Source organism: Robiginitalea sp. (assembly GCF_982776155.1).
This window is the reverse complement of record NZ_CEXZKX010000006.1, coordinates 171,469-227,965: the sequence shown is the minus strand read 5'-3', so window position 1 is coordinate 227,965 and position 56,497 is coordinate 171,469. Positions and strand designations below refer to the sequence as shown.

Here is a 56,497-nt window from a genome sequence, read left to right as displayed (position 1 = left end):
GACCTGCAGTATAAACGCCGTTCCTATGAGGTGGAGACCTTTCCCGACTACGGGGAAGTACCTGTTAAAAAAGGGGATATCATTGCCTATACCGGCAATACCGGGGGTTCCTCGGGGCCGCACCTGCATTTTGAAATCCGGAGCAGCGTGGATGAGAAACCCACAAACCCCCTCTTGTACGGTATCGACGTCAGGGATGCCACCAACCCGACCCTGGAGGCGGCATTTGCCTACCCGCTGTCCGATGGGGCCCACGTTAACGGGGTTGGCCAACGCGTGGAATTGCAGATGCGCAGGCAGGCAGACGGCACCTACCTGGCGGATACCCTGGTGGCCTCCGGGACCATTGGCCTCGGCGTACAGGCCTACGACCGGCAGGACCTGGCAGCCAACCGCAACGGGGTGTACCGCATTCGACAGGAAGTGGATGGGGCTACCCGCTCGGATTTGGTTTTTGAAAAATTCTCCTTCGGGGAAACCCGGTACATCAATACGCTGATCGACTATCCGTACTACGCCACGACCAACCGGCGGGTGCAGAAATGCTTCCGGGATTCCGGCAACCGGCTCAGCCTCTATCAGGAAATCAAGGACGACGGGAAGATCCGGGTATCGCCCGGGAGCCGGCACGAAATACGGATCGAAATCTCGGATCTGGCAGGGAACGAAACCATCCTGACCGTTCCGGTGCGGGGCGAATCGGGAACCCCGTCCGGGGGGGATGAGCTGAAAACCCCCTACTTCATCCGGGCGGATAAACCCGCGAGCTTTGACCTGGGCAGGGCGCAGGCCTATTTTCCGGCCGGCAGCTTTTATCAGAACACCTACCTGGAACTTGGAAGCGACGGGGATACAGTGAAACTGCATAAGCCCACCGTGCCCCTCCACCGGAATTTCACCCTGAGTTTTGATGTTTCGCACATCCCGGAGGCCGATCGCGCCCGGATGTTTATCGCCCGGCTGGATTCGAGGGGCAACCCCGGATACACCCGGACGTACAAAAGGGGCAACACCTTCAGCATGCGCAGCAGGGAACTCGGGGAATTTACCCTGGCTACCGATACCCTTGCCCCCACGATCCGGCCCCGCAATTTCAAGCACCGGCAGTGGCTTACCAACTATCGCTACCTGAGCCTTCGGATTGCAGACGACCTCAGCGGCATCGCTTCCTATTCGGCCACGTTGAACGGCAAGTGGATCCTGATGGAATACGAGCCCAAGGACGGTACAATCACCTATAACTTCGACGATCGTATCGGCGATGCCCGGGAGTGTGAACTGGAGGTGGAAGTAACCGACAACGCGGGGAATATAAGCCGGTATTCGGCGACCTTTTTCCGGCGGTAACCTCCCCTGCCAGAAGGTACGCGCCGGGTTGTGATAAGCCGTATTTTTGCGTACTTTTGCAGCATAATTGCATCCGGCCCAACACGTTGCCGGATATCCAACACCCCAACCCCGTGTTGCCTCTATGAAAAATTTGCTGGTAGCCTTCCTGATAATCGCGGGTACTGCGAATGCAGTTGCCCAGAAAAACATCTTCCAGAGCAATCGTTTTGACGAATTGAGCCAGGACCACCAGGTACTTGCCATCATCCCGTTCTTCACCCACCTGGACCTGGATGAGGAGCTCAGCCGGAGCGAAAAGCACCGTCTGGAGCAAAAGGAGGGGTATGCCGTGCAGGATGCCCTGGAAACCTATTTCGGGCGCGGCAAAAAACGCAAAAAATTCAGCGTGGACTTCCAGAACAGCAAGGATACGAACGCGCTGCTTGCCCAGAACGACATCTCATACGACAACATCGACCGGTATACGATCCGGGAACTCGCGGACATCCTGGGAGTGGACGGCATCATCAGCGGGAACCTGGATGTCAACGTATTGCTTTCCGATGGCGTACCCTCTGACTTCAGTTTTCTGGACTACCTGTTGGGCGATGCCGACTACGGCAGGATCGGCATCAAGATCAGCGACGGGAAATCCGGAAAACTCATCTGGAAATACGAGCAGGAAATCAGCCGGAAATCCGGCAAGGACACCGACGATTTGATCGACAAGATGATGAAGAAGGCGGCCCGGAAATTCCCCTACGACAAGGAAGGCCGTTAAAGAAAAAAGACCTCTGGCAAGCTAGACCGCCTTGCCCACCTGGGATTCCACAAATTCTTTCAAAACCCCCACCGTATAGTCCAGTTCCTCCCGCCCGTTGTAATGCGAAAATGAAAAGCGCAGGGAAGGCTTCGCCATTTCCTCCTCGGGGAGGATTTCCGCCAGGACATGGGAGGCACCCGTACTGCCGGACTGGCAGGCACTCCCTTTGGAACAGGCAATACCTTTCAAATCCAGGTGGAACAACAGCAACTGCCCCTGTTCTTCGCTCAGCGGCAACCGTACATTGACCAGCGTATAGGTGCTCCGTTCGGGATCGGCCGACAGACCGTTAAAAGCCACCCCCGGGATGGATTCACGAAGCTTTTCGATGAAGTATTTTTTAAGGCCCGCAATGTGTTCCCTTTCCCGTTCCAGGTTAGCGTAGGCGGCCTCCAGGGCAGTCTCCAGGCCCAGGATGTTGTGGTAGGCTTCGGTCCCGGCCCGGTACCCGCGTTCCTGTGACCCGCCCAAAATCAGGGGGCCCAATCCCGTATCCTTGCGGATGTAAGCAAATCCGACACCCTTCGGGCCGTGGAACTTGTGGGCCGCAGCCGTGGCAAAATCCACCGGCGTTTGCTGTACGTCCCAGGGAAAATGCCCGATGGATTGCACGGTATCCGAATGGAACAATGCCCCGTGTTGGCGGCAGATCGCGGAAACCGCCTGCAGGTCGGTCAGGTTGCCGATTTCGTTGTTGACGTGCATCAGGCTAACGAGCTTCCGGCTGTCATCGGCCTGCAGTAATTTTTCGAGGGCTTCCAGCCGGGGGTTGCCGTCCGCGTCCAGGGGGACATACTCCAGCCGGATACCGGATTCCCCGGCCAGTGCCTGGGCGGTGTGCAAAACAGCATGGTGTTCGATGCGCGTGGTAATCAGGGTCCGGACCCCCAGGTCGCGGACAGCGCACCGCAGGATCATATTATCGGCCTCGGTACCCCCCGAAGTGAAGATGATCTCACCAGGGCGGGCACCCAAGCGGGCCGCGATGGTCTTCCGCGCCTTTTCGATGCCCGTTTTGGCGCTCCGGCCAAAGGAATGCGTAGAGGATGGGTTTCCGTAGCAACCCTCCAGGGCTTCGCACATGGAGGCGATTACTTCTTCCCGGATACAGGTGGTTGCCGCATTGTCCAGATATACTTTTTCCATGGCGCGCAAAGCTTGGTTTTTAACAGGCCAAAAGTACCGAAATTAGTTAAATCCTCCTAAAATTACGGGGAGACACTTGGGAGATTCAGGGTCATTTCAGGTATCTTTGGCATTGTGAAAAAAGCCCTGATAATTCTTTGTGCCGGTTTCCTGTCTGCCTGTTCCAGCGGGGACCTCGAAATCGAAACCATCGATTTTGACGAGGTTGCCATCCAGAACTGCGGTACGGCAACCACCGCGACGGAGCTATTCTTCAAAATCGACAATTCCGAAGCGCTGATCCTGCAACTCGAAAGCGGCCTGCTGGCAAATGCGGATTCCGGGGGCGAAATCGAATCGACAATCCCGGGAAATTCCCAACTGACCTACCGCCTGTTCGACGATGCCGTCAGCAGTTCGTATTTCTGCGGGGAAATCCCCCCGGCAACCCCGGTGGTACTTCAGGAGGTAGAAGCCGAAGCGGGGAGCGTCCTGATCACCACGGTCCGGGACGCCGCGGATACCACGCTCTTCACACACGAAATCCGCCTGGCCGGAGTGTCGTTTATCACCTCCAACGGGGAGCGCCTCACCAATATCAGCGTGGAGGAATTCGGGACGGTTACCACATCTTCCAATTGAATTCCGAATCCAGCAATTGACTTCTAGTTGAAAGCCTCCTGGGGGATATAGATTTCCGTGGCGCCCAGGCCGTAGGAGCGGTAATCGGCCTCCCGCACTTTCAGGTGGTCGTATCGGCGGAAAAGCGTCCGCAATTCGGCCTTGAGCACCCCCTGGCCCACCCCGTGGATAAATACCACTTTCTGGATTCGTTTGCTCAGGGCAAACTCCAGCTGGCGGCGCGCGGTTTCCATTTGTATATCGAGGATTTCATATGTGTCCAGGCGCTGCGGGGCCGGGTGAATTTTTTCGATGTGCAGGTCCACCTCCAGGGCCGGGGCGTAGCGCGCCTTTTTGCTTCCGGTCCGGTGTCCCTTCCGTTTCGGCTTTTCCTGCGGCTTCTCCGAGGCCGCCGAAGGGGGTACCGGCAGGGAGGCACCTTTCGGGATACGGACGACTGCCTCAGGGGCTGCCGTCATTTCAAACCCATCCGGGGTGCGAACGCGAATTCCCTCCGGGGTGACCGACAGGACCACGCCCTCCAGGTCTTCATCCAGCCACTGGACCCGATCGCCCGGTTCAATGCTTTCCATCGTCCTCGGGATTAGAGGTTACCCCGGCCGCGGGGGCATTGGCGGCGACCAAATAAATGGTGGGTTTTATTTTCATTGCCCAAAAATAATAGTAATTTACCGTTCGGAAATCCCGGGACGGTCTTTTCCCTATGATACTATTAGCCATTTTTTCCGAAGCCGACATGCTCCCCTGCCTGAGCCAGCAAATCCTGGGCATTTCGTGCCCCGGCTGCGGCCTCCAACGCGCTGTTGCCCTCCTGCTGCGTGGCGAACTGATCGAATCCTTCCTGATGTACCCTGCCCTGTTGCCCCTGATGGCCCTGTTTGCGGCTATCGTGGCCGACCGGCTGGCCTGGGTCAGGAATGGCACGCAGCTGATTACCTGGCTGGCGGGTACTACAGTGACGGCGATCCTCGTGAATTTCCTCCTGAAACTAAACCTTTAAACCAACGATACCACTAAACCACCGCTACCATGGAACAAAGAAAATTACCGAATGTAACCCTGGCCATTGTATTATCCATCCTGGGCTATGTCTGTTGCTGCATCTGGGGGCTTCCGGCAATCCTCCTGGGTGTAATCGCCTACCTGCTGCTTCGGTCGGACTACAAGAAGTACCTGGAGTCCCCGGAGGTCTACACAAATTACAACCAGTGGAAAACCGCCCGGATACTCGCCATAATCGCCATTGTCCTCGGTGTGCTTTATTTTGGTTTTATGCTGTTCCGCATCCAGCAACTGGGAGGATGGGATGCCATGATGGAACAATCCCGCGAAATGATGGAACAGTGGGGGTTTGAGGAATAACCCCCGGTGGACGGTACCAACCGTCCGCCACTGCCATATCCCCCCGGCCGAGCACGATAACCCATTAAAACTACGACCAGCATGAACGAAATGGAAAACCAACCCCCAAAACCGAGCAATTACCTGGCCCTGGCCATTATCTGCACCGTCTGCTGCTGCCTCCCGGCGGGCATCGTGAGCATCATATATGCCGCCCGGGTAAACGAGACCTATGCCCGGGGCGATTATCCCCTGGCGGAACAGTATTCCCGAAGCGCACGTACCTGGGGAATTGTAGGCCTGGTGGTAGGGGGAATCGGAGTAATCATCTACCTGGCCATCTTCGGCTTCAGCATCTTTGCCGGGATCATGGAAAATGCCCGCTACTGATCGCAAAATAACGTGGTATGCCCTTGGAGGGGTAGCCGCCGGAGTATTCCTCCTGCTGGTTTACTACCATATGGACCCGGAAGGCGGGTCCTTTCCGGCCTGTCCCTTCCACCAGCTCACCGGCCTGTTGTGTACGGGCTGCGGCAGCCAGCGCGCGCTGCACGACCTCACCCGCCTGGATCTGGGCGGGGCATTTGGCCATAACCTGCTGTTCCCCCCGGCCGTATTGCTTCTCGGCTGGCACGGCACGGAACGCGTGGCGCGAAATTTCGGAAAACGGTTCCCCAACAGCCCGCTGGACCATCCCCGGGCCCCCTGGGTGGTGCTGGCGCTGGTACTCTTATTTACCGTGTTGCGGAATCTGCCGTGGGAGCCTTTCAGGTTCCTGGCCCCCTAGGCGCAGGGCGCACACCCGCCACCGGGAATCCTTCAATAAAACAGGTTGTGCAGCTTTGGGTCAGTTTGCGACTTCGCTCATGAATTTTAGGCGGTAGAGCCGGAGTTCCTCATCCTCGTATTCCCCGTCAAATTCTTTCAGGGCTTCCTCGATATCGTCCGACTCCGCCTCCAGAAAATAATCGTGGATTTCTTCCTGTTGGTCTTCGTCCAGGATATCGTCGATGTAGTAGCCCAGGTTCAACCGGGTACCGCTGAAGACAATTTGTTCCATCTCCCGGACGAGCTCCGGCAATTCCAGGCCCTTGGCCGCTGCGATGTCGTCCAGCGGCAGTTTCCGGTCTACATTCTGGATAATATAGAGCTTGAGGGCCGAATTTGCACCCGTGCTTTTTACCACCAGGTCCTCCGGTCTCGTGATATTGTGTTCCTCCACGTATTGTGAAATCAACCCGAGGAACGGTTTGCCGTATTTGCGGGCCTTGCCTTCCCCCACTCCGTGTATGTTCACGAGTTCCTCATGGCTGACGGGGTATTTCAAAGCCATATCCTCCAGGGAAGGGTCCTGGAAAATCACAAAGGGCGGCACTTCCAACTTGGCAGCTTCTTTGCGCCTGAGGTCCCGCAGCAGCTTGAGCAGCGTATCGTCCCCCGTGCCGGAACGCGGCCGGACTGTGCCGCCGGAAGGGCTTTCCTGGGCCTCGCTGTACCGGTGGTCACGGGTCATCATAAAGGATGTCGGGTTTTTCAGGAATTCCTCACCGGACGGGGTAACGTGCAGGATGCCGTATTGTTCAATTTCCTTCTTTAACAAGCCGGCTACCAGGATTTGCCGGACCAGGGCCATCCAATAGTGTTTGTCCTTGTCCGCCCCGGAGCCGAAAACCTCTTTGCCGGCCGTCTTATGGGCTGCGATCAGGGCGTTGGACGACCCGGTAAGCGTCTTGACGATTTCCTTGGCCTTGAATTTTTCATTTGTTTCCTTGACGGCCCGGATGATTTTTACCACGTCGTCCCGGGCTTCCACCTTTTCCTTGGGGTTCCGGACGTTGTCGTCCATATCCGCCCCTTCGCCGTTGACCTCGTCGAATTCCTCCCCGAAATAGTGGAGGATGAATTTCCGGCGGGAAACAGATGTTTCCGCGTAGGCGACGATCTCCTGCAACAGGGCGTTGCCGATTTCCTGTTCGGCCACGGGCTTGCCGGCCATGAATTTTTCGAGTTTCTCCACGTCCTTGTAGCTGTAGAAAGCCAGGCAGTGGCCTTCGCCCCCGTCCCGGCCGGCCCGGCCGGTTTCCTGGTAGTAGCTCTCAATGCTCTTGGGAATGTCGTGGTGAATCACATAGCGCACATCCGGCTTGTCGATCCCCATGCCGAAGGCGATGGTAGCCACGACCACATCCACCTCCTCCATCAGGAACATATCCTGGTACCGGGAGCGGGTCTTGGCGTCAAAACCGGCATGGTACGGCACCGCGCTGACCCCGTTTACCTGCAGCACCTGGGCGAGTTCCTCCACCCGCTTGCGGCTCAGGCAGTATATAATACCCGATTTCCCGGCGTTTTTCTTCACAAACCGGATAATGTCCGCATCCACGTTCTTGGTTTTGGGCTGTACCTCGTAGTACAGGTTCGGGCGGTTGAAGGAAGCCTTGAATACTTCAGCTTCCGGGATACCCAGATTCTTGAGGATGTCTTCCTGTACCTTGGGGGTTGCCGTCGCCGTCAGGGCGATAATCGGGATGTCGTCTCCGAGACGGTCGATAATGGATCGCAGATTCCGGTATTCGGGACGGAAATCGTGCCCCCATTCCGAGATGCAATGGGCTTCGTCTATAGCGACAAAGGAAAGGGTTACCCCCTGCAGGAAGTCCACGTATTCCTCCTTGGTCAGCGATTCGGGGGCCACGTACAACAATTTGGTGACCCCGGAGGTAATATCCTCCTTCACGGCTTTGACCTCACCCTTGGTCAGGGAGGAATTCAGCACGTGGGCCACCCCGTCGTTGTCCGAGACGCCCCGGATGGCGTCCACCTGGTTTTTCATCAGGGCAATCAGGGGGGATACCACTATGGCCGTGCCTTCGCCGATCAGGGCCGGCAACTGGTAACACAGCGACTTCCCTCCTCCCGTAGGCATTATGACGAAGGTGTCTCTGCCCTGGACAATATTTTTAATTACGTCTTCCTGAAGTCCCTTAAACTGCGAAAACCCAAAGTATTTCTTCAGGGACGCTTTCAGGTCGGTCTCATTCAAAATCATGCTTCATGCTCTTTCTGCAAACATCACAATCCCGGGGCCCCGGGTATGCCGTATCCATTGGATGATACAGGGTGGTCTCGGCAAATAATGTGCCGAATGTGAAATGCGGGGGAATTGAATTTGTTTCTAATAAGTTTATGTAATTTTGTTTTCTTAAATATAGCACATTCTTTTAAAAACAATCCCTCTTTTGTATACATTTTAAGGATTGGAAACCGCTAGTGTTAATTAATGCAAAACCTTGAAGGACAGTAAGGCTATACTCGAAATAGCGCGTCAAACAATCGCCCTGGAAGGCGATGCCATCCACCACCTTGCCACCCTGCTTACGGAGGATTTCTCCCGGGCGGTTTCGTGCATTCTCGAAGCTGACGGCCGCGTGGTGATCACCGGTATTGGCAAAAGCGCCATTATCGCCTCCAAAATTGTGGCGACCCTGAATTCCACCGGTACCCCGGCCATCTACATGCACGCAGCGGACGCCATTCACGGAGACCTGGGCACCATCCAGCAAAACGACGTGGTCATCTGCATTTCAAAGAGCGGCAATACCCCGGAAATCAAATTGCTCGTCCCGTTGATCAAACAGGGTGGCAACCCGCTGATCGGGATGACGGGCAGCCCGGATTCCTTCCTGGGCCGGCGCGCCGACTACTGCCTGAACACCTATGTAGAAAAAGAGGCCTGCCCAAACAACCTGGCCCCGACTACCAGCACAACGGCCCAATTGGTGCTGGGCGACGCCCTGGCTATCTGCCTGCTCGAACTCAGAGGGTTCAGCAGCCGGGATTTTGCACGCTACCACCCCGGGGGAACCCTGGGGAAAAAACTCTACCTGCGCGTGGGGGACATCGCCGCGCAAAACCAGGTGCCGCAGGTATCCGGGGATACACCTGTCAAGGATGCCATCGTGGAGATTTCCGAGAAAATGCTCGGGGTCACGGCCGTGATGGACGGGGACCGGGTTGCCGGGATTATCACGGACGGGGACATCCGGAGGATGCTCAACAAACACGACAATATTGCCGGACTGCGCGCCCGGGATATCATGACCACCGGGCCCAAAACGGTCGATTCCGAGGTCCTGGCTGTCAAAGCGCTGCAAATGATGGAGGAAAATGACATTTCACAATTGCTGGCCACCCGGGACGGCAGGTACATCGGGGTGGTCCATATCCACAACCTAATCAAGGAGGGCATACTTTAATGGCAAAGAAAGAACGCAAGGACCCCAATGAAATGTCCTTTCTGGACCACCTGGAAGAGCTGCGCTGGCACCTGATCCGGTCTACACTGGCCATCGTGATCCTCGGTGTGGGGGCATTCCTGATGAAGGACTTTATTTTCGACACGATCATCTTCGGGCCCAAAAAGATGAGTTTCCCGACGTACCGGCTCTTTTGCGATATCGCCACGAGCCTGGGCTTCGATTCCGCCTTCTGTGCAGATTCCCTGCCATTTACCATCCAGAACCGGACGATGGCCGGACAATTCTCCGCGCATATCTGGACTTCCATATGGGCCGGATTTATCGTGGGCTTCCCCTACGTGCTCTACGAGATCTGGAAGTTCATCAGCCCGGGGCTCTATGAAAAAGAGCGCAAGCACTCCCGGGGCTTTATCCTGATAGCCTCGGCATTGTTCTTTATGGGGGTCCTCTTTGGCTATTACGTGGTAGCCCCCCTGTCCATCAATTTTTTGGGCACCTATCAGGTCAGTGAGGAAGTGCTGAATGAAATCGATATCAGCTCTTTCATCTCCACGGTGCGGGCCGCGGTCATTGCCTGCGGGATCATGTTTGAACTGCCCATCATCATCTTTTTCCTCACCCGGGTGGGATTGGTTACCCCGGAGATCCTCCGGAAGTACCGGAAGATTGCCCTGGTGATTGTACTGGTCCTCTCCGCGGTGATCACCCCGCCGGACGTGGCCAGTCAGATCATAGTGGCCGTGCCCGTCCTGATCCTGTATCAAATCAGTATTTACATCTCCTCTGTCGTGCTCAAACGGCAGGCAAAAGCCCAGAAGAATGCCAGATCAAGTCGATGAATTCAACGCCTACCGGGAACGGATGAACGAAAAACTGCTCAACAGCGACAGCCGGCTGATGAAGCGGATGTTTAACCTGGACACGAACGCCTACGCCCCGGGCGCCCTGGACGTGAAGACCAAGGAACTCCTGGGCCTGGTGGCCTCGACGGTCCTGCGGTGCGACGACTGCGTCCGGTACCACCTGCAAACCCTGTACAAACACCAGGCCACCAAGCAGGAAGTCATGGAAACCCTGGGCATCGCCACCCTGGTGGGCGGCACCATCACCATCCCCCACCTGAGGCGGGCGGTAGAATTCTGGGAAGTCCTGGAAAACAAGGGTTAAAAAAATCCGAAAATGGCACCGACCCCACCCGAAAAACTGTAAGTTTGGCCCACGTCCCATGAAACTCCGAGCCGAAAATATCATGAAATCCTATCGCGGCCGCCAGGTCGTTAAAGGGATTTCCCTGGAAGTCAACCAGGGTGAAATCGTCGGGCTCCTCGGCCCGAACGGTGCAGGCAAAACAACGTCCTTTTATATGATCGTGGGGCTGATCAAACCCAATGGGGGGCGCATATTCCTGGACCAGACGGAAATCACGAAATTCCCGATGTACAAGCGGGCCCAGTACGGGATCGGCTACCTGGCACAGGAGGCTTCGGTATTCCGGAAGCTCAGCGTCGAAAAAAATATCCTGAGCGTCCTGCAGCTCACGGACCTCAGCAAAAAGGAACAGCACATGCGGATGGAAAGCCTGCTCGAGGAATTCGGGATCGGCCACATCCGTAAAAACCGGGGGGACCTGCTCTCCGGGGGGGAGCGCCGACGGACCGAAATTGCCCGTGCTCTGGCTACTGACCCCAAATTTATCCTGCTGGATGAGCCCTTTGCCGGGGTAGACCCGGTTGCCGTGGAAGATATCCAGCGAATTGTCGCCCAACTTAAAAACCGGAACATCGGCATCCTGATCACCGACCACAATGTGCAGGAAACACTCGCCATCACGGAGCGTTCCTACTTGATGTTCGAAGGAGGCATCCTCAAGTCCGGCCTGCCCGAAGACCTGGCTGCGGACGAAATGGTGCGGAAGGTCTACCTGGGCCAGAACTTTGAACTCCGGAAGAAAAAACTGCTTTTCTGATTCGGTTGCCGGCTGGCAGCCCATCGGCGGATCGGCGGATCACCGCGGCGGAACCGCCGCGTTATTTATTTCGGTTGGGCGAACAGGGAAAACAACACGTACATCAGGATGATCAGCGGAACCGCCAGGAACTGCAGGGTCAGCAGGGCCACCCCGGACAGGATCAGGAAGATGTACTTATACCCGTTGTCCCGGAAGCTCCAGGTATCAAATTTCAGGGCAAACAGCCGGATGGGTGCATTGAGCAGGTAAACGGATAAGATCGTCACGGCAATCAGCACCCAGGGATTCATCAAAACAGCGCTTACCGCATCGCTGCCGTTATAGAGCAGAATAAGCGGCAGGCTGAGGATCAGCAGGGCGTTTGCCGGAGTGGGGAGGCCCGTAAAACTGCTCACCTGGTCTTCGTCGATGTTGAAACGGGCCAGGCGCCAGGCCGAGGCCAGGGTGATCGCCAGACCGGTAAACGGCAGCCACGCGTGCGGCCAGTCGCCGGTTGAAAGTGCCTCGGTAAAAAAACTATTGCTGCTCCATCCCCCGCTGACAGACATCCCGAGCAACTGGCACATTACGAGCCCGGGAACCAGCCCGCTTGTGACCAGGTCGGCCAGGGAATCGAGTTGGATGCCCAATTCGGAGGAGACCCCAAGCTTGCGGGCCACCAGCCCGTCCAGGAAATCGCAGATCACCCCGAGCATAAAAAAGGCGGCCGCCCATTCCAGGCGATCGAGAACGGCAAATACAGCGGCGATGGAGCCGGCCAGCAAATTCAGCAGGGTAATGATATTCGGCAGGTTTCTCATATATCGGTTGGGCTTGGAGCCGGCGGTCCGGGCTTCCGTTATCGTAAAATTAGTACAATTCGCAGAATATGCCGCCACCCTGCGGATACCGGCAGCCGGCGACATTGGAAGTTGCCGAAATATATTGGATATTTGTCGGCAATCCAACTTATCCCGGGCCTACAGCAAATGAACCATTTCCGAATCTTTCTCGTTTGTCTCTGCGCCTGTATGGCAGGGGTTGCTTCCGGACAGCAAGCCGTGCTCGGCCCCGACGCGCGGATCAGCGTAATTACCTGCGGGCCGGGTACCGACCTCTACGCGCAATTCGGCCACAGTGCCTTCCGGGTTCAGGATCCGGCACGGGGCCTCGACTGGATATACAATTACGGCACCTTCGATTTCGACACCCCGAATTTCTATATGAAATTTGCCAGGGGAAAACTCCGTTATGCCCTGAGCCGTACCGATTTTGCCAATTTCCTGTACACCTACCAGCTGGAGGGCCGGTGGGTCAGCGAACAACTGCTGGACCTGAATCCCGGGCAGAAAACCGCATTATTTGAATATCTGGAGCGGAACAACCGGCCCGAAAACCGCTACTACCAGTACGATTTCCTGGCCGAAAACTGCGCGACAAAGATCCCGGACGTACTCCGGGAAGTGCTCGGGCCGGGGCTGGACATGGTGTCCGGCTTCTCAGGCGACGGCCGTACTTACCGGGAACTCATCCAGCAAAACCTGCAGGTCAATTCCTGGTCCAGCCTGGGCATCGACCTGGCCCTGGGAGCCGTAGTGGACAGAAAGGCCTCCCCCCTCGGCTACAGCTTCCTGCCGGAATACGTCCGCCAACTCGTGGGGGACGCCACCCTGGGCGGGGAACCCCTTATCCTGAGGGAACGGGACATCCTGGACCTTCCCAACCCGGTAAACATTCGCTACTTTACCGCAAATCCGCTATTCTGGGCACTATTCCTTTTGGTGTTTACCGCAACCATCAGCTGGATCGATTTCCGGAACGGCTCCCGCAGCCGCTGGTTGGATTTCCTGCTTTTCCTCACCACAGGGCTCGCCGGACTCCTCATCGGCTTCCTGTGGTTTTTTACGGACCACACCTCCACGGTTTGGAATTTCAACATCCTTTGGGCCTTTCCGTTCAATGGGTATATCGCCTTCAAACTGCTCCAGAAAAGAAAGCCGGACAACCGGTTGCGGCGGTACCTGATAGCTCTTCTGGGTTTAATGGGGGTCTGCCTGATCTTATGGGCCACCGGGGTACAGGCGTTCCACCCGGTTGTGGCCATCCTATGGTCTGCCCTGGCCCTGCGCTACCTGTTGCTGATCCACCACCTAAAAAAACCGGCATGAACCTGCTCAGTGCCGAAAATCTGGCAAAATCCTATGGGGAGCGCACGCTGTTCTCCGGGCTGACCTTTGGGGTCAACCAGGGGCAGAAGGTTGCGCTTATCGCCCGGAATGGCACGGGTAAAACGACACTGCTGGACATCCTGGCCGGCAAGGACAGCCCGGACAGCGGATCGGTCACCTACCGGAAGAACCTGCGAAGGGCCTACCTGGAACAACACCCCGACCTCAACCCGGACCTGACCGTGGCACAGACCCTGTTCGACACAGGCAATGAAACGGTGCGGATCCTGGCCCGGTATGAGGAGGCCCTGGAACATCCGGAAGACACCAGGGGCTATCAACGGGCATTCGAAGCGATGGAGCGGGCCAATGCCTGGGACCTGGAGACCCGGTTTTCCCAGATCCTCTCCCGCCTCCGGCTCCACGACCAGAAACAACGGGTTTCTAGCCTTTCCGGCGGGCAACGGCGCCGGCTGGCCCTGGCGCACGCCCTGATTGAGGAACCCGAACTGCTCATCCTGGACGAGCCCACCAACCACCTGGACCTGGACATGATTGAATGGCTGGAGGAGTACTTCAGCAACCGTCCGGTTAGCCTGCTGATGGTCACACACGACCGGTATTTCCTGGATCGGGTTTGTACGGACATCCTGGAACTCGAAGGAGGTGAGCTCCATCACTACCCCGGCAACTACCAGGACTACCTCAGGGAGAAAGAGGCGCGGGAACAGATTGCCTCCACCACCGCCAAAAAAACCCGTTCGCTTTATAAACAGGAACTCGAATGGATGCGCCGGCAGCCCAAAGCCCGTACCACCAAGTCCAAATCGCGGATCGAGGATTTTGAAGAACTGAAGAAGGAGGCCCTCAGCCGGCGGAAGGAACGGGAAATGGAGCTGGAGATCAATATGGAGCGCCTGGGCACCAAGGTGGTTGAGCTGCACAATATCTCCAAATCCTATGACGGCCGCGAATTGTTCAGCGGCTTTACCTATCATTTTAAGCGGGGGGAACGCATTGGCCTGATAGGCCCGAACGGCAGCGGAAAGACCACGTTCCTGGACCTGGTTACCGGAAACCTGGAAAGCGACACCGGGAAGGTGGTCCACGGCGAAACCCTGCAATTCGGCTATTATACCCAACACGGCCTGGAGGCATCCCCGGGGAAGAAGGTGATAGACGCCGTGCGGGAGTTCGGGGACTACATCCCGCTGAAAAAGGGGCGCCAACTCAGTGCCCAGCAATTACTCGAACGGTTCCTCTTTGACCGCAAAGCGCAATACGACTATATAGAGAAACTCAGCGGGGGCGAACGCAAGCGTCTCTTCCTGTGCACCGTACTGATCCAGAACCCCAATTTCCTGATCCTGGACGAGCCCACCAACGACCTGGACATCGTCACCCTGAATGTACTGGAGGAGTTCCTCCTCGATTTCCCGGGTACGCTCCTGATCGTTTCCCACGACCGGTATTTCATGGACAAGGTAACCGACCACCTCTTTGTCTTTGACGGCCAGGGCGGCATCCGCGACTTCCCGGGAAATTATTCCGATTACCGCCTGCAGGCGGAGGTGCCTTCCGGAGCGCCTGCGCCTGAGGTATCCGATGCAGCAACGTCTGTTACCCGGGATACCCCTGCCAATTCCGGGGCCAGAAAAGGGAAAAGGAACTACAACCAGGAACGGGAATACCGGCAGCTGGAAACCGAAATCGGAAAACTGGAGGCGCGGAAGCGGGAAATCGAAACGGGATTCAGCGATCCGTCCCTCCCCGGGGAGGAGATGGACCGGCTTTCCCGGGAATTATCCGATTTGCTGCAGGAACTGGAAGAAAAGACGGCACGCTGGTTTGAACTGGCCGCCATCGAAGAATAATCTGCAATATCGAGCCATGCTCCAGAGATTCCTTTACTGGCTCCGGGCCAAAAACCGACACGGGACGCATTCGCCCTTTATCTACAGTTTCCTGGACCAGACCTATTACCGGCAGAACAGACAGGGGCTGCATTCCTCGCTCTGGCTGCTGCACGCGGCTCTCCGGCATTTCAAGGCGGAGTCGGCCTGGGCGTCGGAGCCGGCCGAAAAGCTGGTCAAAGAGCTTCAGGCGGAATTCCCGCAGCTGGTCTGGAAAGGAGCCCCTCCCGCGGACCTTTGCCTCTTTGAATCCCCGGGAAATGCGCTTTTGGAATGGCTGGAAAAACCGGGGAATTTCAACCGCCGCACCGTGGCGTATGTCGGCGGGTTGCGCGAGCCCGGTGGGCAGGTGGCCTGGAAAAAGGCCCGATCCCTGCCGCAGGTTCGAATCAGCCTGGAGAATTTCTCCGCAGGACTGTTGTTTTTCAGGCACGGACAGGCCAGGGAACATTTTAGAATCCGGAATTAAACCATTAATTTTATGAGTCATGGATAACACCATTTTCTACATCCTCGGCGGCCTGCTCCTGGTGTACTTCCTGATCGCCACTTTTAACAAGAAAAAGGGACGGAAACGGAAATCGCGCAATTTTATGGAAGGCCAGCGGTTGCGGGACCGGTACAACGACGACCGGAATTCCGACCTTCCCCGGAAGGAATAAAAATCGCCTTATGAAAATATACACCAAAACGGGGGACGGAGGCACTACGGCCCTTTTCGGGGGTACCCGGGTTCCCAAGCACCACATCCGCATCCAGAGTTACGGGACGCTCGACGAGCTGAACAGCTGGATCGGCATGCTGCGGGACCAGGAGGCCTGCCAGCCGCACACCAAAACCCTGCTGCGTATCCAGGACCGCCTGTTCACCGCCGGGGCCATGCTGGCCACCGATCCGGAGAAGGCAACACTGAAAAGCGGGAAGCAGCGGCTGCAAATACCTGAGATCGAGGCCGGGGACATCGCCTCCCTGGAGACCGCCATTGACCAGCTCGAGGAGAACCTGGCCCCCATGACGCATTTTGTCCTGCCCGGCGGGCACCCGGCGGTGTCAACCTGTCACATCGCGCGGACGGTTTGCCGGCGCGGGGAGCGGATGACCACCCTGCTGGCCGAGCAAAGTCCGGTTCCGGATACCGTCCTGGCCTACCTGAACCGGCTCTCGGATTACCTTTTTGTGCTGTCCCGCAGCCTGGCGGCAGCTACCGGAACGATTGAAAAAAAATGGATTCCCGGGTCGGGGAGCGAATAAAATCGCAATTTCCCCGTTCTATTTTTGCCCAATTGTGATTTTTATTGTAATTATTATAAATAACAGTCGAAATCCTTGGCTGTTTTTGTTTAAAAATTATTTTTGCAAAAATTTTAAAATCAATCTACTGAGATGTATTGGACACTAGAATTGGCATCCTATCTGAGCGATGCGCCCTGGCCGGCCACCAAGGATGAATTGATAGATTATGCCATCCGCACCGGGGCTCCCCTGGAAGTGGTAGAAAACCTTCAGTCCATGGAAGAAGAAGGCGGGGAGATCTATGAATCCATCGAAGAGATTTGGCCGGACTACCCGACGGAAGAAGATTACCTCTGGAACGAGGATGAATATTGATACAAGCGGCAAGTCGCCATCCAAAAGCCTCATCTGAGGCTTTTTTTTATGTAATTTTGGCAGCCCCGGGCGTTTCTTCCGATAATTCGGGAAACTGGAACATCTTTTGCACGATTGCGGGTGTAATTGTCCCGGGAACGGGGCCCGGATTTCCGCTCCGCCCGCCAGGGGTATCCCCGCACCGGGCGGCCCTAAAAAATACCAGATACTATGAGTTTTATCAATACGGTCCTTAAGGCTTTTGTAGGCGACAAGGCCAGTAAAGACGTCAAGGCACTCCAGCCCCTCGTCGAGAAAATCAAATCCCATGAGGCGGCCATGCAGGCGCTTACCCACGACGAACTCCGCCAGAAAACGGCCGGGTTCCGCCAGGCGATTCACGAGGGAGTAGCCGATTTACAAGAGCAGATCGAGGCGTTGAAGGCCGAGGTCGGCAACTCCACGGACATCGACCTGAATGAAAGCCTCTACGGACAGATCGACGATCTGGAGGAACAGGCCTACCAGCGAACTGAAAAAATCCTCGAGGACCTGCTGCCGGAAGCCTTTGCCGTAGTAAAGGAAACCGCCAGGCGCTTCAAGGAAAACCCGGAGATTACGGTTACCGCCAGTGAATTCGACCGGGAATTGTCCGGACGCGCGGATTACGTTAGCCTGGACGGAGAAAAAGCCGTATGGAAAAACTCCTGGGATGCAGCGGGTAAGGAAGTGACCTGGGACATGGTGCACTACGACGTACAGCTCATCGGCGGGATCGCCCTGCACCAGGGCAAGATTGCCGAAATGCAAACAGGTGAAGGGAAGACGCTGGTGGCGACCCTGCCCGTTTACCTGAACGCGCTCTCCGGAAAGGGCGTCCACCTGGTGACGGTAAACGACTACCTGGCCCGTCGGGACAGCGCGTGGATGGCCCCGATATTCGAATTCCACGGGCTTTCGGTAGACTGCATCGACAAGCACCGGCCGAATTCCGAGGGACGCCGTGCGGCCTACAATGCGGATATCACCTACGGGACCAACAACGAATTCGGTTTCGACTACCTGCGTGACAACATGGCACATACCCCGGGCGACCTCGTGCAGCGCCCCCACCACTACGCCATTGTGGATGAGGTGGATTCCGTACTGATCGACGATGCCCGGACGCCGTTGATTATCTCCGGACCGGTCCCCGAGGGCGACCGGCATGAGTTCAACGAGCTGCGGCCCAAGGTATCCGAACTCGTGCAGAAACAGCAGCGCTACCTGACCGGGGTGCTGGCAGAAGCCAAAAAGAAAATCGCCGAGGGCGACACCAAGGAGGGCGGCCTGCTCCTGCTCCGCGTTCACCGGGGACTCCCCAAGAACAAAGCGCTCATCAAGTACCTGAGCGAAGAGGGCATCAAACAGTTGCTGCAGAAAACCGAAAATTTCTACATGCAGGACAACAACCGGGAAATGCCCACCGTAGATTCCGAGTTGTTGTTCGTCATCGATGAGAAAAACAACCAGATTGAACTCACCGACAAGGGCATCGAATACATTTCCGGGGACCAGGAAAAGGATTTCTTCGTCATGCCGGATATCGGGAGCGAAATAGCGCGGATCGAAAGCCAGGAACTCGATATCGAGGAAGAGGCCGAGAAAAAAGAAAGCCTTTTCAAGGATTTTGCCGTAAAAAGCGAACGCATTCACACGATGACCCAACTCCTCAAGGCGTATACGCTTTTTGAAAAGGACGTGGAATACGTGGTGATGGACAACCGGGTGATGATCGTGGACGAGCAAACCGGTCGGATCATGGACGGACGCCGGTATTCGGACGGGCTCCACCAGGCCATCGAGGCCAAGGAAAACGTCAAGATCGAGGCGATGACCCAGACATTTGCCACCATCACGCTCCAGAACTACTTCCGGATGTACAACAAACTGGCCGGGATGACCGGTACAGCTGTAACCGAAGCGGGCGAATTCTGGGAAATCTACAAGCTGGATGTGGTGGAAATTCCCACCAACCGGCCTATTGCCCGGGACGACCGGCAGGACCTCATCTACAAGACCAAGCGGGAAAAATACAACGCAATCATCGACCAGGTAACCGAATTATCGCAGGCGGGGCGGCCCGTACTGATCGGTACCACCTCCGTTGAAATTTCCGAATTGCTTTCCCGCATGCTGAGTATCCGCAAGGTGGATCACAACGTCCTGAACGCCAAATTACACAAGAAAGAGGCGGATATCGTGGCCGAAGCAGGGAAACCCGGCGTGGTGACCATCGCGACGAACATGGCCGGCCGGGGAACGGATATCAAGCTGACCGAAGAGGTCAAAAAAGCCGGCGGGCTGGCCATTATCGGGACCGAACGCCACGACTCCCGCCGGGTCGACCGGCAGTTGCGCGGTCGTTCCGGCCGGCAGGGAGACCCCGGGAGCTCGCAGTTCTACGTTTCCCTGGAGGACAACCTGATGCGGCTCTTCGGGTCCGAGCGGGTGGCCAAGATGATGGACCGCATGGGGCTCAAGGAGGGGGAAGTCATCCAGCACAGCATGATGACCAAGTCCATCGAACGCGCCCAGAAGAAAGTGGAGGAAAACAACTTCGGCATCCGGAAACGGCTGCTGGAATACGACGACGTGATGAACGCCCAGCGGGAGGTGGTGTACAAACGCCGTCGCCACGCCCTGCAGGGAGACCGGCTGAAGGTGGATATCGCCAACATGATCTACGATACCTGCGAGGTGATTGCGGAAACGAACAAACTGGCGGGGGATTACAAGAATTTTGAATTCGAACTGATCAAGTATTTTTCCATCACCGCGCCCATCGACGAAGCGGAATTCGGCAGGTTGGGGTATCAGGAGATGGCCCAGAAAATCTATGCGAAAATCTACGAGCACTACCAGGAAAAGATGAAACGGGCCGCCGAGATCGCCTTCCCGGTAATCAAAAAGGTCTACGAGGACGACGCGAATAAATTCGAACGGATCGTGGTGCCCTTTACGGACGGGATCAAGACGCTCAACGTGGTGACCAACCTGGAAGCCGCCTATGAGAGCGGCGGGAAGCAACTGATCACCGATTTTGAAAAAAACATCACCCTTGCCATCATTGACGATGCGTGGAAGACGCACCTGCGCAAAATGGACGAACTCAAGCAATCCGTCCAGCTGGCCGTTCACGAGCAGAAGGACCCGCTCCTGATCTATAAATTTGAAGCCTTTGAGTTGTTCAAGGCGATGATCGAGAAGGTGAACAAGGAGGTGGTATCCTTCCTTTTCAAGGGCGAATTGCCGTCTTCGAACACCCAGCAAATCCAGGAGGCCCGCCAGGTTCGCAAGCCGAAGGAAAACCTGCAAACCAGCAAGGAGGAAATCCCGAACAGCGACGAACTTGCAGCCCGCAACCGCGCGGCAGGCCAGACCCAGGGGCAGCGCCCGCAGGTTACGGAGACCATCGTCCGGGAGAAACCGAAAATCGGACGGAATGAGCGCGTAACCATCAAGAATATCGTTTCTGGACAGAACAAAACGCTGAAATACAAACAGGCCGAACCCCTGCTGGCCAAAGGGGAATGGGTGCTGGTGGAGGATTAAAGCCCTCCCGGCATATAGTTGTAACAGGAGCGGCCCCGGCAGGGGTCGCTTTTTTTGTGGCATTCTTTCCCCCCGTTTTGATTTTATCGCAAAACATAGCTAGCTTTACCGTGATAAAGCGCTGTTCCCAGCAATCACCCAACCTGGCCTATGTCCGAGAAGCCGATTTTCATCAAAATGAAAAAGAACGAGAAGCACCGGGAGCGGCTTCAGGACAAAACCCGGCTGTTGTTCCGGGTAAACCTAATCGCCTCGGCCTGTTGCCTGGTCTTCGCCATCCTCTGCTGGCAATTGATGGACATCGTACGGGTCATCCCGCAGGTAATGGCCGGATTCGCGGTCCTGAACGGCCTGAACCTGCTCCTCCACCGCTTCCACAACAAACTGGTAATCACCTATAATATCGCGTCGATCATGGCGCTTTTGGGTTCTGTCGCCATTGTACTCTACAGCGGGGGGATCAACAGCCCGTTTATTTTTATCCTGGCCCTCATCGTCTTTGCCGGGTACGTGACTACCCGGGCCTACGGGCAGGTCTACCTGGCCATCAACCTGCTGATTGTCGTCCTGATATTTTCCCAGAGCGTAGGCGGCGTGGGCCTGGGGGAGAATGTCGTCCCGGAAGGGTCCCGCAACTTATTTGCTTTCCTGAGCATCCTGCTCTCCGTATACCTGTTGGGCGGCGTTTTCGGGCGGAACCTGCTCAGTGCCCACCACCGGCTCTACCGCTCCAAAGGGGAAATGGAACAGCGGATGCAGGAAAAGGAAATCCTCCTGAAAGAGGTGCACCACCGGGTAAAAAACAACCTGCAAACGGTTTCCAGCCTGCTTAGGATGCAGAGCCGCAGCATCGAAGACCCCGATACCCTCAGCCTGATCCGCAGCAGCCAGAACCGGGTAGTGGCTATGGCGATGGTCCATGAAATGCTCTATATGCGGGAAGACCTTTCCAAAATCGAATACCGTTCCTACGTTCAGGAACTCGGGGAATACCTGATACGTTCCATCAAAGGGCCCCAGAATAAAATCTCCCTGAAGATCGATATCCCGGAGATCGAGTTGGGTATCGACACAGCCATCCCCCTGGGTCTCCTGATCAACGAGGCCGTCACCAACGCCCTCAAATACGGTTTTAAGGACCAGGACGAAGGCCAGATCAGCATTGTGCTGGAAAAGGAGGACAAGACGGACTACATCCTGCGGATCGGGGACAATGGCGTGGGCTACCCCGAAAGCGTCTCCCACAAGACGACCAAGTCGCTGGGGCTTAAACTCATCTACAACCTGAGCCGGCAACTGCGGGGGTCGGTGATCCGGGACGCCTCCAAGAAAGGCACCAATTACATCATCCGTTTCCGGGAGGTGGCCCATGCGCCCTTCCATACGATTGCCTGAGGGGGCGTATCGGACAATATCCCTATCTTTAGGCGCGTAATTCAAAAGCCTTACCAACCCATGCGAAATACACTTGTAATCCTGCTGCTGGCATGCAGCACCTGCCTGTTTTCTCAGGACTATTTCCTCAAACAATACGAACCCTATAAATCCGGCATCCCTTCCCCTGAGGAATTCCTGGGCTACGGCATCGGGGAATACCACACCCGCCACGACCGGATTGTCCGATACCTGGAGGTTCTCGCTGAGGCTTCGGACCGGGCGCAGATAGAAACCTATGGGCATACCCACGAGCAACGGCCGCTGGTAATCCTTCGAATCAGCTCGGCAGAAAACCTCGGGCAACTCGAAACCCTCAGGGAGCGCCACCTGGAATTTACCAACCCGGATACCCCGTTCCGTGCAGACCCGGACCTGCCGGTATTTATCAACCTGGGGTATAACGTGCACGGCAACGAGCCCTCCAGCTCCGAGGCGGCCCTGCTGACGGCCTATATCCTCGTTGCCTCCGAAGACCCCCGGGTTGCGGGCTACCGCGAGGAATCCGTGGTCTTTCTGGACCCCACCATCAACCCGGACGGACGCGACCGGCATACCCAATGGGCCAATTCCTACCGGGGCAACCCGCTGGTATCCGATCCACAGGACGCCGAGCACAACGAATACTTCCCCGGGGGCCGGACCAACCACTACTGGTTTGACCTGAACCGCGACTGGCTCCTGGCCATCAACCCGGAGAGCCGGGGCAAACTCAACTGGTACCACACCTGGTACCCGAACGTGGTGACGGATTTTCACGAAATGGGGACCCAGAGCACGCATTTTTTTGAGCCGATGAAAGTCAACGGTTCCCGGGACCCGATCATGCCCCGGGAGAATTACGAGGACCTGAACGAACTCTTTGCCGGCTATTTTGTCCAGGCCCACGACAGCCTGGGCTCCCTGTACTTTACCAAGGAGGTATTCGACGGGACGTACCCGGGTTACGGCTCCTCCTACCCGGACCTCCAGGGCGGGCTCGGCCTGCTTTTTGAACAGGCGAGTTCCCGCGGACACTCCCAGAAGACCGCCTACGGCAAAATCACGTTTCCCTTCACCATCCGAAACCAACTGGTCTCCGGAATGGCAACGGTTCGGGCAGCTGTAGAAAACAAGGACTACCTGCAGCGCTACCAAAAAGAATTTTTTACCAGTGCCCTGCGGAATGCCGCAGCCGGGCGTGCCCGGGCCTACCGCATCCCGGCCAATCCGGACAAAAACCGGATGAAGGCCTTCCTGGACAAGCTCCTGATCCACCGCGTAAAAGTCTATGAAGATGGTCGCGGCGGCTTTGTAGTCCCCGCCGGACAGCCCCAGTACCGGATGGTGCAGACATTTTTTGAGACGTACCGGCAATACCGGGACAGCGTATTCTACGACGCCTCCGCCTGGTCGGTTGCCAATTTCTACAATATCGACTACCGGGCAGAGCGGAATTTCCGGCTCGGGGAAGCGGTAACCAGCCTAAAAGACCTCTTCCCGGTAACCCCTGTCGAAAAATCGGAATACGCCTACCTGATCGATTGGAACGACTACAACGCCCCGGCCCTGCTCCACGAGCTCCAAAACAAGGGGCTGGTCCTGGCCAGTTCCTTCAAACCGTTCACCACCCGCACGGGGGGAGCGGAAAAGCGCTTTGGATACGGAACCCTGGTCCTGCCCGTCCAACTCCAGTCAAAATCCCCCGACGAAGTATACCAACTCCTGCGCGAAGCCCAGGAAACCCATCAGGTCCCCGCATTCGGGGTGGCCTCGGGGTACCACCTTCGGGGCATCGACCTGGGGAGCCGCTACGTAGCGCCCCTGGAACAACCCAAGGCAGCCATGCTCATCGGTGAAGGGGTCCGCTCCTACGAAGCCGGGGAAGTCTGGCATTTGCTGGATACCCGCGTCCATATGCCGATTACAAAAATCCCCCTGAGGGATTTTGGCGGTGCTTCCCTGGACGACTACAACACGCTTGTCCTGGTGAGCGGCCGCTACAGTTTTTCGGACCGGGAAGAAAGGAAAATCAAGGACTGGGTGTCCAAGGGGAATACGCTGGTGGCCATCGCCGGGGCTGCCGAATACGCCATCGAAAAAGGCTGGGTGAAGGAAAAGCTGACCGAGAAGGAACAGGATACCACCGCAGCTACTGAGCGGAAACCCTATGTGGATGCCCCGGAAAACCTCGGCAAGGAAAGCGTGGGCGGGGTGATCCTGCAGGCAGACCTGGACCGGACGCACCCCCTGGCTTTTGGCTATACGGATTCCCGGATCCCGGTGTACAAAAACAACGAGGTCTGGTTGCAGCCGTCCAAAAACCCCTATGCCACCGTCGCTGCCTATACGGAGAACCCGCACCTGGACGGATTCCTCACCCGGGAAAACCTGGAGGATTACGCCAAGGGGTCCGCTTCCCTTTTGGTGAGCCCCCTGGGAGGCGGTCGCGTGGTGCTGTTTGCGGACAACCCGAATTTCCGGGGTAGCTGGTACGGCACAAACCGCCTGTTCCTCAATGCGCTTTTCCTGGGGAACCACATCCGGGTGCCCGATTAAAATAATCCCGGGCAATTTTCCAATGCGCCGGCGGCCGGCGCCCTAATCCAAAACCAACCCGCTAATACATCCAGCGACACTGAAAACCACGTCCATGCAAAAAGCAATCCTATTCGCCCTGCTCCTTTTGGGAGGAGCGCTCTCCGCACAACAGCCGCTCTCCGAAGGCCCTTTTGACCAATTGATCATTCGCGGCGCCACCCTGATCAACGGCAACGGGGCACCCCCTATCGGGCCGGTGGATATCGTCATCGAAAAAAACCGGATTGCCCGGGTGGCCAATGTGGGATTTCCGGGGGTGGCCATCGATCCGGAGAACCGGCCGGAACTGCAAGCCGGCGGGCGGGAAATCGAGGCAGCAGGCATGTACGTTTTGCCAGGTTTTGTCGACATGCACGGACATATCGGGGGCCGGGCCCAGGGGGCGGAACCGGATTATGTCTTTAAGTTATGGATGGGGCACGGGATTACCACGGTTCGGGAACCCAGTGGCCACGGGGTCGATTTCACCCTGGATTTAAAGCGGAAAAGTGCCGAAAACCAAATCATCGCACCCCGGATCCTGGCCTATACAGGCTTTGGCCAGGGGCACGACGGACCCGTCAGCACGCCGGAACAAGCCCGGGAATGGGTACGGGAAAACGCCGGGAAAGGGGCGGACGGCATCAAATTTTTCGGGGCGGAGCCGGCGATCATGCAGGCCGCCCTGGAGGAGAATAAAAGACTCGGGCTGCGATCGGCATGCCACCACGCTCAATTGGCCGTTGCCCGCTGGAATGTGCTCCACTCGGCACGGGCCGGGCTGACGAGCATGGAGCACTGGTACGGTTTGCCCGAAGCGCTGTTTGCAGACCGGACGGTACAGGACTATCCGCTGGATTACAACTACGCAAACGAACAACACCGGTTTGAGGAAGCCGGAAAACTCTGGGCCCAGGCAGCTCCCCCCTACTCGGACCATTGGAATGCAGTGATGGAGGAATTGCTCGCCCTGGACTTTACCCTGGACCCGACCTTCAATATCTACGAAGCGAGCCGGGACCTGCACCGGGCCCGTCGGGCGGAATGGCACGAGGAATATACCCTGCCCTCCCTCTGGCGGTTCTATGCGCCCAGCAAGGTCTCCCATGGCTCCTATTGGCACTATTGGGGGACGGAGCAGGAAGTTGCCTGGAAGGAGAACTACCGGCTCTGGATGACGTTTGTGAATGAATACAAAAACCGGGGGGGACGGGTTACCGCCGGTTCGGATTCCGGTTTTATCTACCAGCTCTACGGGTTTGGGTATATCCGGGAGCTCGAATTGCTTCGTGAGGCCGGGTTCCACCCGTTGGAGGTGATCCGCGCAGCCACCCTGAACGGGGCGGAAGCCCTGGGAATGGAAGGGGAAATCGGCAGTGTGGAGGTGGGGAAACTCGCCGACCTGGTAATCATCGGGGAAAACCCCCTGGAAAACCTGAAAGTACTTTATGGTACGGGAGCCATCAAACTGACTGAAGCCAATGAGGTGGTCCGCGTTGGCGGGGTCAAATACACGATCAAGGACGGGATTGTCTACGACTCAAAGGCGCTGCTGGAGGATGTGCGCAATCAGGTGCGTCAGGCCAAGGAGTCCGAGGGCTGGGAGTTGAAACAGCCCGGAAAGGACTGAAGCCGCCTTTCGGCGTTGCCGGGAGGTTGCCGGACAGCCATGGCTTCCCGGGAATTCGGAACCTGAGGATCCTTATTTACGCACCCGTACGGGCTTGAGCTTGCGAAGGGACAACATCAGGATGCAGGCGATGCCTGCCAGGGCAATCAGGAGTAGTATCATAGGGTGAAGATACGGTTTAAACTTCCTGAAAATACGCCGGAATTGCCAGTTTTCTGTTAAATTCGGGACCAACGACCCAAATATGGGGTAAACAACCTGTCCATCCCGGCAATTCCATTCCTTTCGTGCCGGATACCCGGCGGATTTTGTATCTTTTTACATCCCAAATTCCCGCCTATGTCGTACATGCTACTCCCATTGAGGTATCGAAACGCTCTGAAATTGCTCGCTTGCTTATGCCTGGTGGGCGCATATCCGGTAGCCCACGGCCAGGCAACCGCAGAGGCATCCACCTTTTATACCTGTCTCAGGGACTCCTATCAGTCCGACGGCTCCGTTCTTGACAGCCTGATGTCCGGTTATGAAGCGACCCTGGTTGAGCTGGAACTCCTGGAGGGTACCGCCCCAGCCGATTACAGGGGACTCCTGCAACGCATTGCCTCCGGCCAGCGGATCGAAGCGGCGATGCCGTTCCGATTCCGCGACCGCCTCCGGGCCCTACCCGTCGATTCCACCGCATGGCGTGCCTGCCAGCTGGCCCTGGAGCGTTTCCGTTCGGACAACCCGGAAGCCATGCTCACCCGTTTCCTGGACCGGCGGGACGTGCTGGTTACCGAAGGGATCCGTGCAGACCTGCAGGCGTCCTCCCTGCTCGACATCCTCGGGGAAGCAGCCTTTGAACACCCCTTTTACCGGTTGCAAACCTATTACCTGATCGACCTGCAGGCCGGATCCGCCGCCCTGCCCGACCTGTTGCCGGAAACCGTTAGCGGCCAGGCAGCCCGGTATGCCTCCCGCGGGGCGAATATCCTTCGGCTTTACCTGAATGAGCGGACTCAAACCATCGTGGAAGACCAGCTCGTCTCCCCGGAGCGGCTGGCCGAACGCGTCCACCGGCACGCCCGGGAATTCGGCCGGGAAGCCCTGTACGTGGTGGAATTGGAGCTCGATGTAAAATACCGGCAGTACGTCTACCTGAAAGACCGGATTGCCCGGGCAGTCAATGAAGTGCGGGACGAGTATTCCCGGAGGGTCTTCGGCAAGACGCTTACAGAGGCTTCGGAGGCAGAAAAACTGTTGCTGGAAAACCGCTTCCCGATCCGGGTGGTCCTGCCCTGATAAAAAAATCCGCCGCCCTGTGAGGGCGGCGGATAGTTGGAATCTTTGATAATTCGCCGGAAACAGCCGATCAATCCATTTCAAGGAAGGCTTCAAAGTCGGCGAGTTCCAGGGTCTCCCCTCCCTTTACTTTTGGCTTCAGCGATTCAAACTCCGCCTTGCCTTCTTCAAACCGCTGGCGGATCAGTTCCAGATTGGCCCGGTCGGCAGCAGTTGGCGCGTCGTAGCTGCCGGCCACCTTGCTGTAAAGGTCTGCCATTTTTTCCCGCAGTTGGGGCTCGGCAGAACCTACGTAATTGTCGCCGGTGGTGATGACCAGGGTCTCCTTCAGGGCATTGAGTTTCTTCAGTTCCCGGGTGTCCCCGGCCGCCTCTGCCTGGGCGATATAGGCGTCCAGCTGGTACACGAGGTAGGCCAGGTCCTGGGTCATGTTGTAGAGCTCCATGGTGGTTTCGTATTTCCGGGCCCGGGCTTCATCGGAAATCCCGTTGTCGGCATATACGAGCTCAAAGGGGTATTCATAGGTGTCCCGGCCCTTGGTGATGACTGCCGTATAGGAACCTGCCGGTACCGTCGGGGAAGTAAAGCCCCCGAAAGAGAAGGTTTTGGCACGGGCCACTTTGGGCTGTTTCCGGACGTATCCCCAGTTGACGATATTGATTCCCTTGGACTTGCCGGGTTCCAGGTCCAGCACCTTGTTCCCGCTGGCATCCCGGATCTCCATGGTCATCTTCCCGAAAGTATGCCGGCTTTTCATGAAGTATTTGATCTGTGCCGCCCGGCTTCGGTTGCCACCGACAAATTCGGTGGATACCGTGGAACTGCCAAAGCTGCTGGTTTCATCAATCACAGTAGGTTCGCCCTCGAAAAAATGCAGCGTCTCCCCGAGCACCTCTGCATTGATTTCACGCAAGGGGGAGATGTCGTCTATGATGATCACGCCCCGGCCGTGCGTACCGAGCACCAGGTCGTTGGTGCCCTTGTGGAGTTCCAGGTAATGTACGGCAACCGGGGGCAGGTTGTTCCGGAACGGCGTCCAGCTAAGCCCCCCGTCCAGGGTGACGAACAGTCCGAATTCCGTACCCAGGAACAACAGGTCCGGGTTTTCGTAATCCTCCTGCAGGCTGCGGGCGAATCCCTCAACCTCATCCGTGATAATCGAGGTCCAGGTATTCCCGAAATCCGTGGTTCTATACGCATAGGGGGTCATATCGCCATGGGAATGCCCCTCGAATACCGCATAGGCCGTGCCGGCGTCGTGCACGCTCGCCTCAATGTGGTACACCCAGGTATTGGCCGGGAGGCCGGGTACATTTGCCACCGTGTTTGTCCAGGTCTTTCCCCCGTCCCGGGTAACCTGTACATTCCCGTCATCAGTACCCACCCAGATCACCTGCTCGTCCCGTGGCGATTCGGCAATGGTAAAGATGGTGGTGTGGTTCTCCGCACCGGAATTATCCATGGAGAGGCCGCCGGAGTCCTCCTGCTGCTGCTTGGCTGGGTCGTCCGTGGTCAGGTCCGGGCTGATCACCTCCCAGGTATCCCCCATATCCTCGGACTTGTGCAGGTACTGGCTGCCCATATACAGCCGGTCGGGTTGGGTGGGGCTCAGCGCCATCGGCGCATTCCAGTTAAACCGAAGGTCTTCGGCCCCCGGGGAGGGTTGCGGTTGGATCGTCTTGATCAATTGCTTTTCAGTGTCTGTGCGCCAGACGTTTTGCGCGCCCTGCATTTCCGAATAGATGACCGGTTTGGTGGCGTGCTTGAGGACCCGGAATCCGTCGCCCTGCCCGATAGACGTCCAGTGGCGCCCCCGGATCCCGCCGGGAGCGGAGGTCGGGCCATACCAGGAACCGTTATCCTGCAGGCCACCGTACACATTATAGGGCGTCGCATTGTCCACACTGATGTGGTAAAATTGGGAAAGGGGCAGGTCCTCGGTGATCTCCATGGTATTCCCCCCGTCCCAGCTGCGGTAAAGGCCCCCGTCCGTACCGGCATAGATAATATCCGAGTCCACAATGCTGAAGGCCAGGTCGTGGATATCCGAGTGCATATTGCCCAGGTTCCGGAAGGTCTTCCCGCCATCCCGGGAAACCGAGCCGCTCAACCCGGCTTTCAGAACGACGTTCTCATCCCGCGGGTCCACGACGATACGCGAAAAATAGAACGGCCTGACGGTTATTTCGAAGTCGTTGTTGAGTTGCGACCAACTGGCTCCTGCATCGTCGCTGCGATACAGGCCTTTCCGCTCGGGTTGCTCCGCCTCGATGACCGTGTAGAGCACCTTGGGGTTTGACGGGGCCACCGCAATGGCCAGCCTGCCCAACTTGCCTTCGGGGAAACCGTTGTGGATTTTGTTCCAGCTCTGTCCGCCGTCGACTGATTTGTACAGGGCACTGTTTCCACCGCCGGACTCAAACGACCAGGGGGTTCGCCGGAATTCCCACATGGAGGCGTAGATGGTATTCGGGTCGGTGGGATCCATCGCCATGTCGGCCACCCCGGTCCGGGGGTCCACATAGAGGATCTTCGTCCAGGTGCTCCCGCCATCCGCGGATTTATAGACCCCGCGTTCTTCGCTGTCGCTCCAGAGCGCCCCGAGGACGCCCACGTAGATTTCATCGGGATTGTCCGGGTTGATCAGGATATTGGCGATCCGCTCGCTGTTTTCAAAACCGAGTTTCTCCCAGGTGGCGCCGGCATCCCCTGAGCGGAACAAGCCGCATCCCACCGAGACGCTGTTCCGGGTCCAGGTTTCCCCGGTTCCCACATAGATCGTGTTATCCGGGTCCGTGGGGTCCAGGGTCACCACGCCGATGGATTGGCAATGGTCTTCAAATATCGGGGCAAAGGTGGTACCGGCATCCCCGGATTTCCAGACGCCCCCGCCGGCCGAAGCCACATAGAGGACGCGGTTGTTGGTCGGGTGGAGTTCCAGGTCGTTGATACGCCCGCTCATCAGGGCCGGGCCAATGTGCCGGGCCCTCAGGTCGCCGAACAGGTTGTCGGCACGGAGGGTATCGCGTTGCTGGCCTGCCGCCGGCAGACATACGGCGACGGCAAGCAGCAGGAGCAGCTTGGATAATTTCATGTTGGGAGGTTACTGGCTTAACGCCGGGTTAGTCTTTTGCTTCGGTCATTTCTTCGGGAAAGGCAAAGGCGGCCGCATCCACCTCCGGGTTCAGCTCAATGCTGTCCATGGATATCGGTTGCGACTGGCCGTTCTTGATCCCCTGGGACATGGAAAAGGGAAAGTACAACCCGTCCACTTCCTGGTAGTCGCTGAAGGTGATGTACTGGGTTTGTCCCTTCATCGGGCCCTGGTGTACCTCGGATTCCATGACGATGGGCACGTAATTTTCCGTATCGAAGTAGTAAAAAGACACATCTTCCCTGGTTTCCCCGTCAATCGTCAGGGGTTCCCTTACCAATTTGATCTTGTAGGTTTCCGTCCCCTCGATGGTTTCAGTTCCCACGAGTTCCACGGTGTACCCCTTGGATTCGTAATCCAGGAAGGAATCCGGGAAGTCGTTGGTATTCAGTTTGAAGTTCGCTGTGGACTCCGCATCGCTCTTCTCGGGCTTCATGGTCTGGAAATTCGTCCCCCAGAGGGTTTCCCCGTCAAAGACGCCTTGCTTGAGTTCCTGTCCCTGGAATTTGATGACGGTCATCTGCCGGCCGTCGGCCATCTGGTATATTTCCAGAGGGATTTCCATCCCCTGCTGGTTCACCTTGGCGGTTATCTTCATCCCCTCCAGGTTCCTGAAGTTCTCCTTCCCGCCGATATTCTCAAAGTAGGTATCCAGGATTTCGTCGGCGGTCTGGGCCTGGGCCTGGAAGCCGGCGGTTACCAGGATTGCCAATAATACGTAACGCAATTTTTTCATTTTCTGTGGTGTTAAGAATTAGTCAATATATATCGTTAGTAGTAAAAGTTGCCAAAGTGTTTCATTTTCTTCGGGAAAATTTACATTGCGGTACCGCAATTCGCAGAATAAAGCCTCGTGGATGCAGGATACGCACCGGCTGATCCGCTCCTCCCACTCCGGCAGGATAATTCGGCCTGGTTGTTCAGTACGCTGCCTTTGGGTTACAGGTTATGTCCTGCCGGGTGCGAATCTGCGCCAAACACGCGTATCAAATCCCTTCTTTCCTCAAAACCTGCAGCGGGGGGCTGCTGATCACCGACCGGCTGTTGAACAGGCCGATAGCCAATACCATGAGGCAGATGCCCGGTGCCACGACGGCAAACGGTACCCAGGAAGGCACAAAGGAAGTCTCAAAGATATTCAGGGCGAGCAACTGGGTAGCCGCCAACGCCAGGAAAACCCCCATGACGCTGCCGATCCCCCCCAAAAATAAGTATTCCAGGGCCGTAATCCGGACAATCTGCCGGGATTCCGCCCCGAGCGTCCGCAAGAGCACGCTTTCCCGGATACGCTGGTATTTGCTGGTCCTGACAGCGCCCAGCAGGACGATCAGGCCCGTGAGAATGCTGAAAAATGCCATAAACCGGATTACCCAGCCGATTTTGTCGAGGATGTCGGAGACTACCGTGAGCAACTGGCGGATGTCCAGTACAGTGATATTCGGATAGAGGCGGACCAGGGTCTGCTGGAGGCTGGCCGATGTACCCGCATCCGGCGCCCGGGTCGTCAGGACGTGGAATCGGGGGGCGCTTTCCAATACGCCCGGGGGGAAAACCACTGAAAAGTTAAGTTGCAATCGGCCCCAGTCCACTTCCCGGATGCTCGCCACCTCGGTTTCCATCAGGACGCCCTGGACATTGAAAACAAGCCGGTCGCCGATGGTAACCTGGGCATCCCGGGCCACGTTGTCGGACAGGGATACCGGGATCGGGCCTTCGCCCGAATATTCGGGGGTCCACTCCCCTTCCCTGAGCGTTTCCGAGCCAATCAGCGAATCCCGGTAGGTCACACGGAATTCGTGCGAGAGGATCCACTGGTTGATGGTAGCAGTCGTGTCTTCGCGGATTTCCTCCACCCTGCGGTCCTTGATCCGGTCCAGGCGCATGGTCACGATGGGAATGTTTTCGATAACCGGCAGCCCCTGGTCGCGGGTGGTGCCGGCAACCGCCTCCTGTTGTTCGGCCTGGACGTCCAGGAGAATCAGGTTCGCCTCGGGGCGCTGGTCCTCAACTTCCGCCCGGATCAGCAACATATCCTGGGTAAAATACAAGGTGCTGATCAGGAAAGTCCCGATCCCGATGGCGAGGATGAGTACCAGCGTCTGGTTATTGGGACGGAACAGGTTCAGCAGGCTCTGACGCGCCTCAAACCCCCAGGAGTGCGGAAAAAACTTGCGGATCAGCCGCATACACCCCCAGGCCACCCCGGCGAGAATCAAAAAGGTCACCGCGATGCCGGCCACAAAGCCCAAAGCGCGGAGCGGCTGTCCGAGCAGCCCGGTGGATACCCCCCAGAGCACCAGGAGGATCAGAAAAAGGACCAGGGCCGTCAGCCTTTTGGAGATGCGCGAATTCTTCATCCCGATCCGCAGGGCCGCCAGCGGGCTGACAAACCAGGTGCCCAGCAGCGGCAGGAGGCCAAAAAGCACAGCCATAACCAAACCGAGCAGGATACCCAGGACCACGGGGCCCCAGTGGGCGCTCCAGTCGAGTTCCAGGGGCAGGAAATCGGCGACAAACATCGGGAATACCTGCTGGAGGGCCAACCCGATACCGGTCCCGAGCAGGCCGCCCAGCAGGCCGATGCCGCAGATCTGTATCAGGAAAACCTGGAAGGTCTGCCGGCGGGTAGCCCCCATGCATTTCAGGATGGCGATAAACTGTCGTTTCTCCCGCATGTAGATGTGGACGGAACTGGCAATGCCGAGACAGCCGAGCAACAGGGCCACGAAGGCCACCAGTTTCAGGAAACGGCCGACATTCTCAAAGCGCCGGCCCAGGCGCTGGCTCGTATCTGTGTGCAGGTCCACATCGGCGTTGTTCCGGTCCATGACCGGGTCCCATTCCTCATAGATAGCTTCGATATCCGCACCTTCGGGTGCCTTGAAGTAAAAATTGTACTCTACGCGGCTTCCCGTCTGGATCAGGCCGGTTTCCTCGATTCTCCAAAAGGGCATCCAGATAACCGGAGCTACAGAAGTAGTGACGGCGGTATTCCCCGGGGCGGAGATAATCCCCCCGGAGATTGGGAGTGTCAGGTTGCCGATCGTCACGGAATCCCCGGCCCGGAGGTTGTACTGCGTCATCAGGGACTCGTCCAGGAGGGCGCCCCCCGGTTCGTTCTGATAACTTGCAGCCGCATCGGCCGGTTCTGTTTCCAGCGCGCCGTAAATGGGGTAGCCTGCCTCCATCCCCCGGATCCGAACCAGGCGGGTCCCCTCCCGGTCCGGGAAGGCCACCATGGAGGCAAAATTCACCTCCTGCCAGTACTCCCCGGGAACCTGCCGGATCGTGTCGAGCAATTCCGGGGAAGGGGCGTGGTCCATATCGATGAGGTAATCGGCCCCCATCAGTTCTTTAGACTGTCCGGCAATGGTATTTTCCAGGGTGAGGCCAAAATTCTGAATGGCCACCAACGCCCCAATCCCCAGGACGATTGCCCCCATAAAAAGGACGAGTCGCTTCAGGCTGGCACGACCGTCGCGCCAGGCCATCCGAAATAGCCAGCGCACTCCTGCTGTTTGATTTCCCCGTTGGTTGTGCTGCATCAGGCGGGCAATTCTTCGCGTTGGTAAACCTTGCCCCCTTTGAGCCGAAGCATCCGGTCGCAGCGACGGGCCAGGTCCATATCGTGGGTGACGATGATCAGCGTGGTGCCCGCCTCCTTGTTCAGGTCAAAGAGCAATTGCACCACCCGGTTTCCGGTTTCCTCGTCCAGGTTCCCAGTCGGTTCGTCCGCAAAAAGTACCTCCGGCCGGTTTGCAAAAGCCCTGGCCAGTGCCACCCGCTGCTGTTCCCCGCCGGAAAGCTGACTGGGATAATGATGCACGCGTTCCCCCAGGCCTACTTTTGCCAGGAGTTCCCGTGCCTGTTCGCCCGCCTGTTTTTCGCCCCGCAATTCCAGGGGTACGCTCACGTTTTCCAGGGCGGTGAGGGTGGGCAACAATTGGAAGTTCTGGAAAATAAAGCCGACCTTCCGGTTTCTCAGCACAGCCCGTTCGTCCTCGCTGAGGCTTTCCAGGGAAACCCCGCAGAGTTCCACGGTGCCCGCGTCTGTGGCATCCAGGCCGGCGCAAAGTCCCAGCAAGGTGGTTTTCCCACTCCCGGAGGGCCCTACAATGGCGTAGGAGGTCCCTTCGGGAACCGAAAAGGTAATATCATCCAGGACGGTTAGTTCGCTCCCTCCGCTGTCATAGCTCTTCCGAAGCTCGCGAACGTTTAATATATTTGACATAAGTCGCTATTCATTGGCGTTTTCAAGGCGCGTAAAATACACATTACAAATTAAAACACCCCCCAAAAACCCATGTCCGGACTCTTAAAGTTTCGTTATATTTTATTCCTTTTCCTGCTGGTAGCCTGCAAAGGCGAACCATCCGAAAAACAAGCTGAAGAGCTTCCAGAAAACGCGGCTTCCGAGGAAGAGGCTCCCGGGGAAAGTTCCGGGAATACGATTCTTTTCTTCGGGGATTCCCTTACCGCCGGCCTGGGCCTGGAGCCCGAGCAGGCTTTCCCGGCACTAATCGGAGAACGCCTCGATTCCCTGGGGTACGACTACCAGGTAGTCAATGCCGGCCTCAGCGGGGAAACTACGGCAAGCGGGGCCAACCGGCTGGACTGGGTACTCCGGCAACCGGTAGCTGTATTTGTACTGGAACTCGGCGCCAACGACGGGCTCCGCGGCATCCCCCTTTCCGAAACGCGAAAAAACCTGAAGGATATTGTGGAACGCGTCCGCGAATCGGATTCTACCACCCGCATCCTTTTGGCCGGCATGCAACTGCCACCCAACATGGGGCCGGCCTACACCACGGAATTCCGTGAAATTTTCCCGGAGCTGGCCGCCCAACACAACTTGCACCTCATCCCCTTTTTACTGGACGGCGTGGGGGGTATCCCCGAACTCAACCAACAGGACGGCATCCACCCTACGGCCGAAGGCCACAGGATACTCGCGGACAATGTCTGGGAAGTCCTGGGGCCGGTATTGCAGGCGGAAGCTTTGCAGGCGGGGCAGCCCGGGGGGGATCAAACTCCGGGTACGGCCAGTGATACCAGGCCGTAATCGCGTTACCGGGACATGTTCAGTTTACCGGGACGAATCCAGGATGCAAAAACGTATTCAGGATACCAGGCCTTGATCAGGCAATCTGGTAGTGTTTTTTCGTGGTGAAGTTCAGGGCCTTCTTAACCCGGGAATCGCTGCGGCGGTAGAGGCGGGCAACTTCCTGCTTTCCGGCAGTGTCGACGGACGCAGTGGAAATACTAATCTCAGTCATCTGAACGATTCCCATTTCGATGGCTTCAACTTTTTTCCCGGTGTTGTCCTGGGCGTTGGCCAGCAGTCCGAAGAAGAGTACAAAGAGGATGGTTGTGAATGTTTTCATGACTTGATTTCCTTATACTAAGATAACCCCGCGAAGGGGGTATATCCGGAAATGAGTCGCTGAAAACCCCATATTTTTCGGTATCCAACCGACAAACGGTCAGGGTGTAAAAAATCATCGACAAACGGTTCGGGCCCCAAATTCGGGACAGCGAAAGAATTGGTCGTTAATCGATGAAAAACCTGTAGGCGTTTTCTACCTGTGCCGTGAGATTCATACAGGAATCCGTGGGATACCTCCGATAAACCCTGAACCCTTTCCGCCTTTAAACTTGCGTCCATCTGAGGGTTTCTCAAGGACAGAGGGGACTGGGATTGATCAGGCCATCTGGTAGTGCTTCTTGGTAGCGAAGTTCAGTTCCTTCTTAACCCGGGAGTCTTTGCGGCGATACAGGCGGGCAACTTCTTTTGCAGTACCGGTAGTGGCAGCGGCAGCAGGGGCGGCAATCTCTGTCAGCTCAACCAGTCCCATTTCGATGGTAGCGGCTTTTTGCTCCCCGCTGTCCTGAGCGTTGGCGAGCAGTCCGAAGAAGAGAACGAAAAGGATGGTTACAATAGCTTTCATGACTTGGTTGCTTTACACTATTATAACTCCGCAGTCGGCATTTCACCCGGTTGTGAATCGCTGAAATCCCCTTATTTTTCGGTATTCGACCGATAAACGGTCAGGGTGTAAAAAATCATCGATAAACGGCACGGCCCCCAAATTCACCTGGGCGACGGAACGTGCATTTCGTCGGTATTTTTAACTAGGGTAAGCCAAGGAAAAGGGCCGGATCCGGGCAATTCCTTTCGAAAAAGGCGCGGTTTCCGGCATCGGTGACCCCGGGATAGTCCCCGGAGTAGCCCTGCAGGTCGTGGATGACCTGGAAATGCAGGTGGGGCCAGTACCCCCCGTTATCGGATTCCCCGCCCAGATGCCCGATGATCTCGCCGGCACGCACTCGCCGGCCCGGGCGGAGGCCCCGCAGGTCATCCGGGCTCAGGTGTCCGTACAAGGTGTGTATCGGGCCGCCTGCCGTCTCGTGTTCCATCAGGATTACCGGCCCGTAGTCACCGGCACTTTTATGGTTTCCCCAACTATGGACCCGCCCGGCCTTTGGGGCGCGTACCGAGGTGCCTTCCGGGGCCCAGAGGTCCAGGCCCAGGTGGAGGGTCCTCGCAGCCTGGCCTGTCGTCCCGAAATGGGCGTACGCCGCATACAGGCTCCGGTTCTCCATATACCCCCCGTACGCCACCCGGGCTCCGCTCTCCCTGAAAAAACCCTCCAGGTAGCCGCGGTACGCCTCCGGGCCCAGTCCTCCCAGCTGGATTCGCCGGTAGGCTTCCGGGCTGTAGGGAATGTCCAGTATGGGGAGTATCCGGGATTTCACAAGGCGAATATCGCGAAAATCCCGATTCACCGGTACCCGGACCCACGGATGCCACCCCATTTCCTCCCGGTTCCGCGGGAAATGCCCGGATTCCCTGTAAGTATCCGGGATGGGATGCGACCATTTTAACGGCGGGCCTCCATGAGGTATTCCTTTAACAGCGATTTAGGGGTCTTCCTCGGTGTCCCTTCGTATATTGGGAACTGATACAACCTGCCCTGAAAAAAATTGTAACTACTATGAAAAACATCAAGAGAAGCCTGTTGCTAACAGCCGGGTTGATCCTGGCCATTTCCTGCCAGACCAAAGCGAAAAAGGGCGAAACTGCCGAATCGGGTCGCCAGGCTACTGCCCCGCAAATGGAAAAAGAAGTCCCACAAGACCTCTCGGCCTACGAAACTGCCTATTTTGCCAGCGGTTGTTTCTGGTGCGTTGAGGCCATTTTTGAGAGCGTCAAAGGCGTTGCAGAAGCCGAATCGGGGTATGCGGGCGGAACGGAGGAAAACCCCACCTACGAGCAGGTCAGCTACGGGCGTACCACCCATGCAGAGGCCGTGAAGGTATACTACGACCCGGAAGTGGTGAGCTTTTTTGAACTCGTCCAGGTATTCTTCGGGTCCCACGACCCGACCACGCCGAACCGTCAGGGACCGGACCGGGGCCCCCAGTACCGGTCAATCGCATTTTACGAAAATGATTCCGAGCGCCAGATTATCACCGCCTATATGGAGGCGCTCGAAGAACAGCGGGTCTACGACCGGCCAATTGTGACCGAGGTATCCCCCCTCACCCAATTTTACAAGGCCGAGGAATACCACCAGGATTACGAACGAAAGCATCCGGATAACCCGTACATCCAAAATGTCTCCGTCCCGAGGCTCAACAGGTTTAAGGCCAATTTTCAGGATTTCCTCAAAGAGGACATTCATTAAGTAAACCGGGTTTCGGCCCGTCCGGGGAATCGACTTTTCGGCCTGCCCGGGGAATCGGGCTTCGGCCTGCCCGGAGATTCGGGCTGCCGGGCGCACAGCGGGGTTTGCTGCCGCGTTAAGGAAAGTGGGTCAGCGATTCAGTTTTACGTCGCTGTAGGAGGCATTGATAACGATGGAACTTCCGGCGTCTCGGGCAAGGTGGTACCCTTTACGGGTGCCCGTGGTCGCCGATTCGGTGCCTTCCCAGATGATGTAACCCGGGTAATCCACGCGGGAATCCCGCTTCTGTACGCTGATCCGGTAGGAGCCGTCGGGAAGTTGCACGGCCAGTTGCCCGTTGTCTACGGAAATGGTCATGTCCTTGAAATCTTCGGAAATGTACCCGATGCTTACCCCCCCGAGGTTGTTCCTGATAGACGCCTGCCGAAGCAGCCGGTCGATGGTCACCTGGGATGAAGTGGCCGACAAGTCGAGCCGGCCCACTTCATTTAGCTTCACATCCTCCGAAAAATCCGCGCTGAGGCGGCCGCTGTTCCACGCCTTCACGGCGATGGGGGAATACCGGGCTTCCACAAAGGTCTGTTCCCCCTCGATAGTCGCTGCACTCAGGCTGGCATAGTTCAGGGTGGCCCGGATGTTCAGCGAGTTTTCGGCCAGTTTCACCTCCCCGTGCCGCACATTTAGTTTCAGGCGGGCGCCTTTGGGCATTTTGATCCGGATGGTTTTCTTGATGTTGTACTTCCCGTTTCCGGATTCCCCTTGCATAAAGAATACCCGCGAACGGTCCCGATCCTCCCGGACGCGTTCCCGCGCCTCGGCCAGCTTCGCCCTGGCTTCTTCCCGGGCGCGCTGGGCCCGCTCGCGCTGTTCGGCCCGCTGTTCCATCATTTCCGCACGCCGCTCCATTTGTTCCTGGCGCCGCTCTTCCTGTGCTTCTATCCGGGACTCCATGGCTTTGGCGCGTTCTGCCACCCGCTTGGACCACTCCTCCAGTCGCTGCTGGTATTCCTTGTCGAATTTCTTGTCGAATTCCTTTTTCCAACGCTTCATATACGCCTCACCTTCTTTCTCAAAAGCCTCGTAGTCGAAACTCTGGAAAGGGATGGGCGGCATGGGCGGCAACTCCATTCCCTCCAGGACGGGTCCGATATCCGGGATCTCGATGTCCGCGAGGATCGGCTCGATATCCGGGATCTCCGGCATGACGAAATCCATGTCTCCCATGTTGAAATCCCCGTTAAATCGAAAGGACCAATTATTCCCTGCGCGGGTACTCACCTCAACCCGGGAGCTGTTGCCCAAAATTTCTACCCCGCCGTTTTCAAAATAAGCGGCAGCTTCTTCCTCGGTGGCGCCTTCCAGGGTGATCACAGCTTCCACGGACACTTCATTCCGGTTCCAGGTCTCGAATTCGATGTCCGCATGGCTCGTATTGAGGGCCACTTCCACATCCGGTTCCACACTGAAAGACTCCTTGTACGTTTTAGACTTTTGGGCGTACCCGGCCTGCCACCCCAACAGGAGGGCAAGGATCAGCGTTTTAGACGCTGTTGCTACTGACTGATTCATTCTTTGATTGTTTTAATTCGTTCAACTTCTCTTTTAACCTGGTCAACAACTGCAACCGCAACTGGAAATTCCTGATCATGGCGGAGATGGTCTCTTCATTGGGTCCGATTTCATTCAACTCCACCACCAGGTTTTGGTATTCGGTATCCAGTTCCCGCAGTCGCTTCATATAATCGTCCGCCACGGCCTTGTTCTCATCCGAGATATCCAGGTTCGCCAGCTCCATATGGATACTGGCTGTATAGTACTGCTCCACCTTGCGCAAATCCGGGGAAAGATCCCCCAGGGAAAAGCCGCTGGTGGTCTCTGTACTGTCCTGCTGCACCACAGGCTCCCCCTGGGCCGGCAAGTCGGGCTCCTGCCGGAAGAGCCAGAACGCAACCCCGAGCAAGGCCGCCACCGAGGCAGCCATACCTATCCAGAAAAAGCGGTTCCCGCGCTTCTCCGGGAAGGCCTCCTCCAGGCGCTGCTGAAACCGGGATTCGTGGCCTGCTGGCATCCGGTATTCCCGCCTGCGTTCATTCTCGAATAGTTTCTTAAGATTCTGCGACATGTTTTTTACCTTTTAATAGTTCCCTGAGGTACCCCTTCCCCCGCATCAGGCGGGTCCTGCAGGTGTTCTCCCGCAGTTGCAGGATTTCCGAGATTTCCGAGTGGTCGTATCCCTCCACCAGGTAGAGCTGTACGACATACCGGTAATTCTCGGGTAATTCTTCTATGGCAGCTTTTACATCGTCTACCCCCAGGGTGGATTCCACCTCCCAGTTTTCCGCCTCGGTTACCTGCAACCTGTTTTCCTCCAGTTCCACAAAATGCTGCCGGCGGGCTTTGAGGAAATCGATACAGCGGTTTACGACAATCCGTTTCAACCAGGCACCGAAGGTCACCTCCCCTTTGTACTGGTCAATTTTACGGAAGGCCTTGATAAAGGCTTCCTGGGTCAGGTCCTCGGCATCGGCCTCATTCTTGACAAACCGCATAGCCACGCAGAACATGCCCTGGGCATATTTCCGGTAGAGGGCCATTTGCGCCCTGCGGTCGCGATTCCGGCACTGTTCGATCAGGTCGTTTGCCAATAAGGTCGGCGTTTCCAGTTTCGATTGTTTTAGGTTGCTATCTAAAGGACGAGGGCTTCCGTGCAGCGTTTCAAAAAAGTGTACTTTTAATGAAATTTTAGCATTTGCGTTGGAACAAGTTACTGTAAAAAACGACCACCTGTGCCTCGGGGTTTTGAATTACGGGGCCATCATCCAACGCCTGCAATTCCGGGATGCCCGGGGCCGATTCACCGATGTAGTGGTGGGCAGGGACGCCCCGGAAGACTACCTGGATGACCCCGCCTTCCTCGGGGCCTGCGTGGGGCGTTTTGCCGGGCGGATCTCCGGCGGCCGGCTGCGAATCGGAAACGAATACCACCCGATCCCCCACCGGGACGGCATCACCCTCCACGGGGGAGAACGCGGATTCGGCAAGCGGTACTGGACCATCGAATCCCATTCGGGCGACGGGGACACGGCGGAAGTACAACTGGCATATACCAGCCCGCACGGCGAAGAGGGATTTCCGGGCGAATTGCGAACCCGGTTGATTTACCGGCTCACCGGGAAAACCCTCATGGTAAGGCACGAGGCCGAAACGGACCGGCCCACGGTGGTCAACCTGACGAACCATTCGTATTTTAAGCTGGATGACTCTGATTCCATCGACCACTACCGGCTGCGCCTCGGGTCCGGCAAGCGCCTGGAAACCGATGAGCGCCTGTTGCCCACAGGGCGCATCCTGGAAGTTGCCGGCAGCCTCTACGACTTCATTCAGGAGCGGGAAATCGGCGAGATACGGCTCGACACGCCCTATGTACTGGATCCGGACGGGCCTGCCGCAGTCCTGTATTCCCGGGAATCCGGGATTCGGATGGAGGTCAGCACCAACCAACCGGCCCTGGTGGTTTACACCCCACCCCATTTCGCGGGTATTTGCTTTGAGACCCAGGGGTATCCGGATGCCCCGAACTTCAGCGATTTCCCGGGTTGCGAATTGCATCCTGGACAGGTATACAGGAATGAAACCCTTTTTTCCTTTGAGAATTTCTGACCCGTTTCGGGCTATTGACCTGTGGGCAGCTCCCAATTGCATCCGCTCATAGCCGGGGGGAATTATCCCCGGGCAACCCCGCGGGGTTGCCCGTGATTTACTACATTTAGGCAACTTAAAACCAGACCTGATGAAAATTTTCAAATGGATCGTTATCGTCTTCGGCGCCCTGCTGCTCCTGTTTTATTTTTTGGGCATGCCCTACCTGCGGGAGCAGACAAAAAAACACAGCCCGGAACGGACGGCCCAATACGAGGCGGCCGGCATAACCCTGGAAGTCAATTATTCCAGTCCTTCCAAGAAGGGCCGGACCATCTTCGGGGAACTCGTTCCCTACGACGAGGTCTGGCGCACCGGGGCCAACGAACCCACCACGTTTACCACCAGCGGAGACATCTATGTAGGTGGCAAGCCGCTGCCGGCAGGAACCTACTCGCTCTGGACGATCCCGGGACGGGAAGCCTGGACCATCATCCTGAACGAAGAGGTGCCCGATTGGGGGGTAACCCTGCTGAGCGGGGGCGACAAAACCACCCGGGACCCGGAACACGATGTGGTTCAGGTAGCGGTGCCCGCCCTGGGACTCCCGTCACCCGTAGAGGATTTTACCATTGAGTTCGACGTAATCAGCCAGGACGTATTCATGCGCCTTGCGTGGGACCAGACCGAAGTACTCGTGAAAGTAAACCCCTGACCTGCGTGGCGCCTACCCAGAAACCAGACGGCGACAAACGGGGACGGCCGGATTCGGCCCGGACGGAATCCGCCCGCGGTCGATCTTCCCGCCCGAAACCCGGACCGAAAGACCTCCTGGAGGGGATTCGCACCTCGGACCGGACCGCCCTGGCGCGGGGCATCACCCTGGTGGAAAGTACCCTGCCCGACGACCGGGAAGCAGCCAGCGAACTCGTAGAAAGCTGCCTGCCCTTCTCAGGCAACAGCATTCGCATCGGGGTAACGGGCGTGCCCGGTGCCGGAAAGAGCACGTTTATCGAAAGCCTGGGGGGCTATCTCACCGGCAGGGGCCTGAAGGTGGCCGTCCTGGCAGTAGACCCCACCAGCAGCCTGAGCAAGGGCAGTATCCTGGGAGACAAAACCCGGATGAACACCCTCAGCCGGGACGAACGCGCTTTTATCCGCCCGTCGCCTGCCGGCACCTCCCTCGGGGGCGTAACCCGCAAAACGCGGGAAACCATCAGTCTCTGCGAAGCGGCCGGCTATGAGGTCATACTGATTGAAACCGTGGGGGTGGGCCAAAGCGAAACCGCCGTTCACGGAATGGTGGATTTTTTCCTGCTCCTGAAAATCGCCGGGGCCGGGGACGAACTGCAGGGGATCAAAAGGGGGATCGTGGAAATGGCCGATGCGATCGTGATCAACAAGGCGGACGGGGCCAACCGGGAGGCTGCGCGCCGTGCGCGATCCACATTTGAACAGGCCCTGCACCTCTACCCACCCAAGCCAGACGGCTGGCGGCCCGAAGTCCTGCTCTGTTCCTCGACGGAGCACACCGGGATTGAAGCTATTTGGGACCTGATAGACAAATTCCGGGAAAAGGGCAGAAAAACCGGGGCCTTTCAGAAGAAACGGGAACAGCAGTACACCGCGTGGTTCCGGCAGGCGGTATCCGAGCAACTCCTGTCGGGCTTCTATGAAATCCCGGGGGTAGGCCCCGCTTACGATGAGCTGGAACAACAGGTTGTGGCCCGCAGGACCAGCCCATTCCGCGCCGCACAGCAGCTGCTGGACCAGTTCGGCCCCAAACGCTGAAGCCGAAAAAAGGTGTACATTTGAACCCGAATCCAACGCCTGTTCCATGGAGGTCCTGACCCAATCGCTCCTTTCGATCGTCGTTCCGCTCTACAACGAGGAAGAAAATGTCCGCCTGCTCACCGAAAAAATCCACACCAGCCTGGAAGGGTACAACTACCAGATTGTGTATGTGGATGATTTCTCGACAGACGGTACCCGGCAGGCGGTACGCCGGATGGCCGACCCGAAAGTACACCTGGTCTGCCTGAAAAAGAACTACGGGCAAAGCCTCGCCCTGGCTGCAGGGCTCGACTACGCCCAGGGGGAATACATCATTACCATGGACGGCGACCTGCAGAACGACCCGGCCGATATCCCGCTGATGCTGCCCTTTGCCCTGAGCGGAGAATACGACGTGGTCACAGGCATCCGTCAGAAGCGCCAGGACTCGCTGATCAAGAAAATCCCCTCCAAAATTGCCAATTTCCTGGTGCGCCGGGTTACGAAGCTCGACATCAAGGACAACGGGTGCGCCCTGAAAGTATTCACCCGGACCATCGCCAAGGACCTGAACCTCTACGGAGAAATGCACCGGTTTATCACCTTGCTGGCCTTCCTGGAGGGCGCCCAGATCAAGCAGGTACCCGTACGCCACCACGCCCGCCATGCGGGGGTATCCAAATACGGCCTGGAACGGGTCTTCAAAGTCATCGCGGACATGATGCTGCTGTTGTTTATCCGGAAGTACTTCCAGCGCCCCATCCACCTGTTTGGGATTTTCGGGGTCCTGCTCATCCTGCTCGGCCTGGCGATCAACGTGTATTTGCTCGTGGTGAAGTTTGGCTTTGGCCAGGATATCGGGACGCGACCGCTCCTGATCTTCGGCATGATGTTTATCCTCGGGGGTATCCAACTCTTCACAATCGGCATCGTCATGGAATTGCTGATCCGGACCTACTACGAATCCCAAAGCAAAAGGCCGTATCGCATCAAAAATGTATTGATCGGTGGGGAACCTGCGTAAAAAGGGCATTGCACTGCTGAAACTCGTTTTCAGTGCGCTCCTGCTCTATTTCGTCTTCCGGCGGATCCCCTTCCGGGACGTCTGGGATACGGTGCGTTCCAGCCAATTGGGATACCTGGCACTCGCCCTGTTGTTTTTCTGCATTTCCAAATTGGTTGCCGCCTTCAGGCTAAACCGGTATTTCCGGGAAATCGGGATACCGCTGACGGAAAAGGCCAATGGACAGCTCTACCTGCTCGGGATGTTCTACAACCTCTTCCTGCCCGGGGGGATCGGGGGGGATGCCTACAAGGGATATATCCTGCACCGGGAATTTGGCACCCGGGTACGCCGGGTGGCGGGGGTCTTGCTGCTCGACCGCCTCAGCGGCCTCTACCTGCTGGTGTTTTACAGCGGCGTGCTGCTGCTCTGGCTGGCCCCCGAATGGCTGGAGCCCTATGCCGTCTGGCTCGGCCTGGGCCTGATTGCCAGCTTGGCCCTGTACTGGTGGTTGCACGGCCGCCTTTTCCCGTATGCGCAACCCGTTTTCTGGCATGCACTTTCCTATTCGGCGGTGGTTCAGGCCGCCCAACTGGTAACCGCCTACCTCCTGTTGCAAGCCCTGCAGGTGGACGCGGGCACCCCCGCCTACCTCCTCCTCTTTTTGCTGAGCAGTATCGCGGCCGTCCTCCCCATCACCATTGGGGGCATCGGCAGCCGGGAATTGCTTTTCTATTACGGGGCGGCCTGGTTTGGACTGGATGAAGCCACGGCCATCGGGCTGAGCATGGAGTTTTTTATCATTACGGCCCTGGTGTCCCTCACGGGCATCTACTTTCATTTCAGGAAACCGGCGTTGCACCTTCGGGAAGCCTGAATCAGGGGGCCGCGGGCGCCAATAAAAGCAAGTAGCGCTTGCCGACCACCTCTTCCCGCGTTTCCGGGTTTACGAAGCGTGCCTGCAGGCGGGTGATGCGAAACTGGTCGGCGACGATTTCCCGTTCCCACTCCCAGCCCGATTCGGCCAGGCTCCGGCGTTTATCTTCATCCACGTAGACCCACCTGCCGGCCAGGTCGGTGCGGTTGCCGCCCCGGACAATCCGGACGGGCTGGCGACTGTAAAAGTCCAGGGCCCAGGTGTGCTCCTCACTGAATTTGAAAATGGGCGGGTTTGCAGGAACTTCCCGGACAAAATTCCGGGCGAGTTCGGAACCCGCCTGGTATTGCAACAGGGACGGGTAGAAATGGGCATTCATCACTGCATTGATCCCGACACTGGCCAGGACGCTGATTACCGCCAGGCGTACCAGCGGATCGGCCATTTGCCGCCAGAGTGCGATGCCCGACCCCACAAGTACCAGGACCAGCACAACGGCAGCTGCCCCCGGCAATGGAAATACCCAGAATACAATCCCGGAAACAGCAAGCAAAACTATCCCGAATATACCGGCCTGCAGGCGGGCAGCGCGCCTGAGCCATTTCCAGTGGCCTTTCCTTCTCCGCGCATCGAGATATCCGGCCGTCAACACGGCAAAAAGCGGTATCAGGATATTCAGGTAATGGGGGAGTTTGAACTGCGCAAAACTGATGATCAGGAATATGATGGCAATGCCCCCGAGTGTAAGCACCTCCGGGACACCGGGATTCCCGCTGGTATTTTCCCCCGCAGCCCCTCCCGGTGCTTCGGCATCGGGTGGGGCCGGGGCTGTTTTGTTCCCCGCGAAACGGCGCGCCATTCGGTAGGCCCGATTCCCGAAGGCTGCGAGCCCCATCAGCGTCCAGGGCAAAAAGACCCAGAGGAAGGTGTGGAAAAAGAAAAAGTAATCGCTGCTGTTCTTGCCAACCCCTTCCCCGCTGAGCCGCTCAAAACTCTGCTCCCAGAAAATAAACAGAATGCCGCTGCGGTTTCCCCGTCCGCGGATGACCTTCTCCGGATGCAGGTCGAATTGCTGGTAGTAAGCGTAGAGCATCGGGCTGATGGCCAGGGCAAATACCAGTAGCCCCCAAACCAGGCGCAGGTCGGCCAGACGGTACCACCGGCGGGTATACGCCACATGGCACAACAACGGCAGGGCGATCACCACCAGGGCAATCTGCCCTTTGGTGGAAAAGGCGAGGCCTGCCGTCAAGGCTCCCCACAGCAACCCCCGGGTACTCCCCAGCTTCAGGTACCGGAGCAATTGCCAGATAGACAAAGCGGTAAAGCCGGTAAGTACGGCATCTGTCCGCACATCGATCACGGAAAGGACGATGGTCTGGGCACTCATGAAGATCAGGGCCGCGAGCCGTCCCGCGTTTTCGTTGTAGAGCTCCTTCCCGATCCCGTGGCAGGCCCGTGCGGCGGCGAGGGTAAGCAGCAATGCCGGCAACCTGTAGGCCCAGTCGTGGATACCGAATAGCTTATAGGCCAGGGCTGCAAGCCAGTAGTGCATGTGGGGCTTGTCCAGGTATTGCTCGGTCCCTTTGATCAGGTTGACGAAGTCGTTTTCCTGGACCATCCGCATGGCCATAACCGCAAACTGGGCAGAATCGTTCTCCATCAGGGTCGCCGGCAGTCCGCAGACATAAACGGCGAGCATCCCCAGGAAACACCCCCAAAACATCTTCCCGCTGATCATTGGAAAATTTTTGATCGTGCCATTTTAAACAATCGCGCAAACATCCAGCCGAATACCCCGCCCACCAGGCAGCCGGTCAGGACATCCAGGGGATAATGGACCCCGAGGTAAATCCGGCTGAAGCCTACCGCCAGGGCCCAAACGATCAGGAGGGCGCCCCATCCCCGCCGACCCGACCCCCAGCGAGTTGCGAAGAAAGCGGCGAGTGCCATGGCATTCGCGGCATGGGCGGAAAAATAACCGAACCGCCCGCCGCAATTGGCCTTGACGAGCCGTACCATCCCCTCCAGGGAAGGCTCGTAGCAGGGGCGCAGCCTGCCCACCCCGTATTTGAAAAAATTGGCCAGCTGGTCCGTGCAGGTAATCAGCAAGGCCACAAATACCAGTAACAACAACAGGGGCTTCCACCCCAGGTCCCGCCAGGCCAGCAGCAACAGCAGTACATAGAGCGGGATGGCGAGCCACTTGTCGGACAGGAAAAGGAAAAAACCGTCCCAGGCCCCGGTGCCCATGCCGTTGAGTTCCAGGAACCAATTGCGGTCCAGATCCTGTAGCTGCTGCCACATATCAGTCGTCGTATCGGGAAATTTCGCGGTCGTAAAAATCGACTGCTTCGGTGATAAGCGACTCTGCAGACGCTTCGAGTTCCTTCTGGTCTTCTGCCGAGAAGTCCTCCAGCCATTCCACCTCGTCGTTTTCCAGGTTCAGGATAAAGCGGGGATATTCCGTATGGACGACAAACACGGCTGTCGGGTGATCCGTATTGTCTGCTAACAGGAACCGGGGTAAGTCCATAGATTGATGTTTTTTCTCAATTCGTTCCGGGGTAGGCCATCAACCGGCACCGGTTGGTCCGGGATGTTGGCCGATGAGCCGACCCGTCAGATACCGGAACCGAAGATACAACATTATTGAGGAGGCGGTAAGCCCGGCCAGCAAACCGATCCATATCCCCGTGCTCGCCAGGGCCGTATGCAACCCGAGGAAATAGCTAACCGGGAATCCGATCAGCCAGTAGGCGATAAAGGTCAGCAACGTGGGGATACGCACATCCTGTAATCCCCGCAGCGCTCCGAGGACCACTACCTGCACGCCATCGGATATCTGGAAGACCGACGCCACGAGCAAGAGCCGGGCCGCCAGTTCCACCACTTCCCGGTTATCGGCAAAATTCACCGTGTCGTCCAGGTCCAGGTACAGCGTGGGGAACCAGTGCCTACCCAGCAGGAACAGCAAGGCAAAGCCCGCCATCAGGAGCACGGTCATCAGGAAAATCGACGTGGCAATGCGCCGCAGTTCCGGGAAATCCCGGAGGCCCAGTTGGTTGCCAACCCGGATCATGGCAGCCACCCCGAGGCCGGTACCGAACATAAAGGTCATGCTGCTCAGGTTCAGGGCAATCTGGTTTGCCGCCTGGGGGTTTTTCCCCAGGACACCGCTCAGCCAGATAGCGGCGGTAAAGATGGCTACCTCAAAAAAGAATTGCAGGGCCGAGGGGAATCCCAGGTTGATAATTTTTCGCAGCATCCGCTTGCCGATCTTGCGAAAGGCGAGGCGCTCAACGTACCCGGCAAAGGCCGGGCGGCGGCGGAACAGGCCCCACAGGATAAAGCACATGGCCACACGGGCCACCAGGGTGCCGACGGCCGCTCCGGTAACCCCCATGGCCGGAAACCCCAGGTGTCCGAATATCAATAGGTAGTTCAGCCCGATATTGATCACGTTGGCCACGATGGTGGCATACATCGGATAGCGCGTCTGGGAAAGCCCCTCCGAGAATTGCTTCAGCGCCTGGAATACGATGAGCGGGATCAGGGAAAGGGCTACCAGGTCGATATACGGCTGGGCAAAAGCCACCACTTCAGGGGGCTGCTCCATCAGGTACATGAGCGGCTTGGCCAGGAGTACCGCCGCAAAAAGGACCAGGCCCAGCAGGCTGCAAAGGACCAGGCCGTGCTGGAGCACCTGCCTGCCCTCTCCCCGGTCGCCCCGTCCGTCCGCCTCCGCTACCAGGGGGGTGATCGCAGTCGAGAACCCGATGCCGAGCGACATGGCGATAAACACAAAACTGTTCCCCAGGGAAACCGCGGCGAGTTCCGCGGTACCCAGCTGGCCCACCATGATATTATCCGCAAAAACGACAAAGGTATGCCCCAGCATCCCGAGGATTACCGGGGACGCCAGGCGGAAGTTATAACGGAATTCGCGGGTGTATTGCTGCAGCAAAACGGGATGTTAGCAGTTATCGGGCCGCATGGCTCCTCAGGGTTGTTTCTTGGCTTCTTCCCAGTGCACGTCCATTTCGGCCAGGGTCATATCGCTGAGTTCCCTCCCGGCCTCCCGGGCCCGGGATTCCAAAAAGTCAAAGCGCGCCATGAATTTCTTGTTGGTCCGTTCCAGGGCATTTTCTGGGTTGATCCCGAGAAAGCGGGCGTAGTTGACCAGGGAGAAGAACACATCGCCCATCTCGGCTTCCAGGGCATCCGCATTGCCGGCGCGCCGCTCCGCCTCGAGTTCGCCCAGTTCTTCACGCACCTTGTCCAGGACCTGTTCGGGCTGTTCCCAGTCAAAGCCCACCCCGGCCACCTTCTCCTGGATCCGGTTGGCCTTGACCAGGGCCGGCAACCCGGCGGGTACTCCCTGCAAAACGCTTTTCTTGCCTTCCCGCAACTTGATGCGTTCCCAATTCGCCTTAACATCCGCCTCGTTGGCCACCTCGGTGTCCCCGTAGATGTGCGGGTGGCGGTGGATCAACTTCTCGCAAATCGCCTCCGCCACGTCCCCGATATCAAAATGGCCGGTTTCCGAGCCGATCCGGGCGTAAAAAACAATATGCAGCAACAAGTCGCCCAACTCTCCCTTGACCTCCTCCAGGTCATTGTCCAGGATGGCATCCCCCAATTCGTAGGTTTCCTCGATAGTCAGCTGCCGGAGGGTCTGCATCGTCTGTTTGCGGTCCCACGGGCAGCCTTCCCGCAATTCGTCCATGATGGTGAGCAGGCGATCGATGGCCTGCAACTGTTTTTCCCGGGTGTTCATAGGGCCCTGTTCTTTCGGCAAAGGTACAAATCCGGGGTTTGGCGGCGAATGGAATTTGGCGTAATTTTAATGGCAAACCAACCCGACCCATGTACGCATTGCGCTTCCTGATTCCCCTCCTGATATTTTCCTCATGCCAACCGGAACCCGGGTTTGATGTCGTTATCCGGGGCGGACAGTTGCTCGACGGCAGCGGCAGCCCGGCCATCCGAGCCGACCTGGGAGTCCGGGGAGATACCATTGCAGCCATCGGGGACCTTTCGGGTCGGAAGGCGAAAACCGAGATCGACGCCACCGGGCTCCACCTGGCCCCGGGGTTTATCAATATGCTCAGCTGGGCAAACGTATCCCTCCTGGAGGACGGCCGCTCGCAGAGCGATATCCGGCAGGGCGTCACCCTGGAAGTACTGGGCGAAGGACGCTCTATGGGGCCCCTTAACGAAGAGATGAAACGGGAGATGCGCAATGGGCAACAGGACATTACCTACGACATCCCCTGGACCACCCTCGGGGAATATCTGCAACACCTGGAAGAGCGTGGCGTATCCACAAATGTAGCCTCTTTTGTGGGCAACGGCACGCTTCGGGAATACGTGATGGGATACGAAAAACGGGCGCCCACCCCTGCGGAAATGGATTCGATGAAAACCCTGCTCCGCCGGGGGATGGAAGAAGGGGCCGTAGGCCTGTCGACCTCCCTGATTTACGTGCCGAGCGGACACGCATCCACGGGCGAAATCACCGACCTGGCACGGGTGGTATCGGAATATGGAGGCATGTATATATCGCATATCCGCAACGAGGAGGACAGCCTGCTCCACGCGGTGCGGGAACTCATCCAAATTGCGGAAGATGCCGATGTGCCGGCCGAGATCTACCACTTCAAGGCTTCCGGACAGGACAATTGGGACCTGTTGGACAGCGCCATCGCCCTGGTGGAGGACGCGCGCAGCCGCGGCCTGGAAATTACCACGGATATGTATATGTACAATGCGAGTTCCACGGGGTTAAATGTGCTGCTGCCGGCCTGGGCCAAGGACGGGGGGCATGAACGTACGATGGAATACCTCCGGGACCCGGAGGCGAGGCAGCGGATGATCGAAGAGGTTAAATTTCACGTCCCCCCGGAGAATATCCTGCTAGTGGGGTTTCGCAACAAGGACATGCGCCACCTGATCGGCAAAAATCTGGCAGAAGTGGCCGCGGAGCGCGGTATCCGGCCCCGGGAAGCCATTGCCGACCTCATCTTTGAGGATGACAGCCGGATTCAGGTGGTCTATTTTTCAATGAGCGAGGAGAATGTCGAAAAAAAACTCGCCCTGCCCTATATGGCAATATGTTCGGATGCGGGCTCCTATACGAATGAAGGGGTTTTCCTGGAACAGAGTACGCACCCGAGGGCCTACGGCTCCTTTGCGCGCCTCCTGTCCCATTTTGTCCGGGATCGCGGGGTCATTTCCCTGAAGGAAGCCGTCCGCCGACTCACCTCCCTGCCGGCGGGCAACCTGAAACTCCGGGGGCGCGGACTGCTCAAACCCGGATACTTTGCCGACGTGGTGGTTTTTGACCCGGAGCGGATCCAGGACCGGGCCACCTTTGAACAACCGCACCAATACGCAACCGGGGTGGAACACGTCCTGGTAAATGGCGTCCCCGTGTTGCAAAACGGGGAGCACACCGGCAATTTCCCCGGGCGTTTCGTCAGGGGGCCGGGATATCAAATGAAAAAACCATAAAACGATGAACCGAATAACGAACGGGCTGGCCCTGGCCGCCCTGGGGATCCTGCTTGCAGGTTGCGTCAGCGAGACTGGCCTGATTGAAGAAGGCGCCGAACTGCAGCTCGTCTCCGAGGCATTTGAATTTACGGAGGGCCCGGCAACTGCCCCAGGGGGCGACGTGTACTTCACCGACCAACCGAACAACCGGATTCACCGCTGGGATGCGAAGACCGGAGAAATCAGCGTATTCATGAAGCCGGCGGGCCGGGCAAACGGCCTGTACTGGGATAACGAAGGCAACCTCCTCGCTGCGGCCGACGAGAAGTTTGAGCTCTGGCGCATTGCCCCGGATAAGTCCGTGGAAGTGCTCACGGATAATTACCAGGGTGCCAAATTCAACGGGCCGAACGATATGTGGGTCCACCCGGACGGCACCATTTATTTTACCGACCCCTATTACCAGCGCCCCTACTGGGAACGGCAGGAAAAGGAAATTGAGGAGGAGCGGGTCTACCGGATCCCTGCAGCCGGAGGGGAGCCCCAGCTAGCAGCAGACGGCCTGGTACAACCCAACGGGATTATCGGGACTCGGGACGGAAAGCGCCTCTACGTCGCGGATATCGGCAACAGCATGACGTACCGGTACGATATCGCCCCGGACGGCAGCCTGGAAAACGCCACCCTGATGATTACCATGGGCTCTGATGGGATGACCCTGGATGAACAGGGGAATATCTACCTGACCGGCCGGGGCGTGCACATTTTCAGCCCGGAGGGCAAAAAACTCCATCATATCGAGGTGCCCGAAAGCTGGACGGCCAACGTAACTTTTGGGGGTACGGATGGCAAAACCTTGTTTATTACAGCCATGGATGCCGTGTACACGCTTCGGATGACCGTGGCCGGGATGCATTGGCAGCCCAAATGACCCCATCCCCCTGATTTTCAATAAATGTTAACGGACCTTCACCCATGATGAGAACTACCCTGACGATCCACTGGTTGCTACTCTTTGTTATGCCCGGCCTGTTTGCCCAGGCAGACAGTATTCCATTGCCCTTCGACCCCGCCCGGGGGGTGGAATGGACCGGTAGTGAGAAACACTACTACAGCGACATCTGGCAAACCGAGGTGGTCACAAACGTGTCCGCACCCAGCATGCAGGTTTTCCGGCCCGGGAAGGGGGCGGGCAATTCGGCAGCCGTAGTGATTGCCCCGGGCGGGGGCCTTTACGGGTTGAGTATCGAAAGTGAAGGCCGGCAGGTAGCCCAATGGCTCGCGGAACGGGGTTTTACGGCTTTTGTGCTCAAATACCGCCTGGTGCCCACGGGTGCCGATGGCGTTGCCGAAATCAGCCAGCTCGGACAGAATGACCCGACCGGCCTGATGGCCAATGTGGGTAAGGTACTCCCCTACTCCATCCAGGACGGGCTGAGCGCGTTGACCTGGGTCCGGTCTCATGCCGGGGAGTACGGTCTGGATCCCGAAAAAATTGGATTCATGGGGTTTTCCGCCGGCGGGGCGGTTACCCTGGGTGTCGGCTATTCGGCTTCCGGGGACAATGTACCGGACTTTTTGGTGCCGGTTTATCCCTGGACGGATGCCTACCCGGTGGCCCCTGCCCCGGAACATGCCCCGCCCCTGCTCGTAATTTGCGCCACCGACGACCCGCTGGGCCTTGCAAAGGGCAGCGTGGAACTCTACACCGCATGGCGGGAAGCCGGGATCCCGGTTGCCCTGCATATGTACAGCCGGGGCGGTCATGGCTTCGGGATGCGGGAACAGGGATTGCCGTCCGACAAGTGGATTGAGCGTTTTTACGATTGGGCCAATGTCCATATTTTAGTGCCTGAACAAAAACAACCAGGCGAATGACACGCATTTCCCCGAATTCTCCCGCCAAGGACATGGGAGTCCTGCTCGCATTGCTTGCGATTTTAATCCAATGCGTCCCTGCATTCGCCCAGGACCCCGGGCGTTTTGAACAGGAAGTCGCCTCCATCACAGCCCGGAACGATAGCTTGTGGAACCCCTATCGGGCCACCTATCTGTTTACCGGCAGCTCGAGTGTCCGCATGTGGGAAAGCCTGGACCGGGATTTTCCCGACAGGCAGGTAATCAATACCGGGTTCGGGGGTTCCCAGGCTTCCGACCTGCTTTTCTACCTGGATCCCCTGATACTGAATTACCGCCCGATGGTGGTTTCCATCTACGAAGGCGACAACGACCTGGCAGAAGGAAAAAGCCCCGGCCGCGCCTTCCGGGATATTGCGGAAATCCTCTCCCGGATCCGGTCGCGTTACCCGGGGATGCCCGTGGTGTTGATCTCCGCCAAACCGAGTATCAGCCGGTGGAAGCTACGGGGAAAATACGAGCGATTTAACCGGAAGTTGAGCCGGCTGGCGGAAGCGGACCCCCTGACCCGCTATGCCGATGTCTGGACACCGATGCTCCAGGCGGACGGGTCCCTGAATGAAACTTTGTTTATTGAAGACGGACTGCATATGAATGCCGAAGGATACCGCATCTGGAAATCTGTTTTGGGTCCGCTGATCGGGCAATCGAATTAATAAAAACACCACGCGCTCCAACACCACGCGCAAACAATTGAACATAGCATGAAAAACCTGAAATGGGGCAGTGCCCTGATCCGAATTGCCCTGGCCGGTTGGCTGGGAGTGGCCCTGTGGGCATGTGCCGATGAGCAGCGGCCCCGTATTGAATTTCCAGAAACGGATTTGGCGGAAGCCGCCCTGATCCCGAAACCCCTGTCCGTGGTACCTACCCACGATGCTTTTGGCCTTGACCGGCACGTGGCGATCTACAGCGGGGGCGCCGCAGGCATGGCCGAGGTGGCGGAAACCCTCGCAGGCCATATTGAGGCGCGTACCGGCCTGAGGCTGCCCGTGGACAATGAAAACAAAGAAGGGATCCACCGGGCGATTTATTTCAACCAATCCCCTGCGGACGGGCCCGAAGGATACCAGTTGTATATCACCCGCGATTCCGTACTGATCAACAGCGCGAATGCCGAGGGGGCCTTCCACGCCGTACAGACCCTGCGGCAGCTGATTCCGTCGGCAGCCAATGACACCCTGACGGAATACCCCATCTGGCCGCTTCCCACTGGAAAAATCACCGATAAGACGGAATTTGCCTACCGGGGGGCCATGCTCGATGTGGCCCGGCATTTCTTTTCCGTTTCCGACGTCAAAAAATACCTGGACGTGATGGCCTATTACAAACTGAATGTCCTCCACCTGCACCTGACGGACGACCAGGGCTGGCGGATCGAAATCAAATCGTGGCCGAAACTGACCGAAGTAGGCGGCAGCACCGAAGTAGGAGGTGGCCCCGGCGGGTATTACACCCAGGAGGAATACAAAGAAATCGTTGCCTATGCAGCGGAGCGGTTTATCACGATTGTGCCGGAAGTGGACATGCCCGGGCATACGAATGCGGCCTCTGTTGCCTACCCGTTTTTGAACGGGAACGGGAAAACCCCGGCCCTGTATACCGGGACGCAAGTGGGGTTCAGCACCTGGGACACGCGTAAGGACACGGTTTATGCCTTTATCGACGATGTTATCCGGGAAATTTCCGAGATGACCCCCGGGCCCTACTTCCACATTGGTGGAGACGAAAGCCACGTCACTGCAAAGGACGATTACATCTATTTTGTGGAGCGGGTGGAACCCATCGTGCGGAAGTACGGGAAACGGATGATCGGTTGGGACGAAATTGCCAATGCCTCCCTGGACAGCAGTTCGGTAGCCCAATTCTGGGCCGATGAGGAAAACGCCCGGAAAGCGGTTAACCAGGGGATGCAGGTGATCCTCTCCCCGGCCCGGAAGGCCTACCTGGATATGCAATACGATTCCACCTCCACCTTCGGGCTCCACTGGGCCGCCTATATCCCCGTGGACAGCGCTTACATCTGGAACCCCCAGGCCTATGCGGCCGGAATTGCCAAAAAGGACATCCTGGGGATTGAAGCCCCCCTGTGGTCGGAGACGATATCAGAACTCAGCGAACTGGAGTACCTGGCATTCCCAAGGCTGCCCGGCTACGCAGAACTCGGATGGACGGAACCCGCCCAGTTATCCTGGGAGGACTACAAGCACCGCCTGGCCGCCCAGGCGGACTATTTTAAGCGGATGGATATCCGGTATTACCCGTCGGACCGCGTACCGTGGCCGGACGAGTTCCCTGAACCGGACCTCAAGGAC

Annotated in this window: 54 protein-coding genes (3 of these 54 only partly in view); 34 read left to right on the top strand and 20 right to left on the bottom strand. The window is 57.4% G+C overall.

Annotated elements, in window-relative coordinates; all coding sequences use genetic code 11:
* Both AC3DKS_RS12110 and AC3DKS_RS12105 read left to right on the top strand, forming a co-directional pair.
* Window positions 1-1,347 carry the 3' portion of a M23 family metallopeptidase gene (locus AC3DKS_RS12110; RefSeq protein WP_474731803.1) on the top strand. Its footprint begins 342 nt before the window's first position, so only the last 1,347 of its 1,689 coding nucleotides appear in the window; the start codon falls outside the window, past its left edge; the stop codon is at window positions 1,345-1,347.
* A 124-nt stretch (window positions 1,348-1,471) separates the two neighbouring features.
* Complete coding sequence (locus tag AC3DKS_RS12105) at window positions 1,472-2,110, top strand: hypothetical protein (RefSeq protein WP_015754324.1); 639 nt, start codon at window positions 1,472-1,474, stop codon at window positions 2,108-2,110.
* A 21-nt stretch (window positions 2,111-2,131) separates the two neighbouring features.
* Here the strand turns inward: AC3DKS_RS12105 and AC3DKS_RS12100 are convergent, their stop codons facing one another.
* Complete coding sequence (locus AC3DKS_RS12100; RefSeq protein ID WP_474731802.1) at window positions 2,132-3,298, bottom strand: cysteine desulfurase family protein; 1,167 nt, start codon at window positions 3,296-3,298, stop codon at window positions 2,132-2,134.
* 114 nt (window positions 3,299-3,412) lie between these two features.
* Here AC3DKS_RS12100 and AC3DKS_RS12095 point away from each other — a divergent pair, with 114 nt between their 5' ends.
* The gene (locus AC3DKS_RS12095; RefSeq protein ID WP_420593099.1) at window positions 3,413-3,919 is read left to right on the top strand and encodes a hypothetical protein; all 507 of its coding nucleotides are present in this window, start codon (window positions 3,413-3,415) and stop codon (window positions 3,917-3,919) included.
* 23 nt (window positions 3,920-3,942) lie between these two features.
* On the opposite strand, the gene AC3DKS_RS12090 is transcribed toward AC3DKS_RS12095, so the two are convergent.
* Window positions 3,943-4,491: a Smr/MutS family protein gene (locus AC3DKS_RS12090; RefSeq protein ID WP_474731800.1), complete on the bottom strand. Its 549-nt coding sequence runs from the start codon at window positions 4,489-4,491 to the stop codon at window positions 3,943-3,945.
* A 131-nt stretch (window positions 4,492-4,622) separates the two neighbouring features.
* On the opposite strand from AC3DKS_RS12090, the gene AC3DKS_RS12085 reads away from it, so the two are divergent.
* The 4 genes from AC3DKS_RS12085 to AC3DKS_RS12070 all read left to right on the top strand — a co-directional run bounded on the left by AC3DKS_RS12085 (window position 4,623) and on the right by AC3DKS_RS12070 (window position 6,047).
* Window positions 4,623-4,919: a DUF2752 domain-containing protein gene (locus tag AC3DKS_RS12085; RefSeq protein ID WP_474731798.1), complete on the top strand. Its 297-nt coding sequence runs from the start codon at window positions 4,623-4,625 to the stop codon at window positions 4,917-4,919.
* Window positions 4,920-4,948: 29 nt separating this feature from the next.
* On the top strand, window positions 4,949-5,281 hold the full coding sequence (locus tag AC3DKS_RS12080) for a CCC motif membrane protein (RefSeq protein WP_015754318.1): 333 nt from the start codon (window positions 4,949-4,951) through the stop codon (window positions 5,279-5,281).
* Between the two features lie 81 nt (window positions 5,282-5,362).
* Window positions 5,363-5,650: a CD225/dispanin family protein gene (locus AC3DKS_RS12075; protein WP_015754317.1), complete on the top strand. Its 288-nt coding sequence runs from the start codon at window positions 5,363-5,365 to the stop codon at window positions 5,648-5,650.
* Window positions 5,637-6,047: a DUF2752 domain-containing protein gene (locus AC3DKS_RS12070; protein WP_420593097.1), complete on the top strand. Its 411-nt coding sequence runs from the start codon at window positions 5,637-5,639 to the stop codon at window positions 6,045-6,047. Before AC3DKS_RS12075 ends, AC3DKS_RS12070 begins: the two co-directional genes overlap by 14 nt.
* A gap of 60 nt (window positions 6,048-6,107) precedes the next feature.
* Here AC3DKS_RS12070 and recQ read toward each other — a convergent pair whose 3' ends face one another.
* Window positions 6,108-8,309, bottom strand: a complete 2,202-nt coding sequence (gene recQ, locus AC3DKS_RS12065; protein ID WP_015754315.1) for a DNA helicase RecQ — start codon at window positions 8,307-8,309, stop codon at window positions 6,108-6,110.
* A gap of 241 nt (window positions 8,310-8,550) precedes the next feature.
* Between recQ and AC3DKS_RS12060 the strand changes: the two genes are divergently transcribed.
* Genes AC3DKS_RS12060 through lptB form a run of 4 tightly spaced genes read left to right on the top strand, consistent with a single transcriptional unit; the run spans window position 8,551 to window position 11,485 of the window.
* On the top strand, window positions 8,551-9,516 hold the full coding sequence (locus AC3DKS_RS12060; protein ID WP_015754314.1) for a KpsF/GutQ family sugar-phosphate isomerase: 966 nt from the start codon (window positions 8,551-8,553) through the stop codon (window positions 9,514-9,516).
* Window positions 9,516-10,358 (top strand): twin-arginine translocase subunit TatC, encoded by an 843-nt coding sequence (gene tatC / locus AC3DKS_RS12055; protein WP_015754313.1) that lies wholly within the window; start codon window positions 9,516-9,518, stop codon window positions 10,356-10,358. The genes AC3DKS_RS12060 and tatC overlap by 1 nt, the downstream gene beginning before the upstream one ends.
* A complete protein-coding gene (locus AC3DKS_RS12050; protein WP_015754312.1) occupies window positions 10,339-10,686 on the top strand; it encodes a carboxymuconolactone decarboxylase family protein in 348 nt (115 codons plus the stop codon). The genes tatC and AC3DKS_RS12050 overlap by 20 nt, the downstream gene beginning before the upstream one ends.
* A 58-nt stretch (window positions 10,687-10,744) precedes the next feature.
* The gene (lptB, locus tag AC3DKS_RS12045; RefSeq protein WP_015754311.1) at window positions 10,745-11,485 is read left to right on the top strand and encodes an LPS export ABC transporter ATP-binding protein; all 741 of its coding nucleotides are present in this window, start codon (window positions 10,745-10,747) and stop codon (window positions 11,483-11,485) included.
* Window positions 11,486-11,550: 65 nt separating this feature from the next.
* Here lptB and AC3DKS_RS12040 read toward each other — a convergent pair whose 3' ends face one another.
* Complete coding sequence (locus AC3DKS_RS12040; RefSeq protein WP_272608002.1) at window positions 11,551-12,288, bottom strand: CDP-alcohol phosphatidyltransferase family protein; 738 nt, start codon at window positions 12,286-12,288, stop codon at window positions 11,551-11,553.
* 168 nt (window positions 12,289-12,456) lie between these two features.
* On the opposite strand from AC3DKS_RS12040, the gene AC3DKS_RS12035 reads away from it, so the two are divergent.
* From AC3DKS_RS12035 to AC3DKS_RS11985, 11 genes are all read left to right on the top strand, one after another.
* Entirely contained in the window at window positions 12,457-13,635 is a 1,179-nt protein-coding gene (locus tag AC3DKS_RS12035) for an Lnb N-terminal periplasmic domain-containing protein (RefSeq protein ID WP_474731794.1), read from the top strand.
* Window positions 13,632-15,509, top strand: coding sequence for an ABC-F family ATP-binding cassette domain-containing protein (locus tag AC3DKS_RS12030; RefSeq protein ID WP_474731793.1), 1,878 nt, complete (start codon window positions 13,632-13,634; stop codon window positions 15,507-15,509). The genes AC3DKS_RS12035 and AC3DKS_RS12030 overlap by 4 nt, the downstream gene beginning before the upstream one ends.
* Before the next feature lie 16 nt (window positions 15,510-15,525).
* On the top strand, window positions 15,526-16,017 hold the full coding sequence (locus AC3DKS_RS12025; RefSeq protein ID WP_474731792.1) for a hypothetical protein: 492 nt from the start codon (window positions 15,526-15,528) through the stop codon (window positions 16,015-16,017).
* A gap of 19 nt (window positions 16,018-16,036) precedes the next feature.
* Window positions 16,037-16,210, top strand: coding sequence for a hypothetical protein (locus AC3DKS_RS12020; RefSeq protein WP_015754306.1), 174 nt, complete (start codon window positions 16,037-16,039; stop codon window positions 16,208-16,210).
* 10 nt (window positions 16,211-16,220) lie between these two features.
* Complete coding sequence (locus AC3DKS_RS12015; RefSeq protein ID WP_474731791.1) at window positions 16,221-16,799, top strand: cob(I)yrinic acid a,c-diamide adenosyltransferase; 579 nt, start codon at window positions 16,221-16,223, stop codon at window positions 16,797-16,799.
* Between the two features lie 132 nt (window positions 16,800-16,931).
* Entirely contained in the window at window positions 16,932-17,156 is a 225-nt protein-coding gene (locus AC3DKS_RS12010; protein WP_013551418.1) for a DUF2795 domain-containing protein, read from the top strand.
* A 210-nt stretch (window positions 17,157-17,366) separates the two neighbouring features.
* Entirely contained in the window at window positions 17,367-20,729 is a 3,363-nt protein-coding gene (secA, locus tag AC3DKS_RS12005; protein ID WP_420593092.1) for a preprotein translocase subunit SecA, read from the top strand.
* A 177-nt stretch (window positions 20,730-20,906) separates the two neighbouring features.
* Entirely contained in the window at window positions 20,907-22,124 is a 1,218-nt protein-coding gene (locus AC3DKS_RS12000; protein WP_041327097.1) for a sensor histidine kinase, read from the top strand.
* Window positions 22,125-22,184: 60 nt separating this feature from the next.
* Window positions 22,185-24,701 carry a M14 family metallopeptidase gene (locus AC3DKS_RS11995; RefSeq protein WP_015754301.1) on the top strand — a complete coding sequence of 839 codons (2,517 nt, stop codon included), beginning with the start codon at window positions 22,185-22,187 and terminating at the stop codon, window positions 24,699-24,701.
* A gap of 94 nt (window positions 24,702-24,795) precedes the next feature.
* Window positions 24,796-26,352 (top strand): amidohydrolase family protein, encoded by a 1,557-nt coding sequence (locus AC3DKS_RS11990; protein WP_272607996.1) that lies wholly within the window; start codon window positions 24,796-24,798, stop codon window positions 26,350-26,352.
* Window positions 26,353-26,691: 339 nt separating this feature from the next.
* On the top strand, window positions 26,692-27,633 hold the full coding sequence (locus AC3DKS_RS11985; RefSeq protein WP_148214319.1) for a hypothetical protein: 942 nt from the start codon (window positions 26,692-26,694) through the stop codon (window positions 27,631-27,633).
* Between the two features lie 70 nt (window positions 27,634-27,703).
* Here the strand turns inward: AC3DKS_RS11985 and AC3DKS_RS11980 are convergent, their stop codons facing one another.
* The 4 genes from AC3DKS_RS11980 to AC3DKS_RS11965 form a co-directional block, all read right to left on the bottom strand.
* Window positions 27,704-30,727, bottom strand: a complete 3,024-nt coding sequence (locus AC3DKS_RS11980) for a WD40/YVTN/BNR-like repeat-containing protein (protein ID WP_272607995.1) — start codon at window positions 30,725-30,727, stop codon at window positions 27,704-27,706.
* A gap of 28 nt (window positions 30,728-30,755) precedes the next feature.
* Entirely contained in the window at window positions 30,756-31,523 is a 768-nt protein-coding gene (locus AC3DKS_RS11975) for an outer membrane lipoprotein-sorting protein (RefSeq protein WP_272607994.1), read from the bottom strand.
* Between the two features lie 250 nt (window positions 31,524-31,773).
* Window positions 31,774-34,278 (bottom strand): ABC transporter permease, encoded by a 2,505-nt coding sequence (locus AC3DKS_RS11970; RefSeq protein ID WP_272608066.1) that lies wholly within the window; start codon window positions 34,276-34,278, stop codon window positions 31,774-31,776.
* Between the two features lie 53 nt (window positions 34,279-34,331).
* Entirely contained in the window at window positions 34,332-35,018 is a 687-nt protein-coding gene (locus AC3DKS_RS11965; protein ID WP_015754294.1) for an ABC transporter ATP-binding protein, read from the bottom strand.
* 72 nt (window positions 35,019-35,090) lie between these two features.
* On the opposite strand from AC3DKS_RS11965, the gene AC3DKS_RS11960 reads away from it, so the two are divergent.
* The gene (locus AC3DKS_RS11960; RefSeq protein WP_015754293.1) at window positions 35,091-35,849 is read left to right on the top strand and encodes an arylesterase; all 759 of its coding nucleotides are present in this window, start codon (window positions 35,091-35,093) and stop codon (window positions 35,847-35,849) included.
* A gap of 76 nt (window positions 35,850-35,925) precedes the next feature.
* Here the strand turns inward: AC3DKS_RS11960 and AC3DKS_RS11955 are convergent, their stop codons facing one another.
* The 3 genes from AC3DKS_RS11955 to AC3DKS_RS11945 all read right to left on the bottom strand — a co-directional run bounded on the left by AC3DKS_RS11955 (window position 35,926) and on the right by AC3DKS_RS11945 (window position 37,543).
* Window positions 35,926-36,171, bottom strand: coding sequence for a hypothetical protein (locus AC3DKS_RS11955; protein WP_015754292.1), 246 nt, complete (start codon window positions 36,169-36,171; stop codon window positions 35,926-35,928).
* Between the two features lie 318 nt (window positions 36,172-36,489).
* Complete coding sequence (locus AC3DKS_RS11950) at window positions 36,490-36,735, bottom strand: hypothetical protein (RefSeq protein ID WP_015754291.1); 246 nt, start codon at window positions 36,733-36,735, stop codon at window positions 36,490-36,492.
* Between the two features lie 184 nt (window positions 36,736-36,919).
* On the bottom strand, window positions 36,920-37,543 hold the full coding sequence (locus tag AC3DKS_RS11945; RefSeq protein WP_272607993.1) for a peptidoglycan DD-metalloendopeptidase family protein: 624 nt from the start codon (window positions 37,541-37,543) through the stop codon (window positions 36,920-36,922).
* Window positions 37,544-37,782: 239 nt separating this feature from the next.
* Between AC3DKS_RS11945 and msrA the strand changes: the two genes are divergently transcribed.
* Complete coding sequence (msrA, locus tag AC3DKS_RS11940) at window positions 37,783-38,475, top strand: peptide-methionine (S)-S-oxide reductase MsrA (protein ID WP_015754289.1); 693 nt, start codon at window positions 37,783-37,785, stop codon at window positions 38,473-38,475.
* A gap of 129 nt (window positions 38,476-38,604) precedes the next feature.
* Here msrA and AC3DKS_RS11935 read toward each other — a convergent pair whose 3' ends face one another.
* The 3 genes from AC3DKS_RS11935 to AC3DKS_RS11925 are packed head-to-tail and all read right to left on the bottom strand — an operon-like array spanning window position 38,605 to window position 41,120.
* Window positions 38,605-40,044: a DUF4097 family beta strand repeat-containing protein gene (locus tag AC3DKS_RS11935; RefSeq protein WP_272607992.1), complete on the bottom strand. Its 1,440-nt coding sequence runs from the start codon at window positions 40,042-40,044 to the stop codon at window positions 38,605-38,607.
* Entirely contained in the window at window positions 40,016-40,597 is a 582-nt protein-coding gene (locus tag AC3DKS_RS11930; RefSeq protein ID WP_041327094.1) for a hypothetical protein, read from the bottom strand. Before AC3DKS_RS11930 ends, AC3DKS_RS11935 begins: the two co-directional genes overlap by 29 nt.
* Window positions 40,581-41,120 carry an RNA polymerase sigma factor gene (locus AC3DKS_RS11925; RefSeq protein ID WP_272607991.1) on the bottom strand — a complete coding sequence of 180 codons (540 nt, stop codon included), beginning with the start codon at window positions 41,118-41,120 and terminating at the stop codon, window positions 40,581-40,583. The genes AC3DKS_RS11930 and AC3DKS_RS11925 overlap by 17 nt, the downstream gene beginning before the upstream one ends.
* A gap of 109 nt (window positions 41,121-41,229) precedes the next feature.
* On the opposite strand from AC3DKS_RS11925, the gene AC3DKS_RS11920 reads away from it, so the two are divergent.
* From AC3DKS_RS11920 to AC3DKS_RS11900, 5 genes are all read left to right on the top strand, one after another.
* Window positions 41,230-42,135: an aldose epimerase family protein gene (locus AC3DKS_RS11920; RefSeq protein WP_015754285.1), complete on the top strand. Its 906-nt coding sequence runs from the start codon at window positions 41,230-41,232 to the stop codon at window positions 42,133-42,135.
* A 130-nt stretch (window positions 42,136-42,265) separates the two neighbouring features.
* On the top strand, window positions 42,266-42,829 hold the full coding sequence (locus AC3DKS_RS11915; protein ID WP_015754284.1) for a DUF2911 domain-containing protein: 564 nt from the start codon (window positions 42,266-42,268) through the stop codon (window positions 42,827-42,829).
* Between the two features lie 5 nt (window positions 42,830-42,834).
* Window positions 42,835-43,905: a methylmalonyl Co-A mutase-associated GTPase MeaB gene (gene meaB, locus AC3DKS_RS11910; RefSeq protein WP_015754283.1), complete on the top strand. Its 1,071-nt coding sequence runs from the start codon at window positions 42,835-42,837 to the stop codon at window positions 43,903-43,905.
* 46 nt (window positions 43,906-43,951) lie between these two features.
* A complete protein-coding gene (locus AC3DKS_RS11905) occupies window positions 43,952-44,911 on the top strand; it encodes a glycosyltransferase family 2 protein (RefSeq protein WP_015754282.1) in 960 nt (319 codons plus the stop codon).
* Entirely contained in the window at window positions 44,895-45,767 is an 873-nt protein-coding gene (locus AC3DKS_RS11900) for a lysylphosphatidylglycerol synthase transmembrane domain-containing protein (RefSeq protein WP_015754281.1), read from the top strand. The genes AC3DKS_RS11905 and AC3DKS_RS11900 overlap by 17 nt, the downstream gene beginning before the upstream one ends.
* A gap of 1 nt (window position 45,768) precedes the next feature.
* Here the strand turns inward: AC3DKS_RS11900 and AC3DKS_RS11895 are convergent, their stop codons facing one another.
* The 5 genes from AC3DKS_RS11895 to mazG are packed head-to-tail and all read right to left on the bottom strand — an operon-like array spanning window position 45,769 to window position 50,547.
* On the bottom strand, window positions 45,769-47,508 hold the full coding sequence (locus tag AC3DKS_RS11895) for an ArnT family glycosyltransferase (RefSeq protein WP_272607990.1): 1,740 nt from the start codon (window positions 47,506-47,508) through the stop codon (window positions 45,769-45,771).
* Window positions 47,505-48,074 carry a phosphatase PAP2 family protein gene (locus tag AC3DKS_RS11890; protein WP_272607989.1) on the bottom strand — a complete coding sequence of 190 codons (570 nt, stop codon included), beginning with the start codon at window positions 48,072-48,074 and terminating at the stop codon, window positions 47,505-47,507. Before AC3DKS_RS11890 ends, AC3DKS_RS11895 begins: the two co-directional genes overlap by 4 nt.
* 1 nt (window position 48,075) lies before the next feature.
* Window positions 48,076-48,303: a hypothetical protein gene (locus tag AC3DKS_RS11885; protein ID WP_015754278.1), complete on the bottom strand. Its 228-nt coding sequence runs from the start codon at window positions 48,301-48,303 to the stop codon at window positions 48,076-48,078.
* A gap of 39 nt (window positions 48,304-48,342) precedes the next feature.
* Window positions 48,343-49,734, bottom strand: coding sequence for an MATE family efflux transporter (locus tag AC3DKS_RS11880; protein WP_272607988.1), 1,392 nt, complete (start codon window positions 49,732-49,734; stop codon window positions 48,343-48,345).
* Between the two features lie 36 nt (window positions 49,735-49,770).
* Entirely contained in the window at window positions 49,771-50,547 is a 777-nt protein-coding gene (gene mazG, locus AC3DKS_RS11875; protein WP_272607987.1) for a nucleoside triphosphate pyrophosphohydrolase, read from the bottom strand.
* A gap of 89 nt (window positions 50,548-50,636) precedes the next feature.
* Between mazG and AC3DKS_RS11870 the strand changes: the two genes are divergently transcribed.
* The 5 genes in view from AC3DKS_RS11870 to AC3DKS_RS11850 are tightly spaced (at most 48 nt apart) and all read left to right on the top strand, a layout consistent with a single transcriptional unit that may run on beyond the window.
* Window positions 50,637-52,283, top strand: coding sequence for an N-acyl-D-amino-acid deacylase family protein (locus AC3DKS_RS11870; RefSeq protein WP_272607986.1), 1,647 nt, complete (start codon window positions 50,637-50,639; stop codon window positions 52,281-52,283).
* Window positions 52,284-52,287: 4 nt separating this feature from the next.
* Window positions 52,288-53,196, top strand: coding sequence for an SMP-30/gluconolactonase/LRE family protein (locus AC3DKS_RS11865; RefSeq protein WP_272607985.1), 909 nt, complete (start codon window positions 52,288-52,290; stop codon window positions 53,194-53,196).
* Between the two features lie 44 nt (window positions 53,197-53,240).
* Window positions 53,241-54,143 (top strand): alpha/beta hydrolase, encoded by a 903-nt coding sequence (locus tag AC3DKS_RS11860; RefSeq protein WP_238528058.1) that lies wholly within the window; start codon window positions 53,241-53,243, stop codon window positions 54,141-54,143.
* Window positions 54,140-54,838: an SGNH/GDSL hydrolase family protein gene (locus AC3DKS_RS11855; protein WP_015754272.1), complete on the top strand. Its 699-nt coding sequence runs from the start codon at window positions 54,140-54,142 to the stop codon at window positions 54,836-54,838. The genes AC3DKS_RS11860 and AC3DKS_RS11855 overlap by 4 nt, the downstream gene beginning before the upstream one ends.
* A gap of 48 nt (window positions 54,839-54,886) precedes the next feature.
* On the top strand, window positions 54,887-56,497 hold the 5' portion of the coding sequence (locus tag AC3DKS_RS11850; protein ID WP_015754271.1) for a beta-N-acetylhexosaminidase. It continues 3 nt past the right edge of the window; 1,611 of the gene's 1,614 nt are visible here — the first part of the coding sequence; the start codon lies at window positions 54,887-54,889; its stop codon lies off the right edge, out of view.
* Window positions 56,440-56,497, bottom strand: the final stretch of a protein-coding gene (locus tag AC3DKS_RS11845) for an amidohydrolase family protein (protein WP_272607984.1). Its footprint extends 3,395 nt past the window's final position; the window shows 58 of its 3,453 coding nt (coding positions 3,396-3,453); its start codon lies beyond the right edge, outside the window; it ends in the stop codon at window positions 56,440-56,442. The two genes, AC3DKS_RS11850 and AC3DKS_RS11845, sit on opposite strands and share 61 nt — an antisense overlap.

What these genes read in the sequence shown, in the direction of transcription:
- AC3DKS_RS12040 (WP_272608002.1), bottom strand. Translation starts at nt 12,288, where the DNA reads ATGAGAAACCTGCCGAATATCATTACCCTGCTGAATTTGCTGGCCGGC.
- msrA (WP_015754289.1), top strand. Translation starts at nt 37,783, where the DNA reads ATGAAAAACATCAAGAGAAGCCTGTTGCTAACAGCCGGGTTGATCCTG.
- AC3DKS_RS11855 (WP_015754272.1), top strand. Translation starts at nt 54,140, where the DNA reads ATGACACGCATTTCCCCGAATTCTCCCGCCAAGGACATGGGAGTCCTG.
- secA (WP_420593092.1), top strand. Translation starts at nt 17,367, where the DNA reads ATGAGTTTTATCAATACGGTCCTTAAGGCTTTTGTAGGCGACAAGGCC.
- AC3DKS_RS11950 (WP_015754291.1), bottom strand. Translation starts at nt 36,735, where the DNA reads ATGAAAGCTATTGTAACCATCCTTTTCGTTCTCTTCTTCGGACTGCTC.
- AC3DKS_RS11885 (WP_015754278.1), bottom strand. Translation starts at nt 48,303, where the DNA reads ATGGACTTACCCCGGTTCCTGTTAGCAGACAATACGGATCACCCGACA.
- AC3DKS_RS12030 (WP_474731793.1), top strand. Translation starts at nt 13,632, where the DNA reads ATGAACCTGCTCAGTGCCGAAAATCTGGCAAAATCCTATGGGGAGCGC.
- lptB (WP_015754311.1), top strand. Translation starts at nt 10,745, where the DNA reads ATGAAACTCCGAGCCGAAAATATCATGAAATCCTATCGCGGCCGCCAG.
- AC3DKS_RS12105 (WP_015754324.1), top strand. Translation starts at nt 1,472, where the DNA reads ATGAAAAATTTGCTGGTAGCCTTCCTGATAATCGCGGGTACTGCGAAT.
- AC3DKS_RS11965 (WP_015754294.1), bottom strand. Translation starts at nt 35,018, where the DNA reads ATGTCAAATATATTAAACGTTCGCGAGCTTCGGAAGAGCTATGACAGC.
- AC3DKS_RS12025 (WP_474731792.1), top strand. Translation starts at nt 15,526, where the DNA reads ATGCTCCAGAGATTCCTTTACTGGCTCCGGGCCAAAAACCGACACGGG.
- AC3DKS_RS12070 (WP_420593097.1), top strand. Translation starts at nt 5,637, where the DNA reads ATGCCCGCTACTGATCGCAAAATAACGTGGTATGCCCTTGGAGGGGTA.
- AC3DKS_RS11985 (WP_148214319.1), top strand. Translation starts at nt 26,692, where the DNA reads ATGTCGTACATGCTACTCCCATTGAGGTATCGAAACGCTCTGAAATTG.
- AC3DKS_RS11930 (WP_041327094.1), bottom strand. Translation starts at nt 40,597, where the DNA reads ATGTCGCAGAATCTTAAGAAACTATTCGAGAATGAACGCAGGCGGGAA.
- AC3DKS_RS11980 (WP_272607995.1), bottom strand. Translation starts at nt 30,727, where the DNA reads ATGAAATTATCCAAGCTGCTCCTGCTGCTTGCCGTCGCCGTATGTCTG.
- AC3DKS_RS11995 (WP_015754301.1), top strand. Translation starts at nt 22,185, where the DNA reads ATGCGAAATACACTTGTAATCCTGCTGCTGGCATGCAGCACCTGCCTG.
- AC3DKS_RS11975 (WP_272607994.1), bottom strand. Translation starts at nt 31,523, where the DNA reads ATGAAAAAATTGCGTTACGTATTATTGGCAATCCTGGTAACCGCCGGC.
- AC3DKS_RS11955 (WP_015754292.1), bottom strand. Translation starts at nt 36,171, where the DNA reads ATGAAAACATTCACAACCATCCTCTTTGTACTCTTCTTCGGACTGCTG.
- AC3DKS_RS11865 (WP_272607985.1), top strand. Translation starts at nt 52,288, where the DNA reads ATGAACCGAATAACGAACGGGCTGGCCCTGGCCGCCCTGGGGATCCTG.
- AC3DKS_RS11935 (WP_272607992.1), bottom strand. Translation starts at nt 40,044, where the DNA reads ATGAATCAGTCAGTAGCAACAGCGTCTAAAACGCTGATCCTTGCCCTC.
- AC3DKS_RS12050 (WP_015754312.1), top strand. Translation starts at nt 10,339, where the DNA reads ATGCCAGATCAAGTCGATGAATTCAACGCCTACCGGGAACGGATGAAC.
- AC3DKS_RS11860 (WP_238528058.1), top strand. Translation starts at nt 53,241, where the DNA reads ATGATGAGAACTACCCTGACGATCCACTGGTTGCTACTCTTTGTTATG.
- AC3DKS_RS12080 (WP_015754318.1), top strand. Translation starts at nt 4,949, where the DNA reads ATGGAACAAAGAAAATTACCGAATGTAACCCTGGCCATTGTATTATCC.
- AC3DKS_RS11895 (WP_272607990.1), bottom strand. Translation starts at nt 47,508, where the DNA reads ATGATCAGCGGGAAGATGTTTTGGGGGTGTTTCCTGGGGATGCTCGCC.
- AC3DKS_RS11960 (WP_015754293.1), top strand. Translation starts at nt 35,091, where the DNA reads ATGTCCGGACTCTTAAAGTTTCGTTATATTTTATTCCTTTTCCTGCTG.
- AC3DKS_RS11905 (WP_015754282.1), top strand. Translation starts at nt 43,952, where the DNA reads ATGGAGGTCCTGACCCAATCGCTCCTTTCGATCGTCGTTCCGCTCTAC.
- AC3DKS_RS12085 (WP_474731798.1), top strand. Translation starts at nt 4,623, where the DNA reads ATGATACTATTAGCCATTTTTTCCGAAGCCGACATGCTCCCCTGCCTG.
- mazG (WP_272607987.1), bottom strand. Translation starts at nt 50,547, where the DNA reads ATGAACACCCGGGAAAAACAGTTGCAGGCCATCGATCGCCTGCTCACC.
- AC3DKS_RS12015 (WP_474731791.1), top strand. Translation starts at nt 16,221, where the DNA reads ATGAAAATATACACCAAAACGGGGGACGGAGGCACTACGGCCCTTTTC.
- AC3DKS_RS11990 (WP_272607996.1), top strand. Translation starts at nt 24,796, where the DNA reads ATGCAAAAAGCAATCCTATTCGCCCTGCTCCTTTTGGGAGGAGCGCTC.
- AC3DKS_RS12010 (WP_013551418.1), top strand. Translation starts at nt 16,932, where the DNA reads ATGTATTGGACACTAGAATTGGCATCCTATCTGAGCGATGCGCCCTGG.
- AC3DKS_RS11890 (WP_272607989.1), bottom strand. Translation starts at nt 48,074, where the DNA reads ATGTGGCAGCAGCTACAGGATCTGGACCGCAATTGGTTCCTGGAACTC.
- AC3DKS_RS11870 (WP_272607986.1), top strand. Translation starts at nt 50,637, where the DNA reads ATGTACGCATTGCGCTTCCTGATTCCCCTCCTGATATTTTCCTCATGC.
- AC3DKS_RS12075 (WP_015754317.1), top strand. Translation starts at nt 5,363, where the DNA reads ATGAACGAAATGGAAAACCAACCCCCAAAACCGAGCAATTACCTGGCC.
- AC3DKS_RS11915 (WP_015754284.1), top strand. Translation starts at nt 42,266, where the DNA reads ATGAAAATTTTCAAATGGATCGTTATCGTCTTCGGCGCCCTGCTGCTC.
- AC3DKS_RS12000 (WP_041327097.1), top strand. Translation starts at nt 20,907, where the DNA reads ATGAAAAAGAACGAGAAGCACCGGGAGCGGCTTCAGGACAAAACCCGG.
- AC3DKS_RS12035 (WP_474731794.1), top strand. Translation starts at nt 12,457, where the DNA reads ATGAACCATTTCCGAATCTTTCTCGTTTGTCTCTGCGCCTGTATGGCA.
- AC3DKS_RS12100 (WP_474731802.1), bottom strand. Translation starts at nt 3,298, where the DNA reads ATGGAAAAAGTATATCTGGACAATGCGGCAACCACCTGTATCCGGGAA.
- recQ (WP_015754315.1), bottom strand. Translation starts at nt 8,309, where the DNA reads ATGATTTTGAATGAGACCGACCTGAAAGCGTCCCTGAAGAAATACTTT.
- AC3DKS_RS12020 (WP_015754306.1), top strand. Translation starts at nt 16,037, where the DNA reads ATGGATAACACCATTTTCTACATCCTCGGCGGCCTGCTCCTGGTGTAC.
- AC3DKS_RS12090 (WP_474731800.1), bottom strand. Translation starts at nt 4,491, where the DNA reads ATGGAAAGCATTGAACCGGGCGATCGGGTCCAGTGGCTGGATGAAGAC.
- AC3DKS_RS11970 (WP_272608066.1), bottom strand. Translation starts at nt 34,278, where the DNA reads ATGGCCTGGCGCGACGGTCGTGCCAGCCTGAAGCGACTCGTCCTTTTT.
- tatC (WP_015754313.1), top strand. Translation starts at nt 9,516, where the DNA reads ATGGCAAAGAAAGAACGCAAGGACCCCAATGAAATGTCCTTTCTGGAC.